Below are 57,671 nucleotides of genomic sequence, written 5' to 3'. Positions count from 1 at the left end.
CTTCTGGTGATAAAAGTTTTAAATCATTTTTTGCATTTTCTGGCATATCGAGTGTATCAACAAATTCAATTATCTCTTTTTGAGAAATTCTTTTTCCTCTGGTTAACTCCTTGAGCTTTTCATAAGGTTTTTCTATTCCATATTTTCTCATGACTGTTTGAATTGGCTCAGCTAAAACCTCCCAATTTTGTTGAAGATCATTTAATAAATTATGTTGATTAATTTCTAGTTTTGAAACACCTTTTAGAGAAGCTTGGTAAGCTATTACGGAATAACCTAAACCAACCCCCAAATTTCTTAGTACAGTTGAATCAGTCAAGTCTCTTTGCCATCTTGATATAGGCAGTTTTGCTGATAAATGATGAAGCACAGCATTTGCCAAACCTAAATTGCCTTCAGAGTTTTCAAAATCAATTGGATTGACTTTATGAGGCATTGTAGATGATCCAATTTCACCCTTAACTGTTTTTTGCTTGAAGTGACCTAAAGCAATGTATCCCCAAATATCTCTATTGAAATCAATGAGAATGGTGTTAAATCGAGAGATATTATCGAATAGTTCAGAGATATAATCATGAGGTTCAATTTGAGTTGTCATCGGATTCCAGTCTAAACCTAAAGAAGATACAAAGTTGGCACTTATATTTTCCCAGTCGACGTTTGGATAGGCTGAAATATGGGCATTATAATTACCTACTGCACCATTTATTTTCCCTAGTAATTTTGTGTTTGCAATTAATGATATTTGCTTTTTAAGTCTATAAATTGTGTTTGCAATTTCCTTACCCATTGTTGATGGAGAAGCCGGTTGACCGTGAGTTCTAGATAACAAAGGTGATTTTTTTAAACTTTGTGCTAAACAAGTTAAATCAGATATTATTAATTTCATGTATGGTATTAAAACTTTACCCAAGGTATCTTTTAATATTAAAGCATGAGATAAGTTATTGATATCTTCTGAAGTACAGGCAAAGTGAACAAATTCTGAAATTGAATTGAGTTCATTGTTATTTTTAAATTGTTCTTTAATGAAATATTCTACAGCTTTTACATCATGATTGGTTGTTTTTTCAATCTCCTTGATACGTTCAGCGCTACGAATATCAAAATTATTTATTATATTTTCCAGTTGTTGATTTGCAGAGTCGCTGAGGTTAGGAACTTCTGAAATATCAGAAATTTCGGAAAGTTTCTGTAACCACCTAACTTCAACAATAGTCCTATATTTTAAAAGACCGTATTCACTACAAAAATTTTGTAGTTCATGTGTTTTATTCATGTATCTACCATCAATTGGAGATACTGCCAGTAAATTTGATAATTGCATCTTGTTTTCCTAAAGGTTTTTTAAATATTAGTTGGACTTTTTAAATATTCTTTTGCTTGTTTAATAATTTGATTTCTTCTGAATAAAATAGTAAACCTATTCCCCCCGACTGTTTCCATAAAATTGTATTTCTGATGGCAGCCAACAATAAGGCCCTTATTCTTTTTTGGTTATCTATTTGTTTTAAATTCTCAGGTTTACCTATAATTTGGATACGGGGTTGTATATTACTTATAAGATCGGAATATATTGAAGCAAAATCAGAGATATTTTCTCCTATTTCTAATTGATTCAACTCATTTTTTTATTAATTTGAGAAACTCTGTTACCTATTTGTTGAAGAAGATTTGAGTTTCGAGAAATTTTTTTTTCAATCTGTAAAACACTTACAAGATATCTAAATAAATCTTTTGCATATTTGGGATCATCAAAGCCATTTACTACAGTGTTTAAGCCTATATTAAGATCAGAAATTTTGTAAACATCATCAATACTTGAAGGGTGAGTAACTAAAATACTTCTGAGAGTTTTAATAAGATCATCCTCTTCATATGTTCCATTGATTGCAATATTTTGTATTATTGTTATTGCTTGACATATTCCAGAAAAAGCTATTGTTTGATTGTATAGTTTATTCTTTTCCATTAATTTTTCCCAAAATTTATAGTTTAATTCTTTCTTCTATTATACCGCCACCTAAACAAACATCTTCTTGATAAAATACTGCTGATTGGCCAGGAGCAATAGATGATTGAGGTGATTCAAATATAACTTTTACTGTTTTATGATTAATGGGCTCTATTTTGCATTTTATATCATTTTGTCTGTAACGTGTCTTTACATATGCAGATATGGTTGTGTTCAAGTTATTTCTATCGACCCAATGAAGCTGACTAGCTATTAATCCAGTTGACATGAGAGCATCATTATTTTTTCCTTGAGCGACGATTAATTCATTTGTTTCAATATTTTTATCAACAACATACCATGGTTCTTCAGTTTTTCCTTTTTTTCCTCCAATCAACAATCCCTTACGCTGTCCAATAGTATGATACATCAGTCCCTCATGCTGTCCTAAAATTTCTCCGGTGATGCTTACAATTTTTCCTGGTTGTGCAGGGATAAAGGTTTGTAGAAAGTCTTTAAATTTCCTCTCGCCAATGAAGCAAATCCCAGTGGAATCTTTCTTATCAGATGTAATAAGACCATTTTCTTCAGCAATTTTTCTCACTTCAGGTTTTAAAAGTTGACCAACAGGAAATAGCGATTTAGAGAGTTCGTCTGAGCCTAACGTGTAAAGAAAGTAAGTTTGATCTTTATTAGGGTCTAATCCTTTAAGAAGACGAAATTTCCCATTCACTTGATCAATTCTTGCATAGTGCCCCATAGCAATATAATCAGCCTTCAAAATGGTTTGTGCATACTCTAAAAATGCCTTAAACTTTATTTCTTTGTTACATAAAATATCTGGATTAGGAGTTCGTCCGGTTCTATATTCTGACAAAAAATACTCAAAAACATTATCCCAATATTCGGTTGAAAAGTTGACTTTATGGAGTTTAATATCTAGCTTATCGCAAACAGCTTGAGCATCATCCATATCTTTTGCTGCTGAACAATATTCATCTGTATCATCTTCTTCCCAATTTTTCATAAATAAAGCTTCGACTTCATATCCTTGCTTTTTGAGCAAATATGCTGAAACTGACGAGTCCACTCCACCTGACATACCTACAATTACTTTTTTCATAAGAACAATCAAAGCCTATAATTAAAAAAAATATATTTTAACAGATTTTTGAATAAAATTAAATTAATGTGGAAACTCATAGTGTACTTTTTTCCATTCACCAGGCTTGAGTTTAGATGATGATAATGAGTATGGTCCTATAGCACTTCTTATAAGCCTCAGAGTAGGGAATCCGACATGAGCGGTCATTCTTCTTACTTGTCTATTTTTCCCTTCTGAAATAGATAGCTCAATCCAACTTGTTGGTATATGTTTTCTTTCTCTGATTGGTGGAAATCGTTCCCACACATTGGGAGCCAAAATTTTTTTTACTTGTGCTGGTTTTGTCAGACCATCCTTAAGCTTAACCCCTTTACTTAAAAGAGCCATAGCTTCTTGATCAATTATTCCTTCAACTTGTACCCAATAAGTTTTTCTGAGTTTATATTTAGGATGAGATATTCTAGATTGAATTTTACCTTGATTGGTTAAAATTAATAGCCCTTCGCTATCTTTGTCTAATCTTCCGGCGGGATAAAAATTTTTGATAGGTATCAAATCTGAAAGATTTTTTTGTGTTGAATCACTTGTAAATTGTGATAACACTCCGAAAGGTTTATTCAGTAAAATAATAACTGGTTTGTTTAAATTCATAATTTTTAGGAAATTTAAGTTTGCATGAACGATATTAAATTTATTATAACTTTGATAGCTAATTTTTTCAATTCGAGTATTATTTTTATGAAATTGAAATTCATTTTAGGAGATACAATGCAAAGTCATGTGAAAGTGCCAACTAATGGAAATAAAATTACCGTTGATAATAATAAGCTAATTGTACCTGATAATCCTATTATCCCTTTTATTGAAGGTGATGGTATCGGTGCAGATGTCACTCCAGCAATGATTGACGTTGTCAATGCAGCAGTAGATAAAGCTTACAATGGTAAAAAGCACATTGAATGGATGGAAATCTATACAGGTGAAAAGTCTACTAATATTTATGGAGATGATGAGTGGCTACCGGAAGAAACACTTGACTTCATTAGGGAATATAAAGTTGCAATTAAAGGTCCATTGACTACACCCGTTGGAGGTGGAATTCGTTCTTTAAACGTAGCATTAAGACAAGAACTGGATCTATATGTATGTGTTCGACCTGTTCGTTATTTTCAAGGAGTACCCAGTCCACTAAAACAACCAGAACTAACAGATATGGTCATTTTTAGAGAGAACTCTGAAGATATTTATGCAGGTGTTGAATTTAAAGCTGATAGTGATGATGCAAAAAAAGTAATTGATTTTTTACAAAATGAAATGGGTGCAACAAAAATAAGATTTCCAGAACATTGTGGTATTGGTATAAAGCCTATATCAGAAGAAGGCACTAAGAGATTAGTAAGAGCTGCTCTTCAGTACACAATTGATAATGATAGAGATTCATTAACAATTGTTCACAAGGGTAATATCATGAAGTTTACAGAGGGTGCTTTCAAAGACTGGGGATATGAAGTTGCAAAAGAATTTGGAGCTACTCTTCTTGATGGTGGTCCATGGATGACTCTTAAAAACCCTAAGACAGGTAAAGAGATTATAATTAAAGATTCAATCGCAGATGCTTTTTTACAACAAATTTTATTAAGACCTGCCGAGTATGATGTAATTGCGACTATGAATCTTAATGGAGATTATATTTCAGATGCATTAGCTGCACAAGTTGGTGGAATTGGTATAGCACCGGGTGCGAATATAGGCGATGGTGTCGCTTTGTTTGAAGCTACTCATGGTACAGCACCAAAATATGCGGGCCAAGATAAGGTTAATCCGGGTTCTTTAATTTTATCAGCAGAGATGATGTTAAGACATTTAGGCTGGACGGAAGCAGCTGACTTGATAATTCACTCAATGGAAAAAGCAATAAAAAATAAAACTGTGACTTATGACTTTGAAAGACTTATGGATGGCGCAACACTTAGAAAGTGTTCGGAATTTGCCAAAGATATGATTTCAAATATGTAAAATCATACAGCTGCTAAGACTTTTTAGCAGCTTTTTAAATTTATATTTACTTACTAGAAGCAGGTGTCAATCCTTTACTTCTATTTTCCACAGCACCATCGAAATCAAATCCAGCTGACTTCCAAGATTTAGCCTGGTCTACTGAGAATGAGCCTTCTTTCCACTCATTAGCAGTATCTGGAGAGAAACCAGCGTCTTTCCAAGCGACAGCATCCTGAGAATTAAACCCTTTGTCTTTCCATTCATTGGCTTCCTCGGATGATATTCCAGCCTGTTGATAATTTGCAATTTGTGTCTCATTCATACCTTGCCAATTATGAGAAGCACAACCAGAGAGTCCTAAAATTATTAAAGAAGATATACCTAATTTTTTTGTAATGTTCATATTAATTCCTTAAATTTATTTCTTCTACATCATACATTAAAGATTAGAATGTTCCAAGATGTTCACTTGCAGGTATATAACCTTTATCTTTATAATTTTTTGCTTCTTCAAGAGAAAAACCAGCATGTTGCCATTTTATTGCATCTGATTGGCTAAAACCTGATTGTTGCCATTCCTTCATTGAATTATTAGATTGTTTGTTCATATTTTTTGTGGATGTGCAACCTGCTAAAACAAAAAAAGAGCATGATAAAAGGATTAATATATATTTCATTGTAAAATCGCATCTAAAATTTTTATATGATTAAGCATATTGACGTTTTTTTTAAAATGTCAATATTTATTAATTGATAGGAAATAATTTTTGCAACAAACACAACAATTTAAATTATTTTTTAGTTATTTATTCTTTTGAATAGATTAAGTCTGTGCTAAATGGTAATTTGAAATGAAAAAGAGAACTTTTGTAATAACAATATCATTAAATTTTTTAATGAAAAAATAATAAAAAAGTTAACTTCATTAAGTTTATATATCGTACACTATAAAGAAAATCATATTCAAATTGAAGATTTATTAGTTTGAATGTAATCTAATATTTATTATTTAAAGGTTTCTACGGTCAAATTATTAAGCTAGTATAAAATTATGAAGAATGCAATAAATGATGCAGTATCAATAACTGAAAAGAAAAAACAAAGCCAACTAACTGAACCACCATTATACAATGTTGTCTTGTATAATGATGATTACACCCCAATGGATTTTGTGACAGATGTTCTAATGAAATTTTTTTTTAAAAGTTTTGATGAAGCAACGACTATAATGTTTCAAGTACACAAGAATGGCAAGGGTTTATGCGGGGTTTTTACAGCTGAGATAGCTGAGACAAAGGTTAATTTAGTTACTAATTATGCTCGTAAAGAAGAGCATCCTTTATTGTGTAAAATGGAGAAAGTATAAATTAAATTTGAATAAGCGAGGTGTTTTATGTTGAATAAAGAACTAGAAAGAACATTAAATGAAGCTTTCGCAATTGCTAAAAGTTATAAACATGAGTTTATGACAGTAGAGCATTTACTAATTGCTTTACTAACAAATGCTTCTGTGAGAGAAGCTATGGACGCATGTAATGCAGATATTATTAATTTAAAATCAGATCTAAAAAAGTTTATTGAACAAACCACACCAATTATTCCAGAAGAAAGTCAAAGCGAATATGAAACTCAACCCACATTAAGCTTTCAGAGGGTACTTCAAAGAGCAGTTTTTCATGTTCAGTCTTCTGGAAAAAATGAAGTAAATGGAATTAATGTCTTAGTTGCCATTTTCAGTGAGCAGGAATCGCATGCTGTATATTTATTAAAAAAATATAATATTAATCGTTTGGATGTAGTTAACTATATTTCTCATGGTGTTATTAAACCTGATTCTGGTACCTTTGAAAGTAATAATGCGTCCATTAATGATTCTGTTGAAACACAAGATGAAAAACTTGAAAACTTTGCAACTAATTTAAATATCCTAGCCTCTAAGGGGCAGATAGATCCTCTCATTGGTAGAGAGAGTGAAATTGAAAGAACAATACAAGTTTTGTGCCGGAGAAGAAAAAATAATCCCTTGCTAGTTGGAGAAGCAGGTGTTGGTAAAACAGCCATTGCAGAGGGGTTAGCTTATTTGATAGTGAATGAAAAAGTTCCTGATGCAATTAAAAATTGTACGATATACTCTTTAGATATTGGGTCTCTTCTTGCTGGTACTAAATATCGAGGAGATTTCGAAAAAAGATTTAAGCTGATATTAAAACAATTACAAAGTAATAAAAACCATATATTATTTATTGATGAAATACATACTATAATCGGAGCTGGTGCAGCATCGGGTGGACAGGTCGATATAGCTAATCTAATCAAACCGCTATTAAGTAATGGTTCCTTAAGATGTATTGGATCTACAACTTATAAGGAGTTAAACAATGTATTTGAAAAAGAAAGAGCCTTGGCTCGAAGATTCCAGAAAGTAGATATAATTGAACCTACTATTTCTGAAGCAACTAAAATTTTAATGGGTCTAAAATCAAAGTATGAATCTCATCATTCAGTTAAATACTCCAAATATGCCATTAAAGCTGCTGTTGAACTTTCTTCAAAATATATTAATGAGCGTCATTTGCCGGATAAAGCAATCGATGTAATTGATGAAGTTGGCGCAAAAATCCAACTAAAATCATCTTCTAAAAAGAAAAAAACAGTAAATGTTCAAGACATTGAAAGCATTATTGCGAAAATAGCTCGAATTCCAGAGAAAAATATCTCAGCATCTGATAAAGATGTTCTAGGTAGTTTAGAGCAAAAATTAAAACTTGTTGTTTTCGGCCAAGATAATGCAATAAATGTTTTGTCTTCAGCTATTAAGCTAAATAGAGCTGGTCTAGGAGAGGATAAAAAACCAATAGGTTCTTTCCTATTTGCAGGTCCAACTGGAGTAGGGAAGACAGAAGTAACTCTCCAGCTTTCTAAAATGTTAGGAATTGATTTGCTTCGATTTGACATGTCAGAATACATGGAGAGTCATACAGTTAGTCGTCTGATTGGTTCTCCTCCTGGTTATGTTGGTTATGAGCAAGGTGGGTTGTTGACTGATGCCGTTTTAAAAAAACCTCATGCTGTTTTGTTGTTAGATGAAATTGAAAAAGCGCATCCAGATATTTTTAATTTATTATTACAAGTAATGGATAATGGAAGTTTAACTGATAATAATGGTAGGACAGCAGATTTTAGAAACATTATTTTAGTGATGACTACTAATGCAGGCGTAAGAGAAATTTCAAAAAAATCTATTGGGCTTGTCTCTCAAAAACACTCAAGTGATGCTATGTCTGAGCTTAAAAAGATTTTTAGCCCTGAGTTTAGAAATAGGTTAGATAATATCATTTGGTTTGAGAGTTTGAGTTTAGATATGATTTATCAAGTTGTTGACAAATTTATAACAGAATTACAGGCTAAGCTTGATGATAAAGGTGTTTCCATTGAAATATCAAATGACGCAAAAAAATGGATAGCCCAACATGGTTTTGATGAAAGTATGGGAGCAAGACCAATGAAGAGAGTCATCCAAGAAAACATAAAAAAACCTCTTGCAAATGAGTTGCTTTTCGGAAAATTATCTACAGGTGGTTCGGTAAAAGTAATTCTTAAAGAAGGAAAAATATCCTTTGAATATCTAAATGAATACGCGGAAGAAAAAGGATGATTTCTTCAAGATCAGAGTTAGATAATTGAAGAAATCAGTGTTAATTATCTAGCTCTGAATATGATTCTTCCTTTAGTAAGATCATATGGAGTTAACTCTACAGTAACTTTGTCACCAGTTAAAATTCTAATGTAGTTTTTCCTCATTTTACCAGAGATATGTGCAGTTACTACATGACCGTTTTCTAATTCAACTCTGAACATTGTATTTGGAAGGGTATCAAGGACAGTTCCTTCCATTTCAATAACGTCTTCTTTAGCCATTAATTCCTCTTTTGTAATTAAAACATTTTTATGTTGGCAATAATGCCGTTAAATTTCATATATGTAAAGCAGTATTTTACTAAATATTAAATATCTCTTTTTTTGAAAAACAAGAAGCGCTTATTTTTAATTTAGAATAATTTTTTAATTGTTCCAAAAAAATATCACGCTTAATTATTTCAGCACCCATACTTATTAGGTGTTTACTTGGTACTTGGCAGTCTATTAAACGTCCGCCATGTTTACAAAAATGATTGCAAAAAAACCACAAAGCAACTTTAGATGCGTTAGGTGCAACTGAAAACATTGACTCACCACAAAAAACAGACCCCATACTTAATCCATAAAAACCACCAACCAGATTATTATTTGACCATACTTCGACTGAATGACAATATCCTAGGTAGTGAAGATTTATGTATGCACTGATCATTTCAGGGTTAAGCCAAGTTTCCTCTTTTTTTCTAGTTTGAAAACACAAAGATATAACATTTTCAAATGAATAATTGATAGTTATTTTATATTGATGTTTTTTTGATATTTTCTTAAACTTTTTTGTAGCTTAAATTGTTTAGGTTTAATAATTGCGCGCTCAGATGGACACCACCATAAGATAGGATCAGTTCTATTATACCAAGGGAAAATCCCCTCGCTATAAGATTTAAGTAACGTCCTTTCGGATAGATTTCCTCCATAAGCGATTAACCCATCAGGTTTTGCAAGCGCCAAGGAGGGATGAGGAAATGTCAAGTTTGAAGGATCTAATTCAGGAATATTCATTATTCATCTTGTAATAGCAAGTCACTTATTTCAGCTTTTACGTCACTTATATTTTTATTACTTTTATTAGCAAATATATGCCCATCTTTTAACATAATTATAGTATCAAAATAATCAATATGGTTTAACTTATGTGTAATATAAAGAATAGTTTTTAATTTAAACGTTTCTTTTAAAAGCATAAAAATTGCATCTTCTGTGTTTGTGTCCAATCCCTCTGTTGGTTCATCCATTATGATCACAGGTGTATCCTGTAACAAAGATCTCGCAATACCAACTCTTCTTCTCTCTCCCCCAGATAATTGTCGACCTTGTTCACCCACCCAAATGTCAAGGTCATCTTTAGTACGAAATATATAATCAAGTTGAACCTTCTTCAAAACTAATAATAATTCATCATCTGTAGCATCAGGTTTAGCTAATCTTAAATTATTTGCAAGTGTATCGTTCATTATATCAATATTTTGCGAAATAACTGAGAAAGTGCTCCTAAGTTGCTTTTCACTCACCTCATTTATATTCAAGTTATCTAATAAAATACAACCCTCAGTTGGTTCTAAAAATCTGTTTAATAAATTTAATATTGTAGATTTTCCAACTCCAGTTTTACCAACAATAGCTAAATGCTGTCCTTTAGAAAAATTCATGTTAATTTTCTTTAAAACCAAATGTTTTGAGTTGTTAAATTTAAAACTAACATTTTGGAAAGAAATTTTATCCAGGTATTTTGGAACATAATTCACATTTGTATTAGGAAAACTAATATTGGTTCTGGAGTTTATGATTTGGTTTATGCGACTAGCTGATCCTTTCGTTTTTTCTAGATTCATAAAAGCTTGAGGAATCATATTAAAGGCTTCGAATATAGCTAATGCTGCAAAGGCAAACATTGCCCATAATGATGGAGCTAAATTCTTACCTAACTCTGGCAGAAACCACAATACTAAAAACAAAATGATTCCTGATGTAGCTATCATCAAAGATGAAGAAAAAATAGATATATTATTTAAATGACGTTGGGTTTTGTAAAAGGTTTTCTCGTTAAGATATATGTTATTCTTAAAAGAATCATTTAAACCATAGATTTCTATTGTATTTCTATTTTTTAGCCACTCTAGTAGTGCAAATCTTAAATTGGCTTGTTGAGAAATAACTTTTGAGCCTGGTTCTTTGCTTAATTTATGAAAAAGGTAAGGGAAAAAAGTTATGAAACAAAGAAAAAATAACAATAAGTATATTGCTAATTGAAGACTAAAAAAAGTTAAAAAATAACACATAACCAAAATTGATAGAGATGATATAAATAAAGGTGTGATACAGTTTATATATAAAACTTCAATGGATTTTACATCTAAAATCATTCTATTTAGAAGTTCGGCTCTTTTAAAATTAAGGTTTTGGTTCGGTGTTATAGGAATTAATTTAGAAAAAATATGAATTCGAATTTTTGTTGTTACCTTAAATAAGGCATCATGAGTGAGCATTAAATCACCCCAACGAGAAGCAGTTTTTGTGGTTGCAAAAAAGCGAACACCCGCAGAGGGTAAAAGGTAGTTAAAACTTATTGCTAAAAGCCCTGCTAAAGCACATGATGTTAAAAACCAACCCGACAAAGTAATTAGCGAAATAGAAGCAATGAGGGTTATGAGAGACAGAACCACACCATAACTAAGTGGTTTCCATTGAGATAAAAAGGTTTTGAGAAAAGGTTTGAATTCTTTCATATTATTTACTTTATATTTAACTGTTGATGTTCAATAAATTTTGAATAAGGGCCACAAAATTTTGTTACACCTTTATCAATAAGTATAATGTTGTCAAAATTACAATAAATACTTTTGTCATGAGTAGAAATGAGTGCAGTATGTTTTCCATTAAGAGCTCTTTTTTTTATTTCATAAAAAATTTCATTAGAAGTTCTTATATCCAAGCTTGCTGTTGGTTCATCCAACAACCAAAATGAACCATTTTTATTGAAGGCTCTTGCAATTGCGATCCGTTGAGCTTGTCCCACTGAAATATTGCTTGAATCTTCCGTTAGAATAGTTTTTTCTTTTTGGGGAAGAGTGTCAATGAATTTCTCAAGCTGTGTTTTTTTCACTAAATCATTCATCAATTCTTGGGTTGTTTGGTTTTGTAAATCAATGTTAAAGGAGACTGAATCTTGAAATAATTCTGGGTTCTGAGGTATCCAACTTATCAGATTATAGAATGAATTTATATCTATTGAATGCAATTCAATGTTATTTACTTTTATACTACCCTTGTAATTATAATAGCCCAAGATAGTATTAATGATAGTAGTTTTGCCTGATCCAGATTTCCCAATTATTGCATTTGAACTACTAGATTTTATTTCAAAAGTCAAAGGGCCAATAATATTATTACCTTGATCATCTAGAATTACTACATCCTTAAATGAGATCGATATGGGTTGTCCTGATTCAATAGAACTTCTTTTTGAAGATTTTTTTATAGCTTTATTATTTTTGATAAAATCATAAATTGAATCTGATGCTCCGAGCGCTTGAGATTTTGCATGATAAAAGCTGGAAAACTCTCTAATTGGTAAGAAAAAGTCTGGTGCAATAATTAAAATAAATAAACCTGTGAATAATGTGACGTCTGGTCCAAAATTAAACTGACCCAAAAAGCTAAAACCTATAAAGATGGCAAGTATAGCAATTGAAAAGGACGTGAAAAACTCTAAAACTGAGCTTTGCATAAATGCAATTTTTAAGGTTTGAAAAGTTTTTTTTCTCCAATCGTTTGCAAAAATCTCAATTTTATTTTTTTGCTCTTCAGCTTGATTAAATAATCTTAAGGTTTTTAAGTTTTTTATTCTATCAAAAAATATACTAGATAATCTTTGCAATGCTTTAAAGTTTTTTTGGCTTATTGGAGCCATAGTTTTTCCAATCAACACCATGAATAACGGAAGAAGAGGGAGTGCTATCGTAAGTATTATCCCTGCAATGTAATTAAAATAATAGACAGGCACCAAAATTAATATAGGAATTAAAATCATAATGTATTTTTGAGGGAGATATTTTGAATAATAATCTTGAAGCTCTTCAATTTGCTCAAGTAATATAGAGCTCCAAATCCCTGTGGACTTTGTTTTCAAATAAATAGGGCCCACATCTTCTATCTTTTCTATAACTTTTCTTCTTATGATTAACTTTATTTTTTCGCCAAAGGAATAATTGATGTAATTTTTAAAAAAAACAAGTAAAGCTCTAAAAAAAACTGATAATAGTAATAATCCAAATGGGTATAAGAGATCATATTTAGTTTGCTTCAATATAATTAAACCATTTAATATTTTGGCAATACAACTAATTTGCATAATAAGGGCAAGTGTAGCTAATAACTGTAAACAAGTTGAAAGGAGTAATAATTTCTTTTCAGCTTTAGTATAACTGTTTAACCAATTCAAAAGAATTTTCTGTTTTTTTTGTTCCATAATTTTAATTTATCTGCTCAATAATGATTACTACTTAAAATGTAATTATAAAAAACACTTGAATATTATTTCATAAAATAATTAATTATGTGATTGTAAAAATGAAAAAATATAATTTGTTTATGAAAAATATTTCGATGAATCTGTTATCATTATATATGTTTAATTTTATTAAAAAAATAGTATAATTTATTTAAACAATAAAAGTATATGGAAATTTCTAATTATGGTGCAATCAAATATTAAAGATTTAGATAGGATTGATAGAAATATTCTAAAAGAATTACAAAAAGATGGAAGACTTTCAAATGTAGAGCTTTCAAAACGAGTAGGACTTTCACCAACACCTTGTCTAGAAAGGGTAAAAAGACTCGAAAGACATGGATATATCCTAGGATACATGGCTTTATTAAATCCACAATTACTAAATGCTTCGCTGTTAGTGTTTATTGAAATAACGATAGATAGGGGTGCAGTTGATATTTTTGAAAAATTTAATCGTTCTGTACAACTTTTGAATGAAATCCAAGAATGTCACTTAGTATCAGGACAATTTGATTATTTGTTAAAAACTAGAGTATCAGATATGTCTGCTTATCGAAAATTATTAGGTGAAACTTTATTAAAACTTCCTGGTGTAAAAGATACTCGTACTTATGTAGTTATGGAAGAAGTAAAACAATCATATAATTTAGATATTCAAATAAAATGAAGTGGATAATAAGATATGCCTATAGTTAGTAACAAAGAAAAAAAAATAAAATTAGATGGACTTGAGAGAATTACCGAGGCTTTATTTTATTTTGGGTTTTTGATAGCTTTTCTTTTTTTCTTATCTTTAATTAGTTTTCATTCAAGCGATCCTTCTTTTTATCAAAGTGTATCAAACAAGCAAGTTATTCATAATTGGCTTGGGACTTTTGGTTCCTATTCGGCTGCTTTATTAATGTTTGTATTTGGTTATGTTGCCTATTTGGTTCCAGTTTTGATGGTAATTATTTTTTGGAAAATGTTAAATAACTCCTTAAAAATTCATTCCGAACACTATTTTTTGTCTGGTAGTAAGTGTTTGGGTTTGTTTTTACTAATTTCAACTTCCTGTGGTCTTTTGGAGTTGAGTTCTCTTAAACTGTTTACATTTCATTCTGGTGGAGTTATTGGAAATGAGGTTTCTTTGTGTACTCTTCCGTTTTTTGGATTGTTGGGTTCTAAAGTTATACTATTTCTTCTGTTTCTTCTGAGCTTAACACTATTCTTTGGTATTTCTTGGATTGCAATAATTTATCGAAGTTATTCATTTAGTAGAACAAATGTGATGAAAACCATTAATTATTTGAGAAATACGCGTGATGTGACTCTCCTTCCTTTTAAAAAGAATGAGTTATTGGAGTCAAATTATGAAAGTAAAGATGAAAACAAAGATATTCTAAATCAAATTAAAATAGATAGTGAGAGTAGGCAAACCATTCAAGAAAATTGCCAAGCTGAGAGCAAATCTTCCAATAAAAAACAATCTAATAATTCAATATTTAATGGTCTTTTGAAGATGGTAAAAGAAAATATTTTTATTAAAATTCCTGATAATAATGTTCCGGAAAATGTTGAAGATGAAAAACCACGTACTCATTTTAGGGAAAATACGCATGATGAAAATATTGATAAGAATGAAGCTTATAAAAAGTTTGATTTAAATGAAGATTCTAATAATTTAGAAGTTAATTTACCTGATAATGGTGATACTGATGAACTAACTCCGAAAAAAAATGAATTTCTTGATGAACTACAAAAAGTAAAAGATAAACAGTCTAATGAGATCAATCCATTTCTTCAGAAAAAAAATCATCAAAACAATATATTACCTAAAGGAGAGTTCCCGGAGGTTGGGCTTTTATCCCCTGCGCAAGTAAATTTGAATACTGTATCGCCAAGTGAATTGGAAAAAATTGCCAGATTACTAGAGGCCAAGTTATCGGAGTATAAAATTAAAGCTGAAGTTGTGGGAGTGTATCCTGGTCCAGTAATCACGAGATTTGAACTTGAATTAGCTCCTGGTGTTAAGGTGAGTCGTTTATCAGGGCTATCTAAGGATATTGCACGATCTTTATCTACTTCTGCAGTGCGTGTTGTTGAAGTAATACCAGGAAAACCTTATGTCGGTTTAGAGTTACCTAATCCCAACAGAGAAACTGTATTTTTATCAGAAGTTATAGGCAGTAAACGTTTTAATAATCAAAAAACTCCATTACCTATGGTTTTAGGCAAAGATATAGCAGGTGAACCTATTGTTGCTGACTTATCTAAAATGCCTCATCTACTCGTAGCGGGTACAACAGGATCCGGTAAATCTGTTGGTGTCAACGTTATGATTTTGAGTTTATTATATAAGTGCACACCAGAAGATTGCAGATTTATAATGATTGATCCAAAAATGCTTGAATTATCGGTATATGAAGGGATTCCTCATTTATTGTCTGAGGTGGTTACAGATATGAAAGATGCAAGTAATGCCTTAAGATGGTGTGTTGCGGAAATGGAAAGGAGATATAAGCTGTTAGCTGCCTGTGGAGTTAGAAATGTTGCCGGTTTTAATGAAAAACTTAAAGAAGCCAAAGAAGCGGGACACCCTATATATGATCCATTGTGGAAAGAAGGCGATACTATGGATAGTGAAGCTCCTTTACTTGAAAAAATGCCAAATATAGTTGTTATTGTTGATGAGTTTGCGGACTTAATTATGGTGGTAGGCAAAAAAGTTGAGGAACTGATTGCAAGATTAGCTCAAAAGGCTAGGGCAGCAGGAATTCACCTTATTTTAGCAACTCAAAGGCCTTCTGTAGATGTTATCACCGGATTAATTAAAGCTAATATTCCTACAAGAATGGCATTTACTGTTTCAACCAAAACCGACTCTAGAACAATTTTGGATCAAGGTGGAGCTGAATCATTACTTGGAATGGGCGATATGCTCTATTTACCGCCTGGTCAAAGTCATACGATAAGAGTTCATGGCGCTTTTGCCTCTGACGAAGATGTTCATTCGGTTGTAAGTGATTGGAAGGCAAGAGGCAAACCACAATATATTGATTCAATTCTCAATGGCAATCAGGGTCAAGATAGCTTATTGCCAGGAGAATCAAATTCTGATAGCGAACATGATGAATTATTTGATGAGGTGGTTGCTTTCGTTACAGAAACAAGAAAGAGTTCTATATCTGGTGTACAACGAAAATTTAAAATTGGATATAATAGAGCAGCAAGAATAGTCGAACAATTAGAAGCACACGGCATAGTAAGTCCGCCAGGACATAATGGTAATAGAGAAGTTTTAGCAAACTCTACGAAAGGTGAATAATTTATGGTTATCAAATATTTTAGAAATTTTAATTTTGTATGTTTTTTTTCAATTTTTCTTTGCTTCATTAGTTTAAATGCAAATGCTATTTCTGCTAAGAACGAACTAGAAAAGAGGTTAAGTAAATATTCTTCATTCTCGGCAAGCTTTCTCCAACAAGTGCAAGATATGAATGGTAGTACCATAGTAAAAGGTTCTGGTACGATTCAGATAAAAAAACCAAGTTTATTTAAGTTAAACACTTACAAGCCAGATCCAAATACTCTTATTTCGGATGGAAGAAATGTTTGGTACTATGATCCGTTTGTTCAGCAGGTAACAGTGCAAACCTTTAAAAGAGTTCAATCGTCGACGCCATTAGCCCTATTAACACAAAATAATCCCAAAACTTGGGATGAATATATAATTAAATCGAATGGAAATAGTTTTAACATTATACCGAAGCGTAAAGGACAAATTACAGAAATGTCTATTACTATAAATAAATTAGGAGCAATACAAAAGTTTAGTTTTAAAAGTAAAAATGGACAGACAACTGAATACAGTTTTTACAAATTTAAAGAAGCAAACTTCTCATATAATAATTTTAAATTTAAGTTACCAAAAAACACAAATTTAGTAGATAGAAGATAGTAAAAAATATATTTTTTGTATACAATAACTACTTTAATCTTATAAATGAAAGAATAAATTTATGCTTGATTCTAAATTATTGAGAACTAACCTTGATATGGTTGCTTCTAAACTTTTGAGAAGAGGATTCTCATTTGATAAAGAATATTATCAACAACTAGAGCTAAAAAGAAAATCTATACAGCAAGAAACAGAAGATTTACAGGCTTTTCGTAACCTTAAATCTAAGGAAATAGGGAAAGCCAAAGCTTCTGGAAATGAGGCTGAAGTTAAAAAAATATTAGAGGAAGTCTCTAATTTAGGGAATGAGCTAAATGATAAAAAAAACTCACTAGATTCAATACAAAATGAACTTAAAAAAATTGAACTTAGTTTGCCAAATATTCCATCAGATGATGTGCCTGACGGCACTGATGAAAGTCAAAATGAAGAAATTTTAAGATGGGGTCAACCTACTATATTCAACTTTGACATCAAAGATCATGTTGAGTTAGGTGAAAAGAATGATTTTCTGAATTTTCCATTGGCAGTGAAGCTTTCTGGTTCCAGGTTTAATGTTATGAAGTCTCAATTTGCCAAGTTACATCGTGCACTTACACAGTTTATGTTAAATACACACGTTGAAGAACATGGATATACAGAATATTATGTCCCATACTTAGTAAACCAAGATACTATGTTCGGATCTGGTCAATTTCCCAAATTTATGGAAGATGTATTTCCAATCAAAAGAGAAGATCAGCATGATTTGTTTTTAATTCCAACAGCTGAAGTTTCACTTGTTAATTTGGTAAGGGATGAATTATTGAATGATTCAAGTTTACCGTTAAAGTTAACAACTCATTCTCCATGTTTTCGATCAGAGGCAGGTTCATATGGAAGAGATACAAGAGGATTAATAAGACAACATCAGTTCGATAAAGTTGAAATGGTACAAGTAGTTCATCCAGAAGAATCTGAGCAAGCTTTGGAAGAAATGACGGGGCATGCGGAGAAAATTTTACAGTTATTGGAATTACCTTACAGAAAGATGCTCTTATGTGCTGGTGATATGGGAGCCTCTGCGATTAAAACGTATGACTTGGAAGTGTGGGTTCCATCTCAAAATACATATAGAGAAATATCTTCATGCTCCAATTGTGCAGACTTTCAAGCAAGAAGAATGAAAACGCGTTTTAAAAGTAAAGCATCGAATAAAACAGAGCTAGTTCACACATTAAACGGTTCAGGTTTGGCAGTAGGCCGGACTTTGGTAGCAATTATTGAAAACTATCAGATGGAAGATGGTCGTATAAAAGTACCCAATGCCCTAAAACCTTACTTAAATGGTGTGGAATTTATTAATTAATCATGAAGATGAATTTCTTCATCTTCAGATCCTGCATTGGGATCTTTAAATTTGTCTAAGTCGAGTTGATTTTCTGACTTTGCAACAATGCAGGTGACGACACTATCTCCAGTTATATTTACAGCAGTGCGCATCATATCCAAAAGTCTATCTACCCCCATAATTAGAGCTATACCTTCCACAGGTAAACCAACTTGGTTTAAGACCATAGCCAACATGATTAATCCTACCCCTGGAACGCCAGCAGTTCCTATTGATGCTAATGTTGCAGTAACAATCACCATCAAATAATCAGTCAAAGATAAATCTATGTTGAAGGCTTGTGATATAAACACAGTAGCAACCCCTTGCATAATTGCAGTACCATCCATATTGATTGTTGCGCCAAGAGGTACTGTAAATGAGGCAACCTTATTGCTAGCCCCCATTCTATGAGTCGTTGTTTCCATTGTTACAGGCAACGTTGCATTGGATGATGAAGTTGAAAATGCGAACAACAAAGCATCTTCCATTTTCTTAAAAAAGGTGATCGGACTTAAGCCCGTAAAAGATTTAAGAATTATGCTATAGGTTAATAAGGCGTGAATTATCAATGTGATAGCGACTAAAAGAAAATAACTAATTAAATTATAAATAGCACTTAAACCAATAGTTGAAAAAAGCTTTGCCATTAAGAAAAATACCCCGTAAGGAGCTACAAGCATCAATATGGTAACCAATTTCATAATTATCTCATTCAAATCTTCAAAAGCACTTCTGGCTCTCTCTCCATGATTTCCTGCTGCACTGACTGCTATTCCAAAGAGTATTGCAAAAACAATTATTTGAAGTGTATTCCCTTGTGCCATTGCATTAATTGGATTCGTTGGGAACATGTTTATAAATACTTCACCTAATTCGGGCGCAGCTTCAGACTTAAATACTGAGCTCGATTTTAAATCAGCCCCAACTCCAGGCTTAAAAATAATAGCCATAAGTAGAGCAATTGTAATGGCTACTGCCGTAGTTAGGATATAAAGGAGTAATGTTTTGCTACCAAGTCTGCCCAAACTTTTAATGTCTTTGAGATTACTCGTTCCACAAACTAATGAGACGAAGACAAGCGGAACCACCAACATTTTTAAACTCGCAACAAAAATTGCACCACCTATATTAAATAGACCATTTACAATATATTCATCAACAACTTGAAAGTCACTAAAAATATTTCTTATTATGAAACCTGCAAGGATTCCTAGGAACATACCTATTAGAATTTTTTTGTGAGAGAACTAGCTTTAGTTTTAGATGTATTCATGCGGTTAACTTATATTTGAATTTAATACAAATATAGTAAAAAAAATGAGATTTTGTAGCAGAAAAAAAAAAGCACATTTTAATTGTGCTTTTATTCAAAAAAAAGTAAATTGTTTTTATAAAATTCGCATACCAGGTTTTGTATCTTTACTGGGTTCGATTATCCAAATATTTTCTTTACCAGGACCAGCAGCTAGTACCATTCCTTCAGAAGTGCCAAACCTCATTTTTCTGGGTTTTAAATTAGAAACAAGTACAACATATTTACCTACTAAAGATTCAGCATTGTATGCTTCCTTTATACCAGAAAAAACAGTCTTAACAGAGGTACCTATATTAACCTCTAGTTGAAGTAATTTATCAGATCCTTCGACATTTTTGCAGTTTATTATTTCACCGACTCGTAAATCAATTTTATTAAAGTCATCTATGGTAATATATGTATCATTACTTGAGTTTTCTTTTAAATCATCCACAGACTTTGTACTCTTGGCTTTTTGTACAGTTTCCGGTTTTGAGATTAGCTTATTAATATTTGATTCTTCTATTCTTTTAAACATAGGTTTAAATTTATTAATCTTATGTTTGATTAATAATGTATTAACATTTTCTAAATTGAATTCTATATTAAGAATTTTTTCAGCTGATGTCACTAAACTGGGCGTTATTGGTTTTAAATAGGTCATTATAAATTTAAAAAGATTTAATGACATTGAACAAACTTCATGAAGCTCTCTAGATTTTGTTGGGTCTTTTGCTAAAACCCATGGAGCATTTGTATCAATATATTGATTAGCTTCATCAGCAAGCTTTAAAAGTGTTTTTATTACTTTATTGAACTCTTTTTGTTGAAAGTACTCTTCGATTTCTTTTGATTGACTTGCAAATTTTTGGAATATTTTTACATCTTCGTAATTTGATATAAGCTCAGAGTCATATTTTTTTGTAATAAAGCCGCTAGTTCGACTGGCAATATTTACAATTTTATTAACAATGTCAGTATTAATTTTTTGAACAAAGTCCGTAAAGTTAAGATCTAAATCATCAATTTTTCTATTTAACTTTGAAGCATAATAATACCTTAAGGCGTCAACATCTAAGTTATGTAAATAATCATCTGCTGTAATGAAGGTACCCTTAGATTTTGACATCTTTTCGCCATTGATAGTGACAAACCCATGAACGTTTATCTTATTTGGTAGTCTTTTTTCAGCTCCATAAAGCATTGCTGGCCAAAAAAGTCCATGGAAATTGATAATATCTTTGCCGATAAAATGTTCTAGCTCTGTAGTTGAGTTTTTATTCCAAAATTCATCAAAATTAAGAGAGTTATGTGATTCACAATAATTATAGAATGAACTCATATAACCAATGGGTGCATCTAACCAAACATAAAAAAACTTATTTTTTGTACCAGGAATTTCAAAACCAAAATATGGAGCATCTCTTGAAATACACCAATCTTCAAGACCAGTTTTAAACCATTCTTTTAATTTATTGACTATTTCAGGTTGAAGAGCTTTTGATTGAAAAAAACTTTCCAATTCGTTCTGAAATTTTGATAGTTTAAAAAACAAATGTTCTGTGTCTTTTAACACGGGCTCTGAGTCAGATAAAATTGACCTTGGGTTAATTAGATCTTCTGGTGAATATGTGGCGCCACACTTATCACAATTATCTCCATATTGATCTTCGGCATTACACTTTGGACAAGTGCCTTTAACATATCTATCAGGTAAAAACATTTGTTTTGTTTCATCATAGAGCTGTTGAATTTTTTTGATTCAATAAGGTTGTTTTCTTTAAGTTTTAAATAAATTTCTTCAGAAAATTTTTTATTTTCAGGACTGTGAGTTGTATAGTAATTATCATAACTGATATTAAATTTTTTAAAAATATCGATATGCTCATTTCTATATTTTTCAACCATTTCTTCTGGCTTTATCCCCATACTTTCAGCCTTAATCATTATAGGGGTTCCGTGAGCATCACTTGCACAAACAAAAAATATCTCATTACCTAGCATACGCTGAAATCTTACCCATATATCAGCTTGAATATGCTCAAGCATATGTCCTAGATGAATCCCACCATTAGCATAGGGTAGAGCACAAGTTGCAATAATTCTTTTTTTTTCCATATCAGTTTTATCTTCTAATAAATAATAAAGTGTGACTATATTTTTTTTAAAAAAATACAGTATAATAAGATTAAATTGCATCAGATTATATCATATTCTTAGTTCGAATATAAATTATTAAGTTGGTAAATTATAACAAATGAAAAAAAACACCAATTCGGAGGATTACTCTCCGATAAATTTGAAGAGCTTTATTGAACAATTTAAGCATCCTTTTTTAATAAAAGGTTGGACTGAAAATTGTAAAGTAACCGTAAGTGATGATGTTTTGATAATTGTTTTTCCTTTTTTGGTTAAAAGTATAAAAGAACAATTAGAAGAATGGCTTTTACAAAATCTCGCCAGTTATACTGCTAAGAACTTTAAAGAAATAAAGATTGTTTCAGATATAGCTGTTATGAAACCAGGTAATGATATTGCCAAAATTAAAAATATAAAGAATATTATTGCTGTAAGCTCTGCTAAAGGTGGGGTCGGAAAGTCAACGACTTCGATAAATTTAGCTGTAGCTTTAAATAAACTAGGTGCAAATGTTGGTGTGTTAGACGCTGACATATATGGTCCGTCAATACCAATCTTAATTGGGGAGCGAAATACAGAAATTATGTCAGTGGATTCGCAAACTATGTTACCAGTTCACAAATATGACATTTTTTTTAATTCAATTGGTTTCATTATACCCGAAGAAAAAGCTGCTGTTTGGAGAGGACCTATGGCCTCGAAAGCATTAAAACAAATTTTAAATGACACAGATTGGCCACAATTAGATTACTTGATAGTAGATATGCCACCAGGTACTGGAGACATTCAAATAACAATGGCTCAGAATATACCTTTAACTTCATCGGTTATCGTTACAACACCGCAAGACTTATCTTTAGCAGATGCCCAGAAAGGTCTTTCAATGTTTAAAAGTGTTAATGTTGAAACACTAGGTTTAATAGAGAATATGAGTTTTTACATTTGTCCAAAGTGCGGTAATAAAGATTACTTATTTGGTGAAGACTCTACAGAAATGTTTGCGAAAAATGGAAAGGTTCCCATATTGGGTAAGCTTCCTCTAACTAAGAAAATTATGGAATCTTCGAGTAGAGGGAAACCAATAGTTTGGGATGATCCACAATTAAATGAATCTATGCAATATCTTGATATAGCTGAAAAAATATCAGCTTCCATGTTTTGGAAAGGTGTGCCATTAGAAAAAGAAATAAGTGTAAAAACAATTTTATGAATAAATTTATCAGTAGGGTTTGAATGTCAAAAACATATTTAAAAAATGTAATCATCGGAATTTCAGGAGCTTCGGCATCTGGGAAAAGCTTGATTACAAAAACCATTTATAATGAGCTTAAAACTAAGGTTGGAGATGATCAAATTGGAATTATTACAGAAGATCGGTATTATAGATCCCAAGATCATCTTACTATGGATGAAAGAATAAAAACGAATTATGATCATCCTAGTTCTTTGGATCATGATTTATTGTGTGAACATTTAGAAATTTTGTTATCAGGTGGTGAAGTTGATCTACCCATTTACAATTATGCTGAGCATACACGTGAAAAATTTACCACAAAAATGGAGCCCAAAAAAGTTATTATTTTAGAAGGGATACTTCTTCTAACTGATAGTAGACTACGAAAACTAATGCAGGCAAGCATTTTCATGGATACACCTTTGGATATTTGTTTGTTAAGAAGACTTCAAAGAGATATTCTTGAAAGAGGTCGTACAATGGATTCTGTTATGGATCAATATAAGAAGACTGTTAGGCCGATGTTCCTCCAGTTTATAGAACCATCTAAACAGTATGCAGATATCATTGTTCCTAGAGGTGGAAAAAACAGGATAGCTGTTGATGTTTTGAAGGCACATATATCAAAATTAATTAAAGCGAATTAGATTAGGAAGGAAAAAATAATGAGATTATGTGATGTTGATATTAAGAAATATTTAAACGAGAAAAAATTATTATTGAGCCTAAACCTAACGATTCTTCAATTAGTGGCTTGACAGTAGATGTACATTTAGGCAACCAATTTAGAGTTTTTAAGGACCACGAAGCACCGTTCATAGATTTATCAGGTCCTAAAGAAGTGGTTGATCTTCAGTTAGACAGTATTATGAGTGAAGAGTTTTCAGTTCAAGATAGAGGCGCTTTTTATTTACATCCAGGTCAACTAGCTTTAGCTGTAACAGAGGAAAGTTTAACATTACCTGACAATGTCGTCGGTTGGCTCGATGGAAGGTCCTCTCTTGCAAGGCTCGGCTTGATGGTGCATGTTACTGCTCATAGAATTGATCCTGGTTGGTCAGGAAAAATTGTCCTTGAGTTTTTCAATAGTGGGAGATTACCTTTAGCATTAAGGCCAGGCATGCCAATTGGCGCGCTTAGTTTTGAAGTTTTATCAGGAAGCGCACAATATCCTTATAATAAAAAACTTAATGCAAAATATCGGAATCAAAATGGAGCAGTCGTAAGTAAAATTAGTGATGATAATTGTGATAAGAGATTTAACTTAACATAAATTATTACGAATATTAGCTCTTAAATAGATTACCGCTCTCAATTTACCAATCTACGCCTTTAAGAGCTTTTATTCCATTATCAAATGCGTGTTTTGTATTCTCTATTGTAGAAATAGTATCACAGAAAGGCATTAATTTTTTATGTGCTGAACGTCCAGTTAAGATTACAGATTGTGACTTAGGTCTATTGCTTAAGTATTCAATGAACTCGTTTATGTCTATGTATTTGTATTGAAACATATATGTAATTTCATCAAGAATAATAAGATCAATATTTTCATTTTCTAACAGCTCTTTGCATTTATTCCAAACTACTTGTGCTTTTAATTTATCTTTTTCCTTATTCTGAGACTCCCAAGTAAAATCAGATTGCATGGTGTGAAACTTTACGCCAAGGGATTCAAATAGATTTTGTTCTCCGCAATCCCATGTACCTTTAATAAACTGGGCAACCTCGCATGATTTTTCATGGCCTAACGCTCTTGCCAAAGTACCAAAAGCAGCAGTTGATTTTCCTTTTCCATTTCCCGTTAACAATAAAACTATACCCTTTTCGACAGTCGCAGCAGCTATTTTTAAATCAATTTTTTCTTTTATTTTTTTTTGTCTTTTTTTGTGTAACTCATTTTTATCATTCACGTTATTGCCTTATTTTTTTAAATTTAAAAATTCTTTACAGGTATTTAATCTAGTACATCAGAAGCAATTTTATATGTGGGATCTTCTAAAAGATCTGCTTCACACTCAACATCAAATTTTTTAAGAAGTAATCTACATTCTGAACTGAGGTGTTTTAGCTTTAATTTTTTACTTCTATCGTTATATTTTTTAGAGATGAAAACCAAAGCCTCGACACCAGACTGGTCACATACTCTTGAGTGACTAAAGTCAATTAATATCGTATTAGGATCTTGGTTAAATGAAAATATGTCCTTGAATGCATGGGTTGAACCAAAGAATAAAGGACCATGTATTTTATATGTTTTCTTGGCTTGATCATCTGATAAGCTGGATGAAGCATAAATGTTTTTTGATTGTTTCCAACAAAATTGAAGTGAAGCAATAATAATCCCAGAAATAACAGCAATTGCCAAGTCAAATATGACTGTCAGAAAAGTAACAGCCAAAATAAGAAAGAAATCACTTTTAGGAACTTTTTTTACAAGTTGGAAACTACTCCATTCGAAGGTATTATAAACAACAACAAACATCACACCAACAAGGGCAGCAATGGGAATTGTTTCAATAATTTTTGATCCAAATAAAATAAAAATTAAAAAGACGATAGCAGCTACAATACCCGATAAACGAGTTCGACCACCAGACTTTATATTAATCATCGATTGCCCAATCATAGCACATCCACCCATGCCCCCAAAAAATGAACAAGCAATATTCCCAAGTCCTTGACCTTTACACTCCTTGTTACTTTGACCTCTAGTTTCAGTTAAGTCGTCTATGAGGGATAGTGTTAAAAGTGATTCTATGAGTCCAACAGAGGCAATAATTAATGAATATGGTAAAATTATTATTAGCGTATCAAAATTCACATTTACATTTGGAATATGAAAAGATGGTAAGTTACTTTGAAGAGAGATATTAGGATTACCACTCATATTAATTAAATAATCTAACACCGTCTTTGTGGGAATGTTCGAAAAATATACAATTAATGTAACTGTTACAATTGCAACTAATGCAGGTGGTATTTTTTTTGTAATTTTAGGAACTAGCTGAATTATTGCAATGGTAAGCATTACAAGGCTAAGCATTATTAAAAGGTTATGTGTATCCATCCAATGCATTTTTCCGCTTGGTGACATTTCACGAAATTGATTTATTTGAGCTAGAAAAATGACAATAGCTAATCCGTTAACAAAACCAATTACAACCGGATACGGCACTAACCTAATAAATTTACCAAGTTTAAAAATTCCAAATAACATTTGAAATATACCAGCTAAGAGAAGGGCAGCAAATAAATACTCTATACCGTGGTTATGAACTAAGCTGACTATCACTACAGCAATAGCACCAGTTGCCCCTGAGATCATCCCCGGTCTGCCACCAAATATAGATGACATTATACCCATGAAAAATGCGCCATAAAGTCCAATAGTTGGTGATACTCCAGCAACGAAAGCAAAAGCAACAGCCTCTGGTATTAAGGCCATTGCGACAGTTAGTCCTGATAAAATATCTGTTTTTATTTGAGATTTACTGGCTTTAAATATCTGATTGGTCATTGTTATAATTAAGGTTTATTGAGAGGGTTATACCTAAGTATAACCCATTATTTATTTGGTACGATTTAATTATCAGATGAAGAGTGCTCGGTATAAAATTGACTTCCACCTGGCTTAAAATTAACTTCAGATTGTTTGAAAGGGTTGGCTTCAATTTGAGTTAAAGTTGTTATTTCTATCTCATCATCAATTGTGACGGGCTTCGTCATTTCAGATTGAGCAGAGTTTTTCCCTCTTAAAATACCCGAGTCATAGTTTAATTTAGTATGAGAAACGTGGGTATTGTCGAGAAATTTTTCTTCTTTTAATTCCACTTTTTCAAAAAATTATTGTGAATGACCTCAGTTTCTTTTGCATGAATGTTTGATAATATTTTATCTTTTTCATAATTACATGGCATAATCCTTCCTATAGCTAACTCTGGGAAACAAACAGCCATTTTATCTTTTTTCTTGAATCTAGTTTTGCGTTCCTTGAATCCGTATGGGTGCGTAATGTAGGTGCTTACTACTCTTCCAAAAGCTAAATCAGTGGCATATACTGCATTTTTGGGAATACGGTTTCTATTGGTTCTTCTCTCGATTGTTTTTCTGTTTTTGCCTTTAATATTTTTTGTTTGGATAATTGTATTTGAGCTTGATCTGATTTAGGAGCTTTATCAGATTTGTTTTGGTTTGGCTTTTCTAAATTGTTTATTTTTTCTTGTTTTGTAATTTCAACTTTTTTTCTACACGAATTTTTTTATCCAGCTTTCTTTGTTCGCGCCTTTCTTTTGTTTTATTGGTAGAGGTAGGCTTATTTTTCTGAAACTGGGTGTCTTTACTTTTTTCAGGAATATTTTTCTTATTTTGAATCTCTAACTCGCTATGTTTTGGAACAACTTTTTTCTTAATTGGGGAGTCTGATCTATTATTAGATTTCCTTACATTCGTATTTCTATTAACTTTAGGTGATAGGTTGTCAGTAGTGACTTTAGAATTATTTACTGGTTGAGTATTCGCTTGAAAAATATTGGATAATTTTTTTAAGAACTTGCTAAATATATTGCCTGAATCACTCTTATTAATAGCACCAGAATCAGGGGTATGAGCAATGCCATTGAGAACAGGTTCTTCTTTCACTTTTGAGTTATGATTTTCAAGTGAACTTTCAAGATTTTCTTCGCGGTTAAATTGTTCTAAATAGTTAGGGATTTTGTAAGATAAAACATTATTTTCTTCTCCCGTTCTTATTCTGAAAATTTCAAAATTTGGTGTTTCAAATGAAGAAGTTGGAGATATTACTAGTTTAACATTATGAAGTTTTTCAATATGTAGAATAGATTTTCTTTTTTCATTTAATAAATATGAAGCAATTACAGTTGGAACGACTGCAACAACCTGGGATGTTTTTTCTTTAATAGCTTCTTCTTCTAGTAATCGTAGAATTGATAAAGATAATGAATTATTATCCCGAACAACACCTGTGCCTTTGCATCTTGGACATACATGGTGACTTGCTTCAGCTAAAGAAGGACTCAGGCGTTGTCTTGACATCTCTAATAAGCCAAATTTAGAGATTCGTCCAATTTGGATTCTAGCTCGGTCTATTTGTACAGCATCTTTTAATCTATTTTCCACTTCTCTTTGATTTTTTAAAGGTGTCATATCAATGTAATCAATGACAACCAAACCACCCAAATCTCTCAATCTAAGCTGGCGAGCTATTTCTTCAGAAGCCTCTAGATTTGTTTGAAGTGCTGTTTCTTCAATATCAACACCCTTAGTCGATCGTGCTGAATTAATATCTATTGAGGTAAGTGCTTCTGTAGGGTCTATAACAATTGAGCCACCAGACGGTAGGTTAACTTCTCTTTGGAAAGCAGATTCGATTTGATTTTCAATTTGATAATGAGTAAACAGAGGAACTTCATTGTTATATCTTTTAATTTTTGATATAAAGTCTGGTCTGACAAGTGCAACATGTTCCTTTGTTTTTTTGAAAAATTTTGGGCTATCAACAATTACTTCGCCAATATCTCTTCTCAAATAATCTCGAATCGCTCGAACAATTACGTTACTTTCTTGATGTATGAGAAATGGTGCTGTGTGATTTTTAGAAGCTTCTTTAATTGCATTCCAGTGATTTATTAAGATATTTAAATCCCATGACAACTCTTCAGAAGATTTTCCAACTCCAGCAGTTCTAACAATTAAACCCATTCCTAGAGGAAGTCGTAATTCATTTAAGGCATCTTTCAATGCGATTCTTTCATTACCCTCAATTCTTCTTGATATGCCCCCAGCGCGAGGATTATTGGGCATTAAAACTAAATAGCTACCAGCTAGAGATATAAATGTTGTTAGTGCTGCACCTTTGTTACCTCTTTCTTCCTTATCAACTTGTATGATGAGTTCTTGACCTTCTGATAAAATATCTTTTATATTCGGTCTCCCTTGATAAGTGTAATTTTCTGGAAAATTATCTTTTGATATTTCTTTAAGGGGTAAGAAGCCATGTCTATCGGCTCCATAATTTACAAAAGCTGCTTCTAAACTAGGCTCGACTCTAGTTACAATTCCTTTATAAATGTTTGCTTTTTTTGATTCATATCCAGCATTTTCAATATCTAAGTCGTATAGTTTTTGGCCATCAACTAATGCGACTCGCAACTCTTCTTTTTGAGTTGCGTTAATCAACATTCTCTTCATTATGTTTTCTCTAAAAATTCGTTCGTTAAATAATAACTATTTTAAGATAATGGTTATGAAAGGGAGCCTCTCGGCTATTAAAACATAAAATATTTAAAGTATAATAGTTATTGTATTGATTTTTCTTTTCACAAAATTATAAGTCTTACGCCATTTGCTGCTTACTTGGTATTTCATGAATCCATCAAACTTATTCCTTTGATGATATATTCCATATTGTACCAAAACAATTTAATTTGCGATAGATACAATGTTAATATTATAATAATTTGTTAATTTTTAAATGGTAGATATATGATTGCATGAAAATCAGTAAAGCTAAAAAAGTACAATTTATTACAATTGATGAAAATCAATTACATCAGAGAATTGATAATTTTTTGATTAATTTCTTAAAGACTGTACCCAAAACTTTGATTTATAGAATTATACGTAAAGGCGAAGTGAGAGTTAATAAAAAAAGAGTAAAACCATCATTTAAATTAAGTATAGGTGACATAGTAAGAGTGCCACCTTTAAAAATAGAAGAAAAGAACAGTATTCATTCTTACCAGAACTTAGAAATTATTAAAAATTTAAATAATAAAGTTTTGTATGAAGATTCGAATATTCTCGTAATTAACAAACCTTCAGGACTGGCGGTTCATGGAGGTAGTGGAATCAATATTGGCTTAATAGAGTCATTGAGAGTTTCAAGAACAGATTTAAAGTATTTAGAATTGATTCATCGTATTGATAGGGATACTTCTGGTATTTTAATGATAGCCAAAAAACGCTCTTTTCTAAGGAGTATCCAAGAGCAATTTCGAATAAAAAATATTAGAAAAACATACGTAGCTCTGGTAAAAGGTAATTGGGACCGTTCAAATAAGATTATAAATAAGCCATTATACAAAAATGAAATTAATAGCGTTGTTAAAGTTGATCCTATGGGCAAAAAATCTGTAACACGAGTAAAAGTTATAAAAGAATTCGAAAATGCAACTTTTATTGAAGCTAGTCCAATCACAGGAAGGACCCACCAAATTAGAGTTCATTGTTTATCAGAAGGGCATCCCATAGCTAATGATAATAGATATGGAGATCATGAGTTTGATGTACAAATGAAAAAAATGGGTTTGGATAGGATGTTTTTGCATGCAATGGAGTTGGAGTTCTTCTACCCTCCTATAAATGAAATGCTAGTTATAAAAGCACCTTTAGATATTGGGCTTACTAAAGTTTTAGATAAACTATCATCATTGAATGACATTGCAAAAAAAAATTCCTTTGACTATTTGTAATTAGGAGGATAGAATCCATCACCTATGCAAAATGTAAAAATACCATTAAAAATAGATCCCATTAAAGCAGCATTGAAAGGCTTTAATTATAAAGGGATATTAGATAAAAAGTTTTTGACAAGATTAAACTGTTCATCACCCAAAATCATGGGAGATGCAAATGTTCGCCTTGATTTTTTTTATGACGAGCAAAAATTACCAATTATAAAAGGTAGTGCAAGTGCATGTTTTGAATTATGTTGTCAAAGATGCAATGAGTTTTTTAATTTTGTTTGTAATATTGAGTTTTGTTATACTCCTATATATAATATTTCAGATCAAACTGAAGATTATCCTGAGAGATATGAACTCATTGAACTTGATGAATATAGTAATATTGATTTGGTTCAAATAATTGAAGATGAATTTATAATTGGGTTGCCTCAAATTCCAATGCATGAAATAAAAGATTGTAAGGTTAATAGTAATCAGATGACTTTTGGAGAAATTCCAAAAGAAGATTCCAAACCTAATCCATTTAATGTACTAGAAAGTTTGAAGCAAGATTTAAAAAAATAAAACTGAAGAGGTTAGGTTAATGGCTGTTCAAAAAAACAAGAAAACTCGTTCAAAACGTGGTATGCGTCGTTCACATGATGCACTTACTAGTAGTGCAACTTCCGTGGACACTAATAGCGGTGAAACACACTTAAGACATAATGTTACAGCTGACGGATACTACCGTGGCGTTAAAGTAATTAATAAGTAAATTTCTTAGGCTTCCTTTCAAGGATGATTATAGCTATTGATACAATGAGCGGGGATAACGGACTATCAGTAACGATTCCTGCCTTTTATCATGTTCTGCTTAATAATACTGAAACAAATTTTATTTTGGTAGGTGATTCAAAAAAAATCATTAAAACTTTTAGTGATTTGAATTTAAATATTATTAGGCATAACAATATAGAAATCATTAATTGTCAAAAATTTGAAGAAGAAAATATTGAGTTCAATACTTTTTATAAACAGCTCAAACAAGGGAAAATCAACTCTTCAATGTCTAAAACTATTGAGCTTGTGGCGGTTGGTAAAGCAGACGCATGTGTTACAGCTGGAAGTACCAAAGCGCTGATGGCTTTAACTAATAATTACATTCAAACCATCCCTGACATCAAAAGACCAGCATTAATATCATTGTTACCGACCTTTAACTCAAGAAAAAGTTGGATGATAGATTTAGGAGCAAACTTCAGTTCAAATGCAAATAAACTGTATCAGTTTGCGTTAATGGCGACAACTTTAATAGAAACAAAAAAAAAAGGTACTGTAAGTGTCGGTATACTAAACTTAGGAAAAGAGTGCAAATCTGGTCCTACATATATACAAGAAGCAGCAAATTTAATAAAAAAAATAACAAATATTGAATTTTACGGCTTTATAGAAGGTAATGAAATATATGATGGGAAAGTTGACTTAATTGTATGCGATGGTTTCATTGGTAATATTGTATTAAAATCAAGTGAGGGTTTAGCAAGGCAGTTTATAAAAAATGCACTTTATGATGATAAACAACCTTTTTTGAAAAGATTAATTGCAAGTTACTTGTTTAAAAACGTTAAGAGCTTTAATCCTGATTATTATAATGGTGCAATTATGTTAGGTTTAAAAAATGTTATTGTAAAAAGTCATGGTTCTGCAAATGAAGAAGCATTTAGAAATGCTATAATTGAAACAATGTCAGAGGTTCAACAAAATATACCTCAAAAAATAGAGACAAGACTAAAATTAAAACAACTATAGGAAGGTTATATTGTGAAATATAGCAGAATAATTGGCACAGGTAGTTATTTCCCTAAAAATATCAGAACCAACTCTGATTTAGAAAAAATGGTTGATACATCAGATGAATGGATTTTTTCAAGAACAGGAATCAAAGAAAGAAGAATAGCTAATTCAGAAGAAACTGTTTCTTTGATGGGATATGAAGCTGCATTAAATGCAATCTCATATTCTGGAATTGATAAAAATGATATTGATTTGATAATAGTTGCTACTTCCAGCTCATCTAAAGCCTTTCCTTCATCCGCATGTGAAGTGCACGCAAGATTGGGTATAAAAGAATGTATTGCATTTGATATTGGAGCTGCATGTTCTGGTTTTGTGTATGCTTTGAGTGTTGCCGATCAATATATAAAGTCTGGAGTTGTAAAAAAAGCTTTAATTATTGGAAGTGATAGACTAGCCCATATGTGTAACCCTAAAGATCGTTCAACTATAATCCTTTTTGGTGATGGGGCTGGTGCTGCGATTCTTGAGTCAAGTGAAGAAGCAGGAATTTTATCTACTCACATAAATGCTGATGGACAATACGGGGATTTACTAAGTGTAAATAATGTTCAACACGACAAGCCTTTCAATAATGATGATTGGTTGTCAATGACTGGAAATGCGGTCATGAAAATGGCTGTCCAAAAACTATCAAAATTAGTCACAGACACTCTTAAACTTAACGGTTTATCTAATAATGACTTAGACTGGCTGGTTCCTCATCAAGCTAATTTAAGAATTATCCAAGCCACAGCAAAAAAATTAGATTTGCCTCTTGAACAAGTTATGATTAATTTGGACCGATACGGGAATACCTCTGCCGCCACGATCCCAACTGCGTTAGACGAAGGCGTCAGAAATAATAAAATTAAAAAAAATCAGTTGCTCTTGCTTGAAGCCTTTGGCGGGGGGTTTACTTGGGGCTCAGCTTTAGTAAAATTTTAAAACGGAGATAAAATGAATAAATTAGCAATAGTTTTTCCTGGTCAGGGTTCGCAATCTTTAGGTATGCTCTCTGAGCTATCTCAGAATCATCAAATTTTTCGTGATACTTTTTCAGAAGCATCTGAGGTGGTTGGTTATGACTTATGGTCGCTGACTGTTAACGGACCTCTCGATAAATTGAATGAAACTTTTAGAACACAACCAATTCTCTTAGCCTCTTCAGTTGCTATATGGCGAGTTTGGAAGCACTTAAATAAACCAATGCCTGATTATTTAGCGGGGCATAGTTTAGGAGAATATTCTGCACTAGTTTGTGCTGATTCTATCTCTTTTAAAGATGGCATAGCTTTAGTAGAGCAGAGAGGACGTTTCATGCAAGAGGCTGTTCCTGCTGGTGTTGGTGCAATGTCTGCTATTATTGGACTCTCTACAGAAAATATCATGGATGCTTGCAATCAAGCATCAAATGATAAAAGTGTTGTTGCCCCTGTTAATTTTAATGCTCCAGGACAAATAGTTATAGCAGGTAATATCGAAGCAGTTGAGAAAGCAAATAAAGTTTGTAAGGAAATGGGAGCTAAGAGAGCTTTAATGTTACCAGTATCTGTTCCCTCTCATTGTATTTTAATGAAACCTGCTGCGGAAAAATTGATTGCAGAGTTAGATAAAATTGAATTTCTTAATCCAAAAATTCCCGTAATTCAGAACTACGATTGCAAAAGCAATACTGAAATAGCTGATATTAAGCAGTCACTGATTAAACAATTATACAATCCTGTGAGGTGGATCGAAACAATTGAACTTCTTGCTTCTTGCGGAGTAGATAGTGTTGTTGAAATGGGTCCTGGTAAAGTTTTAACCGGTTTAAATAAAAGAATAGCTAAAGAATTAAACTTACATGCTGTTAATGATTTAGCATCACTTAATTCCTTGTAATATGAATTAATAGGAAAACTTATGAATGAAATAAAAAAAATTGCATTAGTAACTGGTGCTACAAGAGGTATTGGACGAGCAATTGCAGAAAGGTTAGTTAAGGATGGCTTTTTTGTTGTTGGAACGGCGACATCTGAAAGAGGGGCAGATGTCATTTCGGGCTATTTAGGGGAATCAGGATGTGCCTTTAAATTAGATGTAACTGATAGTGATTCAATAGCTAATGTCCTAGAAACAATTAAAACGAATTATGGTAATATAACGACGTTAGTCAATAATGCCGGCATTACGAGAGATAATCTTTTAATGAGAATGAGCGATACTGAATGGAATGATATCATTCAAACTAACTTAACATCTATTTTCAAATTATCTAAAAGTGTGTTGAGACCGATGATGAAAAACAGATTTGGACGCATTATTAACATTGGATCCGTTGTGGGTACTATGGGTAATGCAGGACAGGCAAACTATGCGGCTGCAAAAGCAGGAGTTGTTGGCTTTTCTAAGTCATTAGCTCGTGAAGTTGCATCAAGAGGCATCACGGTTAATACTGTTGCTCCGGGTTTTATTGCTACTGACATGACTAATGCATTAACCGAAGAACAGAAAAAAAATACACTTGCTTCAGTGCCTGCGGGTCGACTTGGTAGTACTGAAGAAATAGCAGCTGTCGTATCTTTTTTAGCAAGTGATGGGGCTAGTTACATAACTGGTGAAACATTACATGTTAATGGTGGAATGTATATGATATAAAAGAATTATTTTAAAAAAATTTATTTTTTTTCATAATAGTTCTAATATATATACGAATATACACTTTTTAATAGCAATTAAAATTGCTATAATGTACAATCAAAACTTATGTTTATCGTGAAAGCGAAAAATTGAAGGAATTAATAAAATTATGAGCAACATAGAAGAACGTGTAAAAAAAATCATCGTAGAACAACTTGGTGTTGATGAAGCTGAAGTAAAAAATGAAGCATCTTTTGTTGATGATTTAGGGGCTGATTCTCTAGATACAGTTGAATTAGTAATGGCTTTAGAAGAGGAATTTGATACAGAAATTCCTGATGAAGAAGCTGAAAAAATTACAACTGTACAAGCTGCTATTGACTACGTTGTTAATGCTTCTGAGTAATAAAATTTAGTTATATCGAAAGCGAGTCATTGGCTCGCTTTTTTTTTAGGAAAATTTCATGTTTACTCAAAATATTTCTATAAATAATAGAGGGTTAAACTTCGGCGATGGATTCTTCACAACAATTTTAGTTCAAAACAATAAAGTTTGTGATTGGTCATTTCATTGCGATAGAATTCAGACTGCATCTAAAACGCTTTTCTTTCCAACAATAAAACTTCCAGATTTAAAAAGTGCTATTGATTCTAAACTAAATGAAAGGAAATCTGATTCCAAACGCGTAGTCAAAATTATCTTTACTAGAGGCAATAGTAATCAAGGTTATAGTTTCGATAAAGCAATTGAACCGGTGATCTTTTTTAATGAGTATCCGTGGCCTGAAAAATATATCAAATGGCAACGTTATGGAGTAGCATTGCAAGTATCTCGTTTTAAGCTTGGCATCAATCCAAGCACCTCGGGTATTAAACACTTAAATAGAATTGAGCAAGTACTTATTAAAAAAGAAATTGATGATAATCATTGGGATGATGCTCTTGTTTTAGATTTAAATAATAAAGTTATTGAAACATCTTCTGCAAATATCTTTTGGTTTAAAAAAAATAAAATTTATACGCCATCAATTAAGAACTCAGGTGTAAATGGTATTATGAGAAAAAAAATCATTAACTACTTTTCAAAAAATAAGATCAATGTTTTTGAAGGTTATTATGAGCTAAATGATATTTTTACTGCTGAAGAGATCTTCATTTCTAATTCACTTTTTGGTATTGTCAGTGTTAAAAAGATTGCTAATCAATACTTTCATACGAGTCAATTTTTTAAAAATTTGAGAAAAAATATTTTATGCTAAAGAAAAGAAAAGCTGTTGTTTTATTTCTATTAATAATTGTTTTTATAAGTCTTATCGGAATTTTTAGGCTTAAAGAAGCAACTCTTAACCAAAAACTTTCTATTACAGATGATTTAATGTTTAATGTATCCAAAGGTGAGAGTTATAAATCTTTAATAAATGATTTATCAAAACAAAACGTACTTAAAAATAATTTTTTTATTAATAATTTATGGAGAGTTTACCCCCCAGCATCCAGTATAAGGGAAGGGACCTATTTAATAAAACCTGGTTCGTCATTATCTGATTTGATTCAAATGATAAATGAAGGTAAAGTCTATCAATTTTCGATAACATTAATAGATGGCGAAACGTATGCTGACTGGATTAGGCAATTAGAAAAGAATAAATACTTAAAGCATACACTTAATGGTTTGAATGAAGAGGATGTCGCAAAGAAATTAGGTACAAATCATCATAGTTTAGAAGGGTTGCTTTTGCCTAATACTTACTTTTTTACATCACAGGACTCTGATTATGATATAATAAAAAGAGCTTATTTGGCTATGAATGTTTTTTTAGACAAAGTATGGAAAAATCGTGATAGAAGCGATTTGATTAAAACTAAATATCAAGCATTAATATTAGCATCATTAATTGAGAAAGAAACTGGTGTATCTGATGAGAAAAAGCTCGTGTCATCAGTTTTTTATAATCGACTCAAGAAAAACATGCGACTCCAAACTGATCCAACAGTGATTTATGGTTTAGGCAAAAAGTATAATGGTAAATTGACATCAAAAAATTTGAAGACTGTTACTCCGTATAATACTTATATTATAACAGGTTTACCTCCCACACCAATTGCAATGCCCAACAAATCTTCAATTTTAGCTGCATTGCATCCCGATAAAACAAAATATTTATATTTTGTTGCAACAGGTCATGGTGGGCATACATTTACAACAAATTATAAAGAACATGTAAACGCAGTTAAAAAATATTATAAGACGTTAAAAAATGAAAAATAAAGCAAAATTTATCGTTGTAGAAGGTTTAGAAGGTGCAGGGAAAAGTACAGCTATTAATTATATCTATGATCTTTTGTTAGAACTTGGGATTACTAATGTGCAGCACACTCGTGAACCAGGAGGAACTCTAATTTCTGAGGAAATTAGGAGATTATTTAAAAAAGAGTTTGAAGGAGAAAATTTGACTGCTATTTCTGAAGTTTTATTAATTTTTTCCGCTCGCTCCCAATTAATAGAGAGTGTCATAAGACCCTGTTTAAATGAAGGTATTTGGATATTAGCGGATAGACATAATTTATCGACAATAGCCTATCAAGGTGGTGGCAGAAACATACCTATACAAGAAATAAAAAGTATTCAGCGTATGGTTTGTAAAAATCTTGAGCCTGACTTAACGATATTTTTAGATGTATCGCCTGAAATTGGTCTATCAAGGGCTAGATTGAGATCAAAATTGGATCGCATAGAAAAAGAAGATATTAAATTTTTTAATAAAGTAAGATCTACTTATCGGAATGAAATTAATGAACTTAACCATGATGTAATTTTAATCGATAGTAATAAGGAACTGGATATAGTGAAGCAAGAGATTAAGCAGAAACTTTTTCAATGGTTCAAAAACACTAAAGGTTAACTATGTATCCCTGGAATAAACCGCTCTATCAAAAACTGTCAATTTTAAATAAGGAAGGTAAACTGCCTAATTCTTTAATAATTCAATCAAGCGAAGATTATTTCATATCAGAAGTATATGTTGAAATATGTACTGAGATTTTAAGAAATAAGATGGTAACTCATGAAGATTCAAATTTCACATCTAGAAAAAAACTGATTAAAGAAAATAAACATCCTGACTGTAAAATTATTTTTGATGATACAGAAATTATTAGAATCGAGGAAATTAGAGATATTCTAGAGTGGTCTAGGCTTTCATCTATTAAAGGTGATAACAAAATTATAGTGATTGAAAATTGTTCTAACTTAAATGAATATTCAAGCAATGCACTGTTAAAGCTCATTGAAGAGCCACCATTAAACCTTTTTATTATTTTAATCACACCATATTTTGAGAAAGTTAAAAGTACAATTTTAAGTCGCTGTATAAAATTTTGGATAAAAAAACCAACTATTGAAGAGCTTAAAGAGTTGTTCCATGAATTTAAACCTCAATCTTATCTTGAGCTATGTAGTTACTTAACTAACTTTTCTCCAAAGAAGATTAGTCACTTTCTTAAAATTGAAAGACAACAAAATCTAAATAAAATAATAGAAGATTTTATATTTTATATTAAATTCTCAAAACAAGGTTTGATGAAGTGTATTAACAGTTTTCAACTAGAGTCTGATATAATTGTCGACATCATGAATCTTTTTTTGTTAGATCTTTTGAAATCAAAACTAAACAGCAATAGAATTATCTTTAAAGAGTTTTTAACAGATATTGTATCTATATCTAACTATATTTCTATAGAAACAATTTACAGTCAAATCAATGGACTGAGACTTATAAAAAAAGACTTACAGTTACATTCAAATTTGAATTTTAAACTTATATTTTCAAATTGGTTAATTCAATTCAGTGAGGACTAGAAAATGATTATTGATTCGCATTGTCATTTAGATAAATTAAATTATGAGAAAAATAATATAACGTTGGATAATGTTGTACAAAATGCTTTGAATAATGGTGTAAGTCATATTTTGTCTGTATGTGTAAAACTTGATGAATTTGAAGAAATGCTCAACATGATTAAAGGTTATGAAAATATATTTGCTTCTTGCGGTGTACATCCCGAATATATTACAGATCCTATTGATACAGAGTTACTTTTTAAATTTGCATCTAATGACAAGGTCATTGCTATAGGTGAAACAGGACTAGATTATTACTATGACAAAACTAATAGTTTCAAGCAACAGGATTCTTTTAGAAAACATATTGATATTGCAAAAAAAATCAGAAAGCCATTGATTATTCATACTCGCTCGGCTCGAAAAGATACTATTGATATTTTAATTAATGAAAAGGGTGACGAAATCGGGGGAGTGTTACACTGCTTTACTGAATCATATGAAATGGCAAAAAAAGCTATAGACTTAGGATTTTATATTTCAATATCGGGTATAGTTACTTTTAAAAACGCACATGAGCTTCAAGATGTTGTCACAAAACTACCTTTGGATAGATTATTAGTTGAGACTGATTCACCATATCTTGCACCTGTACCGCATAGAGGAAAAGAAAACCAGCCTGCTTATGTTAAACATGTTACCGAATATATTGCAAAACTGAAGGATCTTAGCTTTGATGAAGTAGCAGATGTTACAACACGTAACTTTAATAAATTATTTCTTAAAAGTTAGTCTTTTCTAAGAGTTTATTAAGAAATAATAATGTTAGATTGGGGTTGTCCTGGCTTATCAGTAATCTTTTATGATCAGAATTAATAGGTAGAATTTCTAACCACCTTTGAGCAACCCAACTCGCATTATCTAACTCTTTTTTAGGGTAAAATTTTCCAATTGAAGTATTGTTTGCATAAAAATCACAAAGCTTATGAGCTACATGAGTAAGATTTTTTTCGAGAGGAATGTCTAGCCAATTTTTTAATGCTTGTGTTCGTGCCTTTAGAATACTAGTGTTAGTATAACTTATTTGATGTACTAATAATTTATTTACTCCTTCTATTGTTATGGTGAAACAATTTGAATCATTATTTGTATTAAAATCTATTATTTCTATAGACGTCACTATAGCGGATATTTTATCAAAGTTTTGAATATCACCATCTTCGATATGAGCAATACTTATCGGGTCATTTTTTAAAAAATGATCTTTCAATACTCTTATTAGCGAATAGTCGTTAATTATCAGCTCAGAACGACCTTTCGGCAATATGTAACTTTCGTGTGGGATTATAAACATTTTTTATTTGATCATAATTAAAATTATATTTTTTTTCTGTAAATATTTTTAATTTTTATAAGAAAAAAAGATCAAAAATAGCTATCTTAATGATTAATATGTATTTTTTACTAAGTATCAATTTTGAGCCATTTATATTGTTTATTTTATAAACTATGATTTGGATCTTGGATTTTATATAAAAATTGTGTCAGATTAAAAAGGTACTACAGAAAATTTTATGGATGAAATGATTAAGGAGTATTATATGGACATACAAACAAATAAAAATAACTTTTTAGATTTGTTTAACTCTTATGAAAAAAGATCAATGTTTGGTGGTATTGGTATTTTTTATAAAGGCACTATGTTTGCTATAGTTATGGATGAGCAGCTTTTTTTGAGGGGTGGTTTAAAGTTAGATGAAGCGTTTTTGAATGAAAACTGTGAGAGATTTACTCATATCAAAAAGAACAGGACAGCTATTATTAATTATTACAACGTTACATCAATTTACAATGAAAATAAAGAGCAGTGTTATTCTTTTATCGAACAATCTAAAAATGAAGCTCAAAATGCAAAAGAGCGTAAAGAGCATCAGATTAATAGATTAAGAGACTTACCTAATATGAGATTGACTTTAGAAAGGATGTTAAAAAAATCGGGTATTGAGGATGTGACGACCTTTTATGAATTAGGTGCTGTTGAAGTTTTTCAAAAAGTAAGAGAAACTCACGGAAGGAACTTAGATATAAGATTATTATGGATGTTTGCAGGGGCAATAAAAGGGTGTCATTGGTCCTTATTAAACCATCAACAAAAAGAAAAATTACAACAAATGGTCGAAAATTAAGAGCTTCCTCATCATTAATTTAATAGTTTAATGATGAGTATTTAATCTTATTGTGAAATTGCTGATATAACAAAATATCTTAAAAAAATTAAAAAAGGTAGCCGATGAACTTACTCCAAGTTAAAGAATTTATGAATACGAGACCCCTAATTTTTAAGGAAGACTCTCCGTTATCATCAGCGTTGGATTTGATTATTGGCTCCAAACAAATAGGTGGGCCGGTAGTCAATGATATGTCTAAGGTTGTGGGTGTTGTAACAGAAAAAGATTTATTTCAGGATTTATTAAAATTAACTTATCATTGTCAAGAATCTAGATTGATAAAGGATTGTATGAAAACATCATTTCAGTACGTTGGATTATATGATGGCTTGATGGATGTTATTACAAAAATGGAAAAATTTAATGCGGTAATATTTCCAGTTATTGAAGATGGTGAGTTGATTGGAACGATTGGAAGAAGAGAAGTTTTATTAGCAATAAAGAAACAACTTTCTGACGGATGTCAAACGCCAGTTTAATGACCTCCAGCTTCCTTAAACCATGATAGAATCTCCTTTTTTATACAATGGAAATCATTTGGACCAATAATTTTTATATTTAGGTCGTCGGCTCTGCTTAAATCATAATTTCTAACTTCCCTATAGCTAAGTAGCATTGCTCTTGATTGGATTCCCCCAAAAAACTCACGAAGTGATTCGAGTTTATATAGGGTGTCGTCACCACTTCGCATATCTTTTGTTTTACATTCAATAATGTGTAATTTATTGTTTACAATCACGACAATATCTAATTCATTTTTTATAATTCTATCATTAAGATTTCTATGTATTTCAAGATTATAGCAAACATCTTGGATGGTTGATAATTGAGATTTTAAATCTAAAATAATATTGAAAATAAAGTTTTCTATCCACTCACCATTTGCATACTTTCTGGACTCTTCATTTTTAAACGATAAAACTCCATTCTCATAATCAATTAATTTAAAGAGTGATAAATCAGTGAGTATTTCAGATAATTCCTTGTAACCCTGCTGTTTTGGGGTTAACTCAATTGTCAAAGATTGCGTTTTTCTACAAGTTGTTGCTAAGTAGTTTAAAGTTGCAAAACCTGGAGCTAAATATTTTGCATTTTTGACCCATTTTTGGTGAATATCTTTAATACCTCTGTACTTATCTTCAAAATTTATTGAATCTGATTGTAGACTTTGAAGATTGAAAATATGTAAAAATTGAGGAATGTTGATTTTATCAGCAATTTGGTAATGTTTCTTTTTAGGATTATTTATCCAAATAAGATCATCACTGTATTCATCAATATAATAAGTTTGAATTTTATGAATGACACAAAATTCATATAACGGCAAGATATATTTCCTATGACCACAACTGGCATTAAAAAAAACACTTGAATTTTCTAGTTGTAAGATAGAAAATAGGTGTAACTCATAAAACTCAAAAAAATTAGTCGAAGTTGACAAGTCTAAAAAGCAAACCATAACTTTCGGTTCTAATAGAGATTTAATTCTTTCATAAAGTCCCTTATTATTATGTTTCCCAAATAAAATTAATTTAGTAATTTTCAAATGGGAGTCTAGGATAGGGGTTATCAATCTAATAGGATCAGAATCTAAAACGCCTATATGAATATTCATCATCTAGTACCTTGAGGCTAAAGCATAAAAAGTGCCATAAAATTAATGTAAAATTTTTTTTAGTAAAACTTTTATATTCTAATTATAAAATATTGATTAAAAAACATAAATATACAAGATAAAGTTTTATAAAGATTGCTTCATTTATTGATCTAAATAAATATTTTAAATGGTTTATATATTTGGCTGAAAAAATTTAATTAAAATTGGCTTCTCAAAAATTAAATTTAGGGAAAAAACTCTCTTATAGAGAGTTTTTAAATAATGTTTATTTATTATTTATGTATGCTTTTATTCTTGATTTGGTATAGTTATCAGCATTTTCATATAATTCAATGAATTTTTTTTCAATTTGATTTTGTTTAGACTTATCTTTTTTAGAAACCGAATTGTTAGACACTTGACCTGGAACTAGTGATTTCAATGCAGCTGGTTTATTGGTAAGATTATAAGCAGTAATCTCTGCAACTAAGTCTCTAGAAAGTTGAAAACCTTTCTTCAACAATAAATCTTGTTTAAAAGGGACCGCTTGACCATTTGAAATTAGAGATAAAGTTGGTTTTTTATTATAAACACTAGCTTGATATTTAGTTCGCAATGTAGGCAACTCTAATGAAATAGTTTGATTATCTCCTTTAAACTTGATCAAAATTATATTTGAACTGAAAAAGTAGCCGTCTCCATCCTTGATATTTTTCTCATATCTAAATCCAATCTGGTGTTCACCATTTGGTAAAATGATTGGATTTGCATTAAGTTGTTGTTTTTTACCATCCACTAAAACTACCGTAGCATCTTGGGAAACATTAAACTTAATATCCGCAAATACATTTGTACATGATAAAATTAGGCCTGACAGAAGTGCAAATTTTATTAGTTTCATTTTTTTTCCTTTATTTAATAAATTTAATTGACGTAACAAGCTAAACCTTTCAGATAAGATCCTTCGGGAAAGTTGCCTGAAATAGGGTGATCCTGAGATTGAGATAACTTCTCTATTATTTTAATTTCCTTACCAGCATCAAGTGCTGAATCAGAAATAATTTTTTGAAATAGCTCTGTGGGCATCAAACCAGAGCATGAAAATGTAAAAAGAAAGCCACCAGGTTTTATAAGAGATAGGGCTAATCGATTTATATCTTTATATCCTCTTGCCGCATCATTAAGTTGTTTTTTAGATTCCATAAATTTAGGTGGATCAAGAATAATGACGTCAAACTTTTTACCTTCATTATAATATTCTCTAAGAGCCTTGAATACATCCTTATTTATAAAATCAACTTTTTTTGTGTTATAGTTATTTAAAATAAAGTTTTCTTTTGCTAAATCTAAGGCTAAGTTTGAAACATCAATATTAGTTATATGTTTTGCGTTGCCCTTAAAGGCGAATAAACCAAATCCTGCCGTATATGAAAAACAATTTAAAACAGTTTTATTATCTACATATTTGGATACAATGTTTCTGTTTTCTCTCTGGTCAATATAAAAACCTGTTTTATGTCCATTTTCAATATCTACATTAATTTTCACACCATTTTCTGTAATTACACATTTAGAATTAAAGTCACTATGTTGAGACAATAATCCTTTTGTTAGAGGTAACTCCTCCTTTTTGCGGATATTAGCATCACTTCTTTCATAAATGTGATGGTTTGGAAGTAGGGTCTGTAAAGAAGCAAAGAGATCTTTTCTAAATCTTTCGATTCCAGCCCATAATAATTGCACAACAACATTATTGTCATATATGTCGACGATGGTTCCAGGAAGATCATCTGATTCAGCTGCAATAAGTCTATAAGCATTACTATTTATATTTGTTTTAATTGATTCTCTTAAATTAAAGGCTTTTTTTAATTTTTTCAAAAAAAATTGTTGATCTATCTTTTCACTAGAATCAAAGGACCAAATTCTTGAGCGAATCTGAGATGAGCTAGAATAACTACCCTTAGCTAACCATTGATTTTTAAAATCATATATATCAATCAAATCACCACTGACGACATCTCCTAGAACATCAGATATTGAATTTGAGAATACCCATGGGTGTTTTCTTAATAATGACTTTTCTCTTCCTTTTTTTAAAATTATTTTTTCATTGGTTTTTAAAGCTCTATTATGAAATTAATTTAGATTGATGATTTGTATAAGTCCCATTTCTCAATGCCTCTATTCGCTTATCTAAGGGAGGGTGAGACATAAATAATTCAGATAATGATTTTTTCCCAATAATTCCAAAAGCAGTCAATTCTCCCTCTAGCTCTGTTTCATGGCTTGTTTTGAGTGCTTCTAGTGCAGAGATCATGTTTTCTTTACCAACCAATTCAGCTGAGCCTGCATCAGCATGATACTCTCTATGTCTGCTGAACCACATAACTAAGGGTGTAGCTAAGAAGCCAAATATTAATTCAAAAATAAACACAGTAGCGAAATAAGCAAAAGGATTAGAGCCAGAACTTGAATTATTAGAATTATTGTTACCGATATTTGATACAAGTGATGCGACTATTCTGGATAAAAAGATCACAAAGGTATTTATCACTCCTTGAAGTAAAGTCATTGTTACCATATCTCCATTTTTAACATGGGCTATTTCATGAGCAAGGACGGCCTCTGCCTCATTTCTTGTCATCCTTGTTAAAAGGCCTGTTGAAACTGCAACTAAAGAATCATTTTTCTTAGCTCCTGTAGCAAAGGCATTCATGTCATCTGATGGATAAATTAATACTTCGGGCATTTTTATGTTTGATTTAGCGGATAAATTTTTTACGGTGTTAAAAACCCAAGATTCAGTTTCATTAGATGGAGAGTCTATTACTTTTCCACCGACAGATCTTTTAGCCATCCATTTAGAGAGAAGAAGAGAAATAAAAGAGCCTCCAAAACCAAAAATTGCAGCTAAAACTAATAAACCGTTTAAACTTCCTTGCTGAATATTTGTTGTTGAATATATAATATTTAAAACAATACTCAATACAATTACGATTGCAGCATTTGTTAGTAAAAAAAGAAAAACCCTTTTCATTACGATACCTTTTTTTCAATAATTAATATTTTATATTATGTAAAAAAAATCATAAAATATCTATAAATAAAAAGTTTTAAAAAATTATTAATTATAATTATAAAATTAAAAATGATGATCTATGTCATAAAAAAAAACAAACATTATATTATTTTAAAAATAGACTTGATTATTTTATTTATATATATTAAAAATTCATTTCGATAAAAAAATTAATCATTATTGAGATTGCTTTTATTTATAAATAAAATAATTTATTTGAACTATTCAAGGAAGGATACGGATATGGAAGAATATTCAGTTGCTGTTGACATTTTAAAGTGTCATTTAGGAATGAGCTTAGTAGAAGCGCATGAAGAATTAGGTTTGACTGAGGCTCATCAAATAAATGAATGCGAAATGGAGTAAGATTTTTGCTTGTTGGTAAGTATGATAAAGAATAAATTAGGCAATGAAATTTTGTTAGACTCATTTGGTTATTTAAAATCAATGACTGACTGGGATGAGAATGTAGCAAGAGAACTTGCTGAAAAAGAAAATATTACATTAACAGAAGATCATTGGGAAATCATTTTTTTTGTACGTAATTTTTATAATGAATATAAAACGTCACCTGCAATGAGGATGCTTAGTAAGGCAATTGAAAAAAAACTAGGCAAAGATAAAGCAAAAAGTATTTATTTATTCCAACTTTTCCCTGAAGGTCCAGCGAAACAAGCCACTAAAATTGCAGGTTTACCAAAACCTGCCAAATGTCTATAGTATTATTCAAAAAAATTTGATCAAAATCAAAAAAAAGGTTTACATTCTTTTTTTTTATTTAAAATGTGTCCTCAAGAAATAGATACACATTTTAAAAAAACTTTTCCTATTTCTGTTAGGTGACAATAATATTAATTATTGTTTGAGATTAATATCAAAACCCAAGAATGAAAAAGGTGGGCCAGATGTTAAAAATATATACACCAATTCAACCTCCAAGTTTAAGCTAATTTAAGTTTTTTACACTTGTTACTTTAGTAAGTGTATTTTTAGCAGATTAGTTATGACTAATTATCCCAATATCAAAACCCAAGAATGAAAAAGGTGGGCCAGATGTTAAGAATTTATACACCAATACAACCTCCAAGTCGATACTAGTTATTAAACAAACATTTTAGTTTAATTTCATATTGAAATTATTCAATTGAACTTTTTTATTTTAATCAATATTATTTTATATATTTGATAAGATATTCTATTTTTGTTTGTTTTTTAGCTACTAAAATCTTCGAACGCAATAAAAATATCAAAAAATAAAACAATGTTTTATTTTAAGTTTTAATATTCAGGAAAATTGGAGAAATAGTAATGTCCTCTACACAAAGACGTTATAATAATAATTCTTTCTCAAGAAAAAAAAATTTTAATAATAGAGATTTAATAGCATTAATTATATTTGCTATTGCCGCAGTTTTATATGTCAAAGGATGGACTGGTATGCATGTTCCTTTTACTCATGATGATATGGGAGGAAATGCCAGCTTAAAAGATTTAGCTTATGATAGCTTAAGAACAACAATGAGATTGGTTATTGGTATGTTCTTTTCGTTTGTTTTTGCTATAGTATTTGGGGTTGCAGCTGCAAAAAACAAACATTTATCACGATTTATATTACCATTCATTAACTTTATGGAATCTGTTCCCCTTTTGGGTTTTATGACATTTTCAACCCTTGTTTTAATGTCAATGTATCCTGGTAACGTTATGGGACTTGAGGCAGTTGCTATTTTTGGAGTTTTCACTGGACAAGCTTGGAATATGGCACTAACGGTTTATCAAACGATGGTGATTGTTCCAAAAGAAGTTGATGAAGCTGCTAGAATGTTCCAACTATCACCTTGGCAGAAGTTATGGAAGCTAGAAATCCCTTTTTCAGTTCCAGGACTACTTTGGAATACAATGGTTTCACAATCTGCTGCATGGTTTGCAATTTTAGGCTCTGAAATTATTCCATTAGCTTTAGGTAAACAAGCTGTTTTACCAGGTGTAGGTTCATATATTCAACAAGGCTTAGATAATGCAAATAACACCCAAATTGTATTAGGTACAGTAGCTATCATTTTAAACATCATTTTATTTGATCAACTCTTTTTTAGACCATTAGTTCGTTGGGCTGAAAAATATAAAATGGAAAATACAGCAAGAAGTATCCACAATACATCTTGGTTTTTTAATGTATTAACTCAGGCAACTTTCTTACAAACTTATGTTGCAAGACCTCTAAAATATCTTGGAGACTTATTTGTAAACGGGCCTAAAAGATTCTTACCAAGATCATTTGGAATGATTTATAAAATACCAGTACCAGTTCAAAAAACATGTGTTGCATTATACTATGTTGGGTTTGCTTATTTATTAATTAAAGCAGGGATAGCTTTGTATGGTTTCTTACCTTGGAAAGAGGCTAGTCATATGCTCCCACTTATGGGCTATACTACATTACGTGTAACAATTGCAATGTTAATAAGTATTGTTATGTGTGTTCCACTTGGAGTAATCATTGGTTTGAATGAAAAAGCTACTAGAATTTGTCAGCCTATTATTCAAATTGGTGCAGCTTTGCCACCAGATATCTATTTTCCAATAATCACAATTATGATTATCGTTCACCATCAATCTCTTAACCTTTGGACAATTCCTTTAATTTGGGTTGGAACTGCATGGTATGTTTTATTTAATGTAATCGCTGGAGTTCAGGCTTTACCTCAAGAAATGAGAGAGCTTGCTGTTTTATTTAAACTAAAAGGTTGGACTTGGTGGAAGAGATTTATGATACCAGCTATTTTCCCTTATATTGTTTGTGGAATTGTAAGTGCTGCTGGTGGGGCATGGAACTCTGATATAGCAGCTGAATTTTTAACTTATGGTAAAAAAGAAATTTCAGTCACTGGTTTAGGTGAGTATGTTAATGTAACAACAGGAGATCCAAATGCTACTGGTCCTGCAGCGTTAGGTGTATTGGCAATGTGTTTCCTAGTATTTTTATGTATTGTGTTTGTTTGGACTCCTCTGTACAGATTATCAGAGCGTCGTTTTAACTTTAATTAATTGAGTGAGGATATAATAATGACTATGACAAATTTAAGAAAACAACAACAAAAAGAAATTCCTATGACTGAATTAGAAAATATTACTCATTCTTTTGCTCATCATAAAGAAAACGACGACCAAACGGTACTGAGTGATATTAACCTTTCCCTTTATGAAGGAGAAGTAGTAGCGATTTTAGGTCGTTCAGGAACTGGTAAATCAACTTTACTTAGAATAATTGCAGGTTTAATTCAACCAACGTTAGGTACAGTTCTTCAGAACTCTTCTTCTTTAAGTGGGCCAAATGAAGAGGTATCTATGGTATTTCAAACATTTGCACTGTTACCTTGGTTAACTGTTCGAGATAATGTTGCCTTTGGTTTGGAAGCACAAGGTGTACCAATTTTACAACGTAGAAAGAAAGCTGAAGAAGCAATTCAAATGATTGGATTAGAAGGTTATGAAGATGCATACCCTAAAGAACTTTCCGGCGGTATGAAGCAGAGAGTTGGCCTTGCTAGAGCTTTAGTTGTTGAGCCTGAGTTATTACTTATGGATGAACCATTCTCTTCTCTAGATATATTTACTGCGGATAAATTACGTCGCGACATTATGGAACTTTGGTTTACAAACAATATTAAAACTAAAGGCATCGTAATGGTCACACATAATGTAGAAGAAGCTGTTTTAATGGCAGATAGAATTATTGTAATGGAACCAGGTCCTGGAAGAATTAAGTCTGAGATTTCTGTAACAGCGTCTCACCCAAGAAATATTGATACTCCAGAATTGAAAGCCATTAAAAACTCAATTATTGAAGATTTAATGGATTAATATTTATGCGTGCCGTTATTCGGCACCTTAAAAACCGGTCTTTTGTCATAAAAATTTATTATTATTATGTTATAATTATGAAATTATCAATTTAATTTATTGATTTTCAATATGATATTTTGATAATAAATTTTTTTTTAATATAAATTATGTTATTTTGTTAATAGATACTAAAAATTACAACAACCAACTTTTATTTTTAAATACATTTTATGATGTGATATTTTAGCAATCTTTTATTTGGGTAGCATTAATTAATATTGATTTGTGTAACCAAAATCAGAGGAGTACCTACCTTGATAAATGTATTTCTTGTCGATGATCATGAACTGGTTCGCACAGGGATAAGACGCATTTTAGAAAGCGTCCGTGGCATAAGTGTTATTGGAGAAACAAACAGTGGCGAAGAAGCTATTAAATGGTGTCGGTCAAATCATGCAGATATAATCTTAATGGACATGAATATGCCAGGAATTGGTGGAATAGAAGCTACAAGAAAAATTAAAAAGTTATATCCCGAAAATAGAATTATTGTGGTGACTATCCAAACGGAGAATCCCTTTCCTTCAAAAGTAATGGAAGCGGGTGGTGATGGTTATATTACAAAATCCGCGGGACCTGATGAAATGATAAATGCTATACGAATTGTCTATTCTGGACAAAGATATATATCACCAGAAATAGCGCAACAAATGGCTTTAAGTCAAATATCATCGAATGCTGAAAATCCTTTTAAGTCGCTATCAGAACGTGAGTTACAAATTATGATGATGATTACTAAAGGAGAAAAGGTAACTCAAATTTCTGAGCAATTACACCTAAGTCCTAAGACAGTTAATAGTTACAGATATCGACTTTTTAGTAAACTGGAAATAAGTGGAGATGTTGAGTTGACACATTTAGCGATAAGATACGGGATGTTAGATACTGAAACTTTGTAATGTCAGTTATAAGATTTAATTTCAGTCAATTTCTGAAAAATATCACATCTTCTTGTGGTGTTTATATTATGTATAATACCCGAGAAGAAGTAATTTATGTGGGTAAAGCAAAAAATCTAAAAAATAGATTATCAAGTTACTTTAGAAAAAAACAAACAAGCTCCAAAACTGAAGTCTTAGTTAGTCAGATTAATAAAATTGATGTTACAGTTACATCATCTGAAGTTGAAGCGTTGTTGTTAGAGCAAAACTTAATCAAAAAATATTTACCAAAGTTTAATGTGCTATTAAGAGATGATAAATCTTATCCGTACATATATATCAGTAATGACACATACCCTAGAATTAGTATTCAAAGAAACCAAAAGTTTCCAAAAGGAGAGTATTTTGGTCCGTACCCAAATGTCTATGCTGTTAGAGAAAATATTAACCTTATTCAAGATATTTTTAAAGTTAGGTTATGTTCCAATAATTTTTTTAGTAACAGAAAAAGGCCCTGCTTAAAATATCAAGTTGATAAGTGCAGCGCACCATGTGTTAAGGGATATATCTCCGATAAAGATTATATTGAATCTATTAATTTAACTAAGATTTTTTTAAAAGGTAATAGAACGGATCTTTTAAATAAAATTGTTACCAAAATGAATGCTTATAGTGAGCAAATGGAATTTGAAAAGGCGGCTAAATGTAGAGATCAGATTCAAAATATTCATAAATTACAAGCAGAACAAATTGTAATTAATACTAATTATAAAGCAAGTTCCGTTGACGTTTTTGTTATGGAGCAATCAAAAAATATAACATGTTTTCAAATCCTATTTTATCGTGACAACAAAGTTATGGGAACACAAAGTTATTTTCCTTATGTGCCAAAAAAAGAAAATGAATTTGAAATTATATCAAGTTTTATAAATCAATTTTATACGAATAGGGCAGAAGTTAAAGAGATTCCCTCAACTATTTTATTAGATAGTAATTTATCATCCCCTGAAATAAATGAAATAAAATCAAATCTTCTGTTACTAACTGATAGAAAAAACTTAACTATTAAGAGGATTTTTTCAAAAGAAGAAAGTAAGTTAGTTAAATTTACTCGATTAAATATATTAAACGCTATTAAAAACAAGACAAAAAGTATTGGTTTTTATGAGAGAAACTTTGTAGCCTTTAAAAGTTTTTTAGAATGTGAAAAAATTTTTAGAATTGAGTGTTATGATATTAGTCATTTACAAGGTAAGCATACGGTTGCTTCCTCTGTCGTTTTTGGAGAAGATGGACCATTAAAAAAAGAATATAGAAGCTATAATATAGATAATATTACGCCAGGTGATGATTATGCAGCTATGCGACAGTTAATTTTTAAAAGATTTAATAAAAAATTAACTAAAGATAAAATTCCTGATATTATATTAATTGATGGTGGAAGAGGACAATTAAACTCAGTTCTTGGCGCATTTAATGAAATTAATTTGGATATTTATCAAAATATTTTATTTATTGGGGTAGCTAAAGATATCTCAAGAAAAGATGGTCTTGAAACTTTAAAATTTACTGATCGACCAGATATTTCATTACCGGATGATTCTGATGCGCTTCACTTAATTCAATTTATCAGAGATGAGAGTCATCGTTTTGCTTTGAAGAATCACAGAAAAAAGAGGCAAAAAGATATTAGTAAAAGCATTCTTGATGATATACCTGGTATTGGAGTAAAAAGAAAAATACATTTGTTGCAGTATATTGGTGGTTTGCAAGAATTAAAGAAAGCAACTTTAGCTGATTTAAATCAGGTTCCTGGGATTAGCTCCAAGCTTGCAAAACTGATTTATGATTATTTAAAACCTGAAAAATAAAAGATTTAATATGAAATTTTCGATTCCTAATATTTTAAGTTTTCTCAGACTTGCTTTGATACCTTTTATTGTTGTAGCATTTTATCTACCAATCCAAAATAGTGCATTAATTACGACTATTTTATTTATTATAGCGAGTTTAACGGACTGGTTTGATGGTTTTCTTGCTAGAAAATTAAAACAAATAACTAAGTTTGGGGCTTTCATTGATCCTGTTGCTGATAAATTAGTAGTTGTTTCAGCTCTTGTTCTTATCATTGATCATTATCATACTTTGTGGATAACCATTCCTGCTTTAACTATGATTGGTCGAGAAATAATCATATCTGCCTTAAGAGAATGGATGGCAGATATCGGGAAAAGATCAAATGTTGCTGTGTCATGGGCAGGAAAACTTAAAACTTCGTTGCAGATGGTATCTTTAACTTTTTTACTGTGGCACCCTAACTTATATGTAACTATATTTGGCTATGTTACATTTTATTTTGCCATGATTTTAACTTATTGGTCTATGTTCCAATATTTAAGAGCTGCAAAAAAAGATTTAATGGATCCTGAACATCATGATTATTGATTACAAATATTTTTAACACTTTCCCTTGAAACGTTGAAAGTTAATAATTTATATTTATAACTTAGACTATTAAGCACATATAGCTTATTTATTTTTACAAATGAAAGAAGAAACTCAATGTTTGGATTGCCAACTTGTTTTATAGTTATTTCATTTTTATTTTGTTGCTTTATTTTGATTCTCTTAAATTTATAAACAAGAACACCCTTATCGGAAGGAACATAATATGTCAAATCTTTATTATCGCTATTTAAATCAATAGCTATTTGATTGATTGTTGTTATCAGATCAGTAAAATATTTGTCTTTTGTTTTGTAATGTTGAGATTTATTTTTAAAGCGAACTGTGGCCTCTTTAGCTTTCTTACTAAATTTTGTTTCGATATCAGTGTTCCACAAACCGTTAGATTTCATATGACTACTTAATGGAATATACTGCTTATCTAATTTTCTATATTTTGTATTAGATGTTATTTTATTTGAGAGTCCGATAATTTTATATGTAAATGAAGTATCATTTGTAAATATATTATTTAATGAACTTTTTGTAATGGAGGTTATATTCCCAATTGGTTGATTCTTGAATAACACATTGTATTCTATGGTTTTAGTACATAATTTATTATTTGGATTTTCAATTGCGTGAAGTGAACAAGAAATAAAGATTATAAAGTAAAAAAGATAAGCTAGTCTATTCATTGCATTTTTCCATATATAAGTGTTGAAACAATTTTAAATCAATGTGTTTTAAATTTGAGTATGATGATCTGATTAATAATAAAATCATCCTAATTCTTTATCAATACCAATAAAGAAAGTTTTTTCATTATATTTTTAGTTGTTATCTTTTCTTTTTTATTCTACATGGTCACCTTTTAAAGATTATTAACTTTTAAGATTAATGCAATGAAAAAGAAGACTAAAAAGATTATTATTTTGAAATTAATTACAAGATAATTGATTAATTGAGTTTGGACTAATAAAAAGATATTTTATTGATGTATTGGTAAAAAATTATCATTTGGATATAGGGGTAGTTCAAATTTTATACACAAATAAAATTACTGACTTTACAGTAAATAATAAGATTACCTTATTTTTATTGTATAAGGTAATCTAAAAAATAATTTAATGGTTAAAATTACCCATAGGCATATATAACTGTCCCATTTTTAATTGTATTGATAATTCGGTGGGCTAAATATGCTGGTACTGCCGGACATCCCCAACTTCTTCCAAGTCTGCCTATTTGCTTGATGACTGAGGGATCTGCATATGCTGCACCATGAACCACAATATTTCTTCTATAAGCATTGTTGTTTAATCCTTGGCTTATACCTTTCAGCCTTAGAGAATATCCATTACTACCATAATAGGTGTTTTCAGTAATAAAAGTACCAAGAGAAGTTTCTAATGAATTCATTTTATTCGAAAATCTTGAGGAATATTTTAAGCCACTATTTTTTCCATGAGTTACATAGGTATCAAACAAAACTTTTTCATTTTTCATATCAATAACAAAAAATCTTTTTTGAGTCGATGGCTTTGTATAATCAATTACAGTGAGAATTTCATTTATACCATGGTTTCGTGCATAAGCATAGTAGGCTTTAAGAAATACCTTTTTATCTAGCGATTTTTCCAAGTTAAGATTATCGTATAAATCTACTGCATCTTCTCTTGAAATACTTGTTGCGTGGATGTTTATGGATACTAATATAAAAAAAATGCTAATTAAAATTTTAAATGCTTTCATTGTGCTCTGTTGTCATTAATTAATACTTCAAATTCCGTCTCGGTTAAAAAAACAACAATATATCATAAATGAAATGTTACTTTCTACAAATATTGTAATTTTTTTGTAAATGATGCAAATAAATTTAAGTTTTTACTTGTATTAATGGCTTTGAAAACAAATAATCAAGTAAATTAACTTTATAATGAATATTGGAATTTTAGAACAAGATGAGTAAATTAAAAAAGTTTTTTATATTTATTTTGATATCCCTCATTGCTTTTAGTATTTTTATGCTAATTTTGGGTATGAATTTAAGTAAAGAGGTTAAAGAAAAATTTTCACATGAATATTTGTCGAAAATGCCTGCAACTATCTATGGTCGAGTTATTACATTACAACCAGGTTTTACAATACCTAAAAATGAGCTTGTTGATGAGTTAAAATTATTACAGTATGTATCGGCAAATAAAGTTGACAGTAGTGGTGAGTTTAAATTAACCGGTAATACTCTAGATTTAATGCGAAGACCTTTTACTTTTCAAGATGGGAAGGAAGGTATTCGGCATGTTAAGATAAATTTTGATGGAAACACGATATCTCGTATAACTGATGCTGAAACTGGAGAAAACATTGGCTTTTTTAGATTAGATCCAAAGTTTTTAGGTATGCTAAATGCTGATACAAAACAACAGCGAATTTACTATTCTCTCAGAAGTTTACCCGATATTTTGAAAAAAGGGCTTGTTGCAACTGAAGACAAAAATTTCTATGAACATGGTGGAGTTTCGTTCCGTTCTATTGCTAGAGCTTTTGTTGCAAATATTCTTGCTGGTAGAACCGTTCAGGGAGGAAGTACTTTAACACAACAATTAGCAAAAAATTTATTTCTAAGTCGCGAACGTACGTTATGGAGAAAATTTCAAGAAGCCTACATCGCAATCATTATATCGTCGAGTTACAGTAAAGATAAAGTTCTACAGGGCTACTTAAATCAAGTTTATCTTGGTCAATATAAATCTACAGGAATTTATGGCTTTGGACTTGCTGCACAATTTTATTTTGGAAGACCATTGACTGAAATAAGAGCTGATCAAATGGCTTTACTTATAGGTTTAGTTAAGGGACCATCGTATTATAATCCATGGTCACATCCTAAAAGAGCACTTGAACGTAGAAATATAGTTTTAAAACTTATGAGTGAAAATGGCGTCATTACAAACCAGCAATACAGTGAGTCTGTGAAAATGCCTTTAGATATTACGCCAGAACCAGTTCTTAATGCCAGACAACCAGCTTATTTTGAAGAGATACAAAATGAGATAAAAGCTAATATGGGTGAAGAGTTTCAAAATAATATTGGTTTAAGAGTTTTTACAACACTAGACCCTTATTCTCAGATTGAAGCAGAAAAAGCTATCAGGCAAGAGATCCCTAAACTTGAAAAAAGTCAAAAGGGAAAAAAATTAGAAGCAGCGTTTGTATCTGTTGATCGATTGACAGGTGAAATTAGAGCTATGATTGGAAGTAGTAATCCCGGATTTCCTGGGTTTAATCGAGCACTTGATATGAGACGTTCTATAGGCTCATTAACAAAGCCTGCTATATACCTAACCGCGTTGGAATTACCCAAACAATATAATTTATCAACACCTCTTGCAAATGAACCCATTAATATTAAGCTGAAAAATGGTAAAACTTGGTCCCCAAGAAATGATGATTTAACAAATAGCGCATCAGTGCCTTTATTTTTGGCATTGGCTCAATCTAAAAATATTCCAACTGTTAATTTAGGCATGGCTTTAGGTCTTGATAAAGTTAAAAACACACTAACTGTTCTTGGTATACCTGAACAGCAGGTTTTAGAAGTGCCTTCAATGTTACTCGGTACATATAGACTTTCTCCATTAGAAGTTACACAGATGTTTCAGGCAATTACAAACCGAGGAAGAAAAGCAAAAGTGACAGCTTTAAGTGCCATTGTGGATCAAAGTGGAAAGATCTTGTATCAATATTGGCCTAAATCTCAACAAGTTGTCTCACCTCAAGCAGCTTGGCTCACAACTTGGGATATGCAACAAGTAGTAAAAAGAGGAACAGCAAGATATTTAGAGCAAAAATTTCCTAACATGGGTATTGCAGGGAAAACAGGTACATCCAGCAATAACCGAGATAGCTGGTTTGTTGGTGTGGATGGCAGAGAGGTTTCTGCAGTTTGGGTTGGAAGAGATGATAATAAAACGACTAGTCTCTTTGGATCTACTGGCGGATTGAAAATATATGCTGAGTATCTCTCTAATCGGAAACCGGTTAAATTACATTTACCATTACCTGAAAATATCATTAAAGTTAAATTTTCTAATCAGGGACCTAACGGCTCTTTGATTCAAGATTGTAATGGTTCAGTAGAGTTACCAATATGGAATCAAGACAATAGCTTTAACATAATTGATTGTTCAAGAAAAAAACAAGCGCCTACAGAACAGCGTAAAAACTTTTTTGAGCGATTATTTGATTGGTAAAGTTAATTATATAAGCAATGAAAAAGTGCTCATGGTTAAAAATTAATAACTATGAGCATAAAACAATCAATTGAAAGATATTGTAAAAAAAATGATTGACTCATTAACTGTTATCAGTAGAATAAGCACCTATAAAGATTAAGTTATTAAGGCGCGTTGGCAGAGTGGCTATGCAGCGGATTGCAAATCCGTGGACCTCGGTTCGACTCCGGGACGCGCCTCCATGCGACACTAGCTCAGCTGGTAGAGCGCAACCTTGCCAAGGTTGA

The 57,671-nt window shown here is 31.1% G+C and carries 53 protein-coding genes, 2 tRNA genes and 4 pseudogenes (2 of these 59 cut by a window edge); 35 read left to right on the top strand and 24 right to left on the bottom strand.

The window, feature by feature from the left end; translation table 11 throughout:
* The 5 genes from purB to CF386_RS00595 form a co-directional block, all read right to left on the bottom strand.
* Positions 1-1,327, bottom strand: partial view of an adenylosuccinate lyase gene (purB, locus tag CF386_RS00615; protein ID WP_089072604.1) — the 5' portion only. The gene continues 44 nt to the left of window position 1, outside the view; the window shows 1,327 of its 1,371 coding nt (coding positions 1-1,327); the start codon lies at positions 1,325-1,327; the stop codon falls past the left edge of the window.
* A 40-nt stretch (positions 1,328-1,367) separates the two neighbouring features.
* A complete protein-coding gene (locus CF386_RS13555; RefSeq protein WP_089072603.1) occupies positions 1,368-1,622 on the bottom strand; it encodes a DUF489 family protein in 255 nt (84 codons plus the stop codon).
* Positions 1,619-1,972 carry a DUF489 family protein gene (locus CF386_RS13235; RefSeq protein WP_089072602.1) on the bottom strand — a complete coding sequence of 118 codons (354 nt, stop codon included), beginning with the start codon at positions 1,970-1,972 and terminating at the stop codon, positions 1,619-1,621. The genes CF386_RS13555 and CF386_RS13235 overlap by 4 nt, the downstream gene beginning before the upstream one ends.
* 16 nt (positions 1,973-1,988) lie before the next feature.
* Entirely contained in the window at positions 1,989-3,077 is a 1,089-nt protein-coding gene (mnmA, locus tag CF386_RS00600; RefSeq protein ID WP_089072601.1) for a tRNA 2-thiouridine(34) synthase MnmA, read from the bottom strand.
* 63 nt (positions 3,078-3,140) lie between these two features.
* Entirely contained in the window at positions 3,141-3,710 is a 570-nt protein-coding gene (locus CF386_RS00595; RefSeq protein WP_089072600.1) for a pseudouridine synthase, read from the bottom strand.
* 117 nt (positions 3,711-3,827) lie between these two features.
* On the opposite strand from CF386_RS00595, the gene icd reads away from it, so the two are divergent.
* Positions 3,828-5,075 carry an NADP-dependent isocitrate dehydrogenase gene (icd, locus tag CF386_RS00590; protein ID WP_089073732.1) on the top strand — a complete coding sequence of 416 codons (1,248 nt, stop codon included), beginning with the start codon at positions 3,828-3,830 and terminating at the stop codon, positions 5,073-5,075.
* Between the two features lie 46 nt (positions 5,076-5,121).
* Here the strand turns inward: icd and CF386_RS00585 are convergent, their stop codons facing one another.
* Complete coding sequence (locus CF386_RS00585; RefSeq protein WP_089072599.1) at positions 5,122-5,460, bottom strand: hypothetical protein; 339 nt, start codon at positions 5,458-5,460, stop codon at positions 5,122-5,124.
* 43 nt (positions 5,461-5,503) lie between these two features.
* Positions 5,504-5,734 carry a hypothetical protein gene (locus CF386_RS00580; protein WP_089072598.1) on the bottom strand — a complete coding sequence of 77 codons (231 nt, stop codon included), beginning with the start codon at positions 5,732-5,734 and terminating at the stop codon, positions 5,504-5,506.
* Positions 5,735-6,108: 374 nt separating this feature from the next.
* Here CF386_RS00580 and clpS point away from each other — a divergent pair, with 374 nt between their 5' ends.
* Both clpS and clpA read left to right on the top strand, forming a co-directional pair.
* Positions 6,109-6,423, top strand: a complete 315-nt coding sequence (gene clpS / locus CF386_RS00575; RefSeq protein WP_089072597.1) for an ATP-dependent Clp protease adapter ClpS — start codon at positions 6,109-6,111, stop codon at positions 6,421-6,423.
* Between the two features lie 27 nt (positions 6,424-6,450).
* Positions 6,451-8,712, top strand: coding sequence for an ATP-dependent Clp protease ATP-binding subunit ClpA (clpA, locus tag CF386_RS00570; protein WP_089072596.1), 2,262 nt, complete (start codon positions 6,451-6,453; stop codon positions 8,710-8,712).
* A gap of 44 nt (positions 8,713-8,756) precedes the next feature.
* Here the strand turns inward: clpA and infA are convergent, their stop codons facing one another.
* From infA to cydD, 4 genes and pseudogenes are all read right to left on the bottom strand, one after another.
* A complete protein-coding gene (gene infA / locus CF386_RS00565; RefSeq protein WP_089072595.1) occupies positions 8,757-8,975 on the bottom strand; it encodes a translation initiation factor IF-1 in 219 nt (72 codons plus the stop codon).
* Positions 8,976-9,054: 79 nt separating this feature from the next.
* A pseudogene (aat, locus tag CF386_RS00560) lies at positions 9,055-9,755 on the bottom strand (leucyl/phenylalanyl-tRNA--protein transferase).
* A complete protein-coding gene (gene cydC / locus CF386_RS00555; RefSeq protein WP_089072594.1) occupies positions 9,755-11,479 on the bottom strand; it encodes a thiol reductant ABC exporter subunit CydC in 1,725 nt (574 codons plus the stop codon). The pseudogene aat and the gene cydC overlap by 1 nt, the downstream one beginning before the upstream one ends.
* Before the next feature lie 5 nt (positions 11,480-11,484).
* Positions 11,485-13,221 carry a thiol reductant ABC exporter subunit CydD gene (gene cydD / locus CF386_RS00550; protein ID WP_089072593.1) on the bottom strand — a complete coding sequence of 579 codons (1,737 nt, stop codon included), beginning with the start codon at positions 13,219-13,221 and terminating at the stop codon, positions 11,485-11,487.
* Between the two features lie 226 nt (positions 13,222-13,447).
* Here cydD and lrp point away from each other — a divergent pair, with 226 nt between their 5' ends.
* The 4 genes from lrp to serS all read left to right on the top strand — a co-directional run bounded on the left by lrp (position 13,448) and on the right by serS (position 18,554).
* Complete coding sequence (gene lrp, locus CF386_RS00545; protein ID WP_089072592.1) at positions 13,448-13,933, top strand: leucine-responsive transcriptional regulator Lrp; 486 nt, start codon at positions 13,448-13,450, stop codon at positions 13,931-13,933.
* Between the two features lie 15 nt (positions 13,934-13,948).
* Positions 13,949-16,573 carry a DNA translocase FtsK gene (locus CF386_RS00540; protein ID WP_089072591.1) on the top strand — a complete coding sequence of 875 codons (2,625 nt, stop codon included), beginning with the start codon at positions 13,949-13,951 and terminating at the stop codon, positions 16,571-16,573.
* Positions 16,574-16,576: 3 nt separating this feature from the next.
* The gene (gene lolA / locus CF386_RS00535; protein WP_089072590.1) at positions 16,577-17,206 is read left to right on the top strand and encodes an outer membrane lipoprotein chaperone LolA; all 630 of its coding nucleotides are present in this window, start codon (positions 16,577-16,579) and stop codon (positions 17,204-17,206) included.
* 61 nt (positions 17,207-17,267) lie between these two features.
* Positions 17,268-18,554 carry a serine--tRNA ligase gene (gene serS, locus CF386_RS00530; protein ID WP_089072589.1) on the top strand — a complete coding sequence of 429 codons (1,287 nt, stop codon included), beginning with the start codon at positions 17,268-17,270 and terminating at the stop codon, positions 18,552-18,554.
* Here the strand turns inward: serS and CF386_RS00525 are convergent.
* Together CF386_RS00525 and metG are read right to left on the bottom strand one after the other, a co-directional pair.
* Entirely contained in the window at positions 18,551-19,798 is a 1,248-nt protein-coding gene (locus CF386_RS00525; protein WP_089072588.1) for a dicarboxylate/amino acid:cation symporter, read from the bottom strand. The genes serS and CF386_RS00525 overlap by 4 nt on opposite strands.
* Positions 19,799-19,966: 168 nt before the next feature.
* Positions 19,967-21,990, bottom strand: a pseudogene (gene metG, locus CF386_RS00520) (methionine--tRNA ligase).
* A 139-nt stretch (positions 21,991-22,129) separates the two neighbouring features.
* Between metG and apbC the strand changes: the two are divergent.
* The 3 genes and pseudogenes from apbC (at position 22,130) to dcd (ending at position 24,518) form a co-directional block, all read left to right on the top strand.
* Positions 22,130-23,221 carry an iron-sulfur cluster carrier protein ApbC gene (gene apbC / locus CF386_RS00515; protein WP_089072587.1) on the top strand — a complete coding sequence of 364 codons (1,092 nt, stop codon included), beginning with the start codon at positions 22,130-22,132 and terminating at the stop codon, positions 23,219-23,221.
* Positions 23,222-23,244: 23 nt separating this feature from the next.
* Positions 23,245-23,892: a uridine kinase gene (udk, locus tag CF386_RS00510; protein WP_089072586.1), complete on the top strand. Its 648-nt coding sequence runs from the start codon at positions 23,245-23,247 to the stop codon at positions 23,890-23,892.
* An 18-nt stretch (positions 23,893-23,910) separates the two neighbouring features.
* Positions 23,911-24,518 (top strand): annotated as a pseudogene (gene dcd, locus CF386_RS00505) (dCTP deaminase).
* A gap of 43 nt (positions 24,519-24,561) precedes the next feature.
* Here the strand turns inward: dcd and cobO are convergent.
* From cobO to rne, 4 genes and pseudogenes are all read right to left on the bottom strand, one after another.
* Complete coding sequence (cobO, locus tag CF386_RS00500) at positions 24,562-25,158, bottom strand: cob(I)yrinic acid a,c-diamide adenosyltransferase (RefSeq protein WP_089072585.1); 597 nt, start codon at positions 25,156-25,158, stop codon at positions 24,562-24,564.
* 44 nt (positions 25,159-25,202) lie between these two features.
* Positions 25,203-26,765: a SulP family inorganic anion transporter gene (locus tag CF386_RS00495; protein ID WP_089072584.1), complete on the bottom strand. Its 1,563-nt coding sequence runs from the start codon at positions 26,763-26,765 to the stop codon at positions 25,203-25,205.
* Positions 26,766-26,830: 65 nt separating this feature from the next.
* Entirely contained in the window at positions 26,831-27,079 is a 249-nt protein-coding gene (locus tag CF386_RS00490; RefSeq protein WP_089072583.1) for a hypothetical protein, read from the bottom strand.
* A 393-nt stretch (positions 27,080-27,472) separates the two neighbouring features.
* Positions 27,473-29,455: pseudogene (gene rne, locus CF386_RS00485) on the bottom strand (ribonuclease E); the annotation flags it as partial.
* A 302-nt stretch (positions 29,456-29,757) separates the two neighbouring features.
* Here rne and rluC point away from each other — a divergent pair.
* The 13 genes from rluC to CF386_RS00420 all read left to right on the top strand — a co-directional run bounded on the left by rluC (position 29,758) and on the right by CF386_RS00420 (position 39,799).
* Positions 29,758-30,738, top strand: coding sequence for a 23S rRNA pseudouridine(955/2504/2580) synthase RluC (rluC, locus tag CF386_RS00480; RefSeq protein ID WP_089072581.1), 981 nt, complete (start codon positions 29,758-29,760; stop codon positions 30,736-30,738).
* A 24-nt stretch (positions 30,739-30,762) separates the two neighbouring features.
* The gene (gene yceD / locus CF386_RS00475) at positions 30,763-31,296 is read left to right on the top strand and encodes a 23S rRNA accumulation protein YceD (RefSeq protein ID WP_089072580.1); all 534 of its coding nucleotides are present in this window, start codon (positions 30,763-30,765) and stop codon (positions 31,294-31,296) included.
* 19 nt (positions 31,297-31,315) lie between these two features.
* Positions 31,316-31,486 carry a 50S ribosomal protein L32 gene (rpmF, locus tag CF386_RS00470; RefSeq protein ID WP_089072579.1) on the top strand — a complete coding sequence of 57 codons (171 nt, stop codon included), beginning with the start codon at positions 31,316-31,318 and terminating at the stop codon, positions 31,484-31,486.
* 23 nt (positions 31,487-31,509) lie between these two features.
* A complete protein-coding gene (gene plsX / locus CF386_RS00465; protein ID WP_089072578.1) occupies positions 31,510-32,520 on the top strand; it encodes a phosphate acyltransferase PlsX in 1,011 nt (336 codons plus the stop codon).
* A 12-nt stretch (positions 32,521-32,532) separates the two neighbouring features.
* On the top strand, positions 32,533-33,492 hold the full coding sequence (locus CF386_RS00460) for a beta-ketoacyl-ACP synthase III (protein ID WP_089072577.1): 960 nt from the start codon (positions 32,533-32,535) through the stop codon (positions 33,490-33,492).
* Between the two features lie 12 nt (positions 33,493-33,504).
* Positions 33,505-34,428: an ACP S-malonyltransferase gene (gene fabD, locus CF386_RS00455; RefSeq protein ID WP_089072576.1), complete on the top strand. Its 924-nt coding sequence runs from the start codon at positions 33,505-33,507 to the stop codon at positions 34,426-34,428.
* Positions 34,429-34,449: 21 nt separating this feature from the next.
* Positions 34,450-35,184, top strand: coding sequence for a 3-oxoacyl-ACP reductase FabG (gene fabG / locus CF386_RS00450; RefSeq protein WP_089072575.1), 735 nt, complete (start codon positions 34,450-34,452; stop codon positions 35,182-35,184).
* Positions 35,185-35,335: 151 nt separating this feature from the next.
* Positions 35,336-35,572 (top strand): acyl carrier protein, encoded by a 237-nt coding sequence (acpP, locus tag CF386_RS00445; RefSeq protein WP_089072574.1) that lies wholly within the window; start codon positions 35,336-35,338, stop codon positions 35,570-35,572.
* Between the two features lie 58 nt (positions 35,573-35,630).
* Positions 35,631-36,425 (top strand): aminodeoxychorismate lyase, encoded by a 795-nt coding sequence (pabC, locus tag CF386_RS00440; RefSeq protein ID WP_089072573.1) that lies wholly within the window; start codon positions 35,631-35,633, stop codon positions 36,423-36,425.
* On the top strand, positions 36,419-37,435 hold the full coding sequence (gene mltG, locus CF386_RS00435; RefSeq protein WP_089072572.1) for an endolytic transglycosylase MltG: 1,017 nt from the start codon (positions 36,419-36,421) through the stop codon (positions 37,433-37,435). The genes pabC and mltG overlap by 7 nt, the downstream gene beginning before the upstream one ends.
* The gene (gene tmk, locus CF386_RS00430) at positions 37,425-38,069 is read left to right on the top strand and encodes a dTMP kinase (RefSeq protein WP_089072571.1); all 645 of its coding nucleotides are present in this window, start codon (positions 37,425-37,427) and stop codon (positions 38,067-38,069) included. The genes mltG and tmk overlap by 11 nt, the downstream gene beginning before the upstream one ends.
* A gap of 2 nt (positions 38,070-38,071) precedes the next feature.
* Entirely contained in the window at positions 38,072-39,025 is a 954-nt protein-coding gene (locus CF386_RS00425) for a DNA polymerase III subunit delta' C-terminal domain-containing protein (protein WP_089072570.1), read from the top strand.
* A 3-nt stretch (positions 39,026-39,028) separates the two neighbouring features.
* Positions 39,029-39,799: a TatD family hydrolase gene (locus tag CF386_RS00420; RefSeq protein WP_089072569.1), complete on the top strand. Its 771-nt coding sequence runs from the start codon at positions 39,029-39,031 to the stop codon at positions 39,797-39,799.
* On the opposite strand, the gene CF386_RS00415 is transcribed toward CF386_RS00420, so the two are convergent.
* Complete coding sequence (locus tag CF386_RS00415; protein WP_089072568.1) at positions 39,789-40,361, bottom strand: hypothetical protein; 573 nt, start codon at positions 40,359-40,361, stop codon at positions 39,789-39,791. The genes CF386_RS00420 and CF386_RS00415 overlap by 11 nt on opposite strands.
* Positions 40,362-40,608: 247 nt before the next feature.
* Here CF386_RS00415 and CF386_RS00410 point away from each other — a divergent pair, with 247 nt between their 5' ends.
* Both CF386_RS00410 and CF386_RS00405 read left to right on the top strand, forming a co-directional pair.
* Positions 40,609-41,193 carry a TfoX/Sxy family DNA transformation protein gene (locus tag CF386_RS00410; protein ID WP_089072567.1) on the top strand — a complete coding sequence of 195 codons (585 nt, stop codon included), beginning with the start codon at positions 40,609-40,611 and terminating at the stop codon, positions 41,191-41,193.
* A gap of 104 nt (positions 41,194-41,297) precedes the next feature.
* Entirely contained in the window at positions 41,298-41,714 is a 417-nt protein-coding gene (locus CF386_RS00405; RefSeq protein ID WP_089072566.1) for a CBS domain-containing protein, read from the top strand.
* Here the strand turns inward: CF386_RS00405 and CF386_RS00400 are convergent.
* From CF386_RS00400 to htpX, 4 genes are all read right to left on the bottom strand, one after another.
* Positions 41,711-42,850 carry a Card1-like endonuclease domain-containing protein gene (locus CF386_RS00400; protein WP_158522259.1) on the bottom strand — a complete coding sequence of 380 codons (1,140 nt, stop codon included), beginning with the start codon at positions 42,848-42,850 and terminating at the stop codon, positions 41,711-41,713. The genes CF386_RS00405 and CF386_RS00400 overlap by 4 nt on opposite strands.
* A 268-nt stretch (positions 42,851-43,118) precedes the next feature.
* On the bottom strand, positions 43,119-43,733 hold the full coding sequence (locus CF386_RS00395; RefSeq protein ID WP_145955000.1) for a YccT family protein: 615 nt from the start codon (positions 43,731-43,733) through the stop codon (positions 43,119-43,121).
* A 23-nt stretch (positions 43,734-43,756) separates the two neighbouring features.
* Positions 43,757-44,938, bottom strand: coding sequence for a class I SAM-dependent rRNA methyltransferase (locus tag CF386_RS00390; protein WP_089072563.1), 1,182 nt, complete (start codon positions 44,936-44,938; stop codon positions 43,757-43,759).
* A 25-nt stretch (positions 44,939-44,963) separates the two neighbouring features.
* A complete protein-coding gene (htpX, locus tag CF386_RS00385; RefSeq protein WP_089072562.1) occupies positions 44,964-45,872 on the bottom strand; it encodes a protease HtpX in 909 nt (302 codons plus the stop codon).
* A 285-nt stretch (positions 45,873-46,157) separates the two neighbouring features.
* Here htpX and CF386_RS13230 point away from each other — a divergent pair, with 285 nt between their 5' ends.
* From CF386_RS13230 to pgsA, 7 genes are all read left to right on the top strand, one after another.
* On the top strand, positions 46,158-46,280 hold the full coding sequence (locus CF386_RS13230; protein WP_264080464.1) for a hypothetical protein: 123 nt from the start codon (positions 46,158-46,160) through the stop codon (positions 46,278-46,280).
* A gap of 21 nt (positions 46,281-46,301) precedes the next feature.
* Complete coding sequence (locus tag CF386_RS00380) at positions 46,302-46,634, top strand: TusE/DsrC/DsvC family sulfur relay protein (protein WP_089072561.1); 333 nt, start codon at positions 46,302-46,304, stop codon at positions 46,632-46,634.
* A 588-nt stretch (positions 46,635-47,222) separates the two neighbouring features.
* Entirely contained in the window at positions 47,223-48,962 is a 1,740-nt protein-coding gene (locus CF386_RS00375; protein ID WP_089072560.1) for an ABC transporter permease subunit, read from the top strand.
* An 18-nt stretch (positions 48,963-48,980) separates the two neighbouring features.
* Positions 48,981-49,778: an ABC transporter ATP-binding protein gene (locus CF386_RS00370; RefSeq protein ID WP_089072559.1), complete on the top strand. Its 798-nt coding sequence runs from the start codon at positions 48,981-48,983 to the stop codon at positions 49,776-49,778.
* A gap of 296 nt (positions 49,779-50,074) precedes the next feature.
* Positions 50,075-50,719 (top strand): UvrY/SirA/GacA family response regulator transcription factor, encoded by a 645-nt coding sequence (gene uvrY, locus CF386_RS00365; RefSeq protein ID WP_089072558.1) that lies wholly within the window; start codon positions 50,075-50,077, stop codon positions 50,717-50,719.
* Positions 50,719-52,572 (top strand): excinuclease ABC subunit UvrC, encoded by a 1,854-nt coding sequence (gene uvrC, locus CF386_RS00360; RefSeq protein ID WP_089072557.1) that lies wholly within the window; start codon positions 50,719-50,721, stop codon positions 52,570-52,572. Before uvrY ends, uvrC begins: the two co-directional genes overlap by 1 nt.
* A gap of 10 nt (positions 52,573-52,582) precedes the next feature.
* Positions 52,583-53,146: a CDP-diacylglycerol--glycerol-3-phosphate 3-phosphatidyltransferase gene (gene pgsA / locus CF386_RS00355; RefSeq protein ID WP_089072556.1), complete on the top strand. Its 564-nt coding sequence runs from the start codon at positions 52,583-52,585 to the stop codon at positions 53,144-53,146.
* On the opposite strand, the gene CF386_RS00350 is transcribed toward pgsA, so the two are convergent.
* Both CF386_RS00350 and CF386_RS00345 read right to left on the bottom strand, forming a co-directional pair.
* A complete protein-coding gene (locus CF386_RS00350) occupies positions 53,140-53,844 on the bottom strand; it encodes a hypothetical protein (RefSeq protein ID WP_089072555.1) in 705 nt (234 codons plus the stop codon). The genes pgsA and CF386_RS00350 overlap by 7 nt on opposite strands.
* A gap of 442 nt (positions 53,845-54,286) precedes the next feature.
* Positions 54,287-54,901, bottom strand: a complete 615-nt coding sequence (locus CF386_RS00345; protein WP_089072554.1) for a murein L,D-transpeptidase catalytic domain family protein — start codon at positions 54,899-54,901, stop codon at positions 54,287-54,289.
* A gap of 209 nt (positions 54,902-55,110) precedes the next feature.
* Here CF386_RS00345 and mrcB point away from each other — a divergent pair, with 209 nt between their 5' ends.
* The 3 genes from mrcB to CF386_RS00330 all read left to right on the top strand — a co-directional run.
* Positions 55,111-57,402 (top strand): penicillin-binding protein 1B, encoded by a 2,292-nt coding sequence (gene mrcB, locus CF386_RS00340; protein WP_225971703.1) that lies wholly within the window; start codon positions 55,111-55,113, stop codon positions 57,400-57,402.
* A 150-nt stretch (positions 57,403-57,552) separates the two neighbouring features.
* Positions 57,553-57,626 (top strand) — tRNA-Cys (locus CF386_RS00335).
* A gap of 1 nt (position 57,627) precedes the next feature.
* Positions 57,628-57,671: transfer RNA gene (locus CF386_RS00330), tRNA-Gly, on the top strand; it runs 32 nt beyond the window's last position.

Origin of the sequence: Paraphotobacterium marinum, assembly GCF_002216855.1 — a bacterium.
Taxonomy (GTDB): domain Bacteria; phylum Pseudomonadota; class Gammaproteobacteria; order Enterobacterales; family Vibrionaceae; genus Paraphotobacterium; species Paraphotobacterium marinum.
The sequence above is the reverse complement of the archived record's forward strand: the minus strand, read 5'-3'. Positions and strand labels throughout refer to the sequence as shown.

Bases quoted from the DNA above. Each gene is read 5' to 3' on its own strand.
- CF386_RS13235 (WP_089072602.1), bottom strand. From the start codon at position 1,972: ATGGAAAAGAATAAACTATACAATCAAACAATAGCTTTTTCTGGAATA.
- mnmA (WP_089072601.1), bottom strand. From the start codon at position 3,077: ATGAAAAAAGTAATTGTAGGTATGTCAGGTGGAGTGGACTCGTCAGTT.
- CF386_RS00595 (WP_089072600.1), bottom strand. From the start codon at position 3,710: ATGAATTTAAACAAACCAGTTATTATTTTACTGAATAAACCTTTCGGA.
- icd (WP_089073732.1), top strand. From the start codon at position 3,828: ATGCAAAGTCATGTGAAAGTGCCAACTAATGGAAATAAAATTACCGTT.
- CF386_RS00585 (WP_089072599.1), bottom strand. From the start codon at position 5,460: ATGAACATTACAAAAAAATTAGGTATATCTTCTTTAATAATTTTAGGA.
- CF386_RS00580 (WP_089072598.1), bottom strand. From the start codon at position 5,734: ATGAAATATATATTAATCCTTTTATCATGCTCTTTTTTTGTTTTAGCA.
- clpS (WP_089072597.1), top strand. From the start codon at position 6,109: ATGAAGAATGCAATAAATGATGCAGTATCAATAACTGAAAAGAAAAAA.
- clpA (WP_089072596.1), top strand. From the start codon at position 6,451: ATGTTGAATAAAGAACTAGAAAGAACATTAAATGAAGCTTTCGCAATT.
- infA (WP_089072595.1), bottom strand. From the start codon at position 8,975: ATGGCTAAAGAAGACGTTATTGAAATGGAAGGAACTGTCCTTGATACC.
- cydC (WP_089072594.1), bottom strand. From the start codon at position 11,479: ATGAAAGAATTCAAACCTTTTCTCAAAACCTTTTTATCTCAATGGAAA.
- cydD (WP_089072593.1), bottom strand. From the start codon at position 13,221: ATGGAACAAAAAAAACAGAAAATTCTTTTGAATTGGTTAAACAGTTAT.
- lrp (WP_089072592.1), top strand. From the start codon at position 13,448: ATGGTGCAATCAAATATTAAAGATTTAGATAGGATTGATAGAAATATT.
- CF386_RS00540 (WP_089072591.1), top strand. From the start codon at position 13,949: ATGCCTATAGTTAGTAACAAAGAAAAAAAAATAAAATTAGATGGACTT.
- lolA (WP_089072590.1), top strand. From the start codon at position 16,577: ATGGTTATCAAATATTTTAGAAATTTTAATTTTGTATGTTTTTTTTCA.
- serS (WP_089072589.1), top strand. From the start codon at position 17,268: ATGCTTGATTCTAAATTATTGAGAACTAACCTTGATATGGTTGCTTCT.
- CF386_RS00525 (WP_089072588.1), bottom strand. From the start codon at position 19,798: ATGTTCCTAGGAATCCTTGCAGGTTTCATAATAAGAAATATTTTTAGT.
- apbC (WP_089072587.1), top strand. From the start codon at position 22,130: ATGAAAAAAAACACCAATTCGGAGGATTACTCTCCGATAAATTTGAAG.
- udk (WP_089072586.1), top strand. From the start codon at position 23,245: ATGTCAAAAACATATTTAAAAAATGTAATCATCGGAATTTCAGGAGCT.
- CF386_RS00495 (WP_089072584.1), bottom strand. From the start codon at position 26,765: ATGACCAATCAGATATTTAAAGCCAGTAAATCTCAAATAAAAACAGAT.
- rluC (WP_089072581.1), top strand. From the start codon at position 29,758: ATGAAAATCAGTAAAGCTAAAAAAGTACAATTTATTACAATTGATGAA.
- yceD (WP_089072580.1), top strand. From the start codon at position 30,763: ATGCAAAATGTAAAAATACCATTAAAAATAGATCCCATTAAAGCAGCA.
- rpmF (WP_089072579.1), top strand. From the start codon at position 31,316: ATGGCTGTTCAAAAAAACAAGAAAACTCGTTCAAAACGTGGTATGCGT.
- plsX (WP_089072578.1), top strand. From the start codon at position 31,510: ATGATTATAGCTATTGATACAATGAGCGGGGATAACGGACTATCAGTA.
- fabD (WP_089072576.1), top strand. From the start codon at position 33,505: ATGAATAAATTAGCAATAGTTTTTCCTGGTCAGGGTTCGCAATCTTTA.
- fabG (WP_089072575.1), top strand. From the start codon at position 34,450: ATGAATGAAATAAAAAAAATTGCATTAGTAACTGGTGCTACAAGAGGT.
- acpP (WP_089072574.1), top strand. From the start codon at position 35,336: ATGAGCAACATAGAAGAACGTGTAAAAAAAATCATCGTAGAACAACTT.
- pabC (WP_089072573.1), top strand. From the start codon at position 35,631: ATGTTTACTCAAAATATTTCTATAAATAATAGAGGGTTAAACTTCGGC.
- mltG (WP_089072572.1), top strand. From the start codon at position 36,419: ATGCTAAAGAAAAGAAAAGCTGTTGTTTTATTTCTATTAATAATTGTT.
- tmk (WP_089072571.1), top strand. From the start codon at position 37,425: ATGAAAAATAAAGCAAAATTTATCGTTGTAGAAGGTTTAGAAGGTGCA.
- CF386_RS00425 (WP_089072570.1), top strand. From the start codon at position 38,072: ATGTATCCCTGGAATAAACCGCTCTATCAAAAACTGTCAATTTTAAAT.
- CF386_RS00420 (WP_089072569.1), top strand. From the start codon at position 39,029: ATGATTATTGATTCGCATTGTCATTTAGATAAATTAAATTATGAGAAA.
- CF386_RS00415 (WP_089072568.1), bottom strand. From the start codon at position 40,361: ATGTTTATAATCCCACACGAAAGTTACATATTGCCGAAAGGTCGTTCT.
- CF386_RS00410 (WP_089072567.1), top strand. From the start codon at position 40,609: ATGGACATACAAACAAATAAAAATAACTTTTTAGATTTGTTTAACTCT.
- CF386_RS00405 (WP_089072566.1), top strand. From the start codon at position 41,298: ATGAACTTACTCCAAGTTAAAGAATTTATGAATACGAGACCCCTAATT.
- CF386_RS00400 (WP_158522259.1), bottom strand. From the start codon at position 42,850: ATGAATATTCATATAGGCGTTTTAGATTCTGATCCTATTAGATTGATA.
- CF386_RS00395 (WP_145955000.1), bottom strand. From the start codon at position 43,733: ATGAAACTAATAAAATTTGCACTTCTGTCAGGCCTAATTTTATCATGT.
- htpX (WP_089072562.1), bottom strand. From the start codon at position 45,872: ATGAAAAGGGTTTTTCTTTTTTTACTAACAAATGCTGCAATCGTAATT.
- CF386_RS13230 (WP_264080464.1), top strand. From the start codon at position 46,158: ATGGAAGAATATTCAGTTGCTGTTGACATTTTAAAGTGTCATTTAGGA.
- CF386_RS00380 (WP_089072561.1), top strand. From the start codon at position 46,302: ATGATAAAGAATAAATTAGGCAATGAAATTTTGTTAGACTCATTTGGT.
- CF386_RS00375 (WP_089072560.1), top strand. From the start codon at position 47,223: ATGTCCTCTACACAAAGACGTTATAATAATAATTCTTTCTCAAGAAAA.
- CF386_RS00370 (WP_089072559.1), top strand. From the start codon at position 48,981: ATGACTATGACAAATTTAAGAAAACAACAACAAAAAGAAATTCCTATG.
- uvrC (WP_089072557.1), top strand. From the start codon at position 50,719: ATGTCAGTTATAAGATTTAATTTCAGTCAATTTCTGAAAAATATCACA.
- pgsA (WP_089072556.1), top strand. From the start codon at position 52,583: ATGAAATTTTCGATTCCTAATATTTTAAGTTTTCTCAGACTTGCTTTG.
- CF386_RS00350 (WP_089072555.1), bottom strand. From the start codon at position 53,844: ATGAATAGACTAGCTTATCTTTTTTACTTTATAATCTTTATTTCTTGT.
- CF386_RS00345 (WP_089072554.1), bottom strand. From the start codon at position 54,901: ATGAAAGCATTTAAAATTTTAATTAGCATTTTTTTTATATTAGTATCC.
- mrcB (WP_225971703.1), top strand. From the start codon at position 55,111: ATGAGTAAATTAAAAAAGTTTTTTATATTTATTTTGATATCCCTCATT.